Origin of the sequence: Cellulomonas uda, from assembly GCF_006538705.1 — a bacterium.
GTDB lineage: Bacteria > Actinomycetota > Actinomycetes > Actinomycetales > Cellulomonadaceae > Cellulomonas > Cellulomonas uda.
In genome coordinates, this window is sequence record NZ_BJLP01000033.1 from 1 (window position 1) to 46,175 (window position 46,175).

The window sequence follows — 46,175 nt, forward strand, 5'->3', positions numbered from 1 at the left end:
TCGGCTCCATGCGCCACTACGTACCCCCGAAGCGCAACAAGCCGGACGCCTGAGGGACCGGCTCGTTGCCGATGTCCTGCATGAGCGGAGGGCAAGGGATTCGAACCCTTGAGGACGAGAGGTCCCGCCCTAACGGTTTTCAAGACCGTCGCTTTCGGCCGCTCAGCCAGCCCTCCTCGCCGGTCGCGACCGGCGGCCACGAGTCTCCCACAGAGGCGGTCGTGACCTGCGGGCTCGGTCGCCATGAACCGCGCACGGGTCCCCTCGCCCCCGGGGTTCGTCGGCGGGACGTATCTCCCGCTCCCGTGCGGACCACCTGAGGTGCACGCGGCCTCCTCCAGCGCCGCACGACAAGTCAGGGGATTGCGATGAAGAAGTCCACCTCGGCCGCGGTAGGGATCAGCACGGTCATGCTGCTCGGCCTCGGCGCAGCCGTCCTCGCGCCGTCCTACGGAGCGTCCGGCGACGACGACGCCGCGGCCACCAAGCCGCAGAGCGCCACGATCAACGCGACCACCAGCCCCAAGGTCTGTGACGGCGGCGTCCAGAAGCGCCTGCAGGCCCGCACCCAGGTCGAGCCGTTCACCTTCGCCGGCACCGCGGGCGCCGACCGCAACGTGCCCGGCGCGGGTGTCGTCGTCTACGGCCCCGCGACGGGCTACGACACGCTGCTCATCACGTTCAGCGCGGAGACCTACTACACCGGCACCGGCTGGCTCGGGCTCGAGGTGCACGACAACAACGTGCCCATCCAGCCCTACGCCAACAACGGCAGCCCGTACGCCTTCACGTCCGAGGCCAAGTACACGGGCAACAGCGTGCAGTTCTGCACCAAGGTCAAGAAGGGCACCCACCGCATCCAGGTGAAGGTGAACACCACCGGCGACGCCACGACCGACAGCGGCTGGATCGACGACTGGACCCTGAGCGTGCTGCGGTTCGAGTGACCGCACCACCACGCGTCGCCGGTGCATGCGGCAGTGCACCGGCGACGTGCGTGTCCGACGCCCGTGTACGACGAGGGCGTCCGACGAGGGCGTCCGACGAGCGGCGCGGTGTCAGCGCACCAGGAAGGGCGTCTCGTCGCGCTCCCACCAGCGGTCCGGCAGACCCGGTGACACCACGTCCAACCGGTACAGCGCGGCGACCCGCGCCAGGCGCGCGTCGTACGTCGCGACCGCCCCGACGTCCGGGTGCGTCAACGCCGCTCCCGCGTGCACCGCGACGAACGGCGGCAGCACCCCCGCGACGTCCGTCGCGCGATCGACCGCCTGGTCGGACAGCCGCACGACCTCGATCTCCAGCAGCGCACGCTGCGCCACGTCACGCGCGTCGTGGTCGAGCATCCGCGCGGTGCCGCGCAGCTCGCTGACCCCCACCTGCGTCGTCAGCAGACGCGGACCGTTGCGCCGCGCCCACGTCAGCCAGTCGGCGCGGTGCGGCGCACCGGGCAGGTACCGCGACAGCGCCGACCCGTCCGCGTACACGCGCGCACGCTCGTCGTCGGGACTGGGCACGGTCTCATGATCCCCTCCCGGCGCCACCGGTGGCACACGGGACCCGCGCGATCCCACGAATGCCGACGGCCGGCCACCCCCGCGAGGGTGACCGGCCGCCGACGGGTCCACAGCGCTGGTCAGCGCTGGCGCAGCCGCTCCATCGCGAGCTGCACCAGGGCGATCAGGGCCTGCTTCGTGGCCGCACGCGAACGCGCGTCCGTGTACATGACCGGGACGTGCGCCGGGATGGCGAGCGCCTCGCGGACGTCCTCGAGCGCGTGCTTCGCGACACCGTCGAAGCAGTTGACACCCACGACGAACGGGATGCCACGGCTCTCGAAGTAGTCGACCGCGGGGAAGCACTGGTCGAGGCGGTCGGTGTCCACCAGCACGACGGCGCCGATCGCGCCGCGCACCAGGTCGTCCCACATGAACAGGAAGCGGTCCTGCCCCGGGGTGCCGAACAGGTACAGCCACAGCTGGCCCGGCAGCGCGATGCGGCCGAAGTCCATGGCGACCGTGGTGGTGGTCTTGCGGTCCGACACGCCGCCGGCGTCGTCGACGCCGATCGAGTGCTCGGTCATCGCGGCCTCGGTGTTGAGGGGCTCGATGTCCGAGATGGAACCGATGAAGGTCGTCTTGCCGACGGCGAACCCGCCCGCGACGACGATCTTGACGGTGGTGGGCGCTACGGCGCCAGCGGTTCCGGCCGGAGCGGCCACCGCGGCGTCAGAGGGCGGAAATGCCATTGAGAACACTCTCCAGCACGCTCAGGGACAGGGCGGGGGACTCACCGGTGTTGACCTCGACCGGCTGAGAGGTGTGCACACGCACGAGCTGGTGGTCGGACATGTCCGAGACCAGGATCCTGATGACACCGATGGGCAGGTGCAGCAGCGCCGACAGCTCCGCGACCGAGATGTACGTGCTCGCGGCGTGCTGGAGGATCGCACGCCTCTCGGGGGGCAGACCCTGACTCGACACTGCATCCGGCAGCGCCTCGACCAATGCCTCGAGCGGCAGGTCGGAGCGCGCCGAGCGCACGCGCCCGCCGGTGACGGCGTAGGGCCGTACCGTCCGGGCGACGTACTCGATGTGCTCACTCATGAAGACATGCTCCTCAGACGGCGGGGGCTCGGGTAGCGCCGTCGACGGGGAGCTGGCCGCGCATCTCGGAGATGAGCTGCGGGGTCAGCGTCGCCTCGGTGCGGGACACGAGCATGGCCATCTCGTATCCGATGAGGCCGACGTCGCAGCTCGAGTCGGCGACCACGGCGAGGACGGAGCCGTTCGAGACGGTCATGAGGAAGAGGAACAGAGAGTCCATCTCGATGATCGCCTGACGCACCTCCCCCGCACGCAGCTGCCGCGACGCGCCGCGGGTCAGGCTCGACATGCCGGAGACGATGGCCGCCAGCTGGTCGCCGCTGGTGCGGTCCAGCTGTTCCGACATCGCCATGAGAAGACCGTCGGCCGACACCACGAGCGTGTGGCGAGTGCCGGGCACGGTCCGGACGAAATTGTCCAGGAGCCAGCCGAAGTTGGCTGCCTCGGTGCTGAGCGCGGTCACACTTCCTCCTTGCTGGTGCAGTCGACGACTGCGGGATCGAACGTCCCCACGACGGGGGCGATGGTGGGAACGACGGCCGGGGTCACGACGTGCTCCTCGGCGACTCGCCGGAGCCGGCGGCCTGGCGGCCGCGCGACGTCCCGGACTGGAAGCTCGACAGCCGGCTGCGCAGCTCGTTCGCGTCGCGCTGGACCGGGGCGGTCGACTCGGAGGTCTCGGGAGCCGTGGCCGGGACGGCCGTCGGCACACGCTTGGTGAGCTGCTCGCCCGAGCGGGCGACGCTCGGACGGTACGCCGAGAGCTGGCTCAGCTCGGACAGCGCCTGCTCCTGGATGTCGGAGCGCAGCGCGAGCATCGCGGCCACGTTGTCGTCGAGCGTCCCGATGCGCGGGGCGACCGACGGCGGCACGACCGGGTGCGGCACGTCCACCGCGGGCGCTGCCGACGCGGCGGGCCGGCTGGTGGCGGCCCACTCCGGCGGAGCCCACGAGCCCGACGACGCGGGCACGGCGGCCGGCACCGCGGCGGCCGGGGCCGGCGGCTCGGGCGCGGACCAGGCCGCGGGCTCGACCCGGGCCGGGACCTCGGGCTGGACCGACGCGGGCGCCGACCAGTCGACGGACGGAGCGGCGACCGGGGACGGCGCGGCGGCCGACGCGACCTCGGTCGGGCCCGTGTCGCCCTTGCGGCGGCCGAACAGGCCCCAGCGCTTGCGCGAGCCCTTCTCCTCCGCGGGCTGGTGCTCGGCCTCGCCGATCCCCTGGACGCCGAACCCGGCGGGGGCACCCCACGCCGGCGCGGCAGGCTGCTCCGCGACGGGCTGCGGGACGGCCGGGGCGACCGGCTCCACGGGCGCGGGCTGCTGCGCGTACGGCTGCTCCGCCGGGGCGGGGGCGTACGCCGGCGCGACCTCGGCCGGGGCGTCCGACTCCGCGAGCGACGGCCAGGCGGGTGCACCCCACGCGGGCGTCGTCTCGGCCCAGACCTGCTCGCCCTCGGGGGCGGCCTGCGTCTCGGCGGGCTCGTCCGCGACCAGCGACGGCACCTCGAACGACGAGGCCTCGACGGCCGGCTCGGGCTCGAGCGCCGGCACGGCCTGCGCCGCGGGCTCCTCGACGACCGGGACGGCGCCGGTGACGGACTCCCACGACGGCGCCTGCCAGGCAGGCTGCCACGCGGGCTCCTCCGCGACCGGCTCGACGGCCTCGGCCTCGGCCTCGGCGTGCGTCTGCTCCGCCTCGTACGACTCGGGCTCGGCCTGCGCGACGACGGGCTCGTACGCCTGCTCGGCGGCGGGCTCGTACGCCTGCGCGGCGACCGGCGCGTACGGCTGCTCCGCCTCGGGCGCGGCCTCGGCGACGACAGGCTGCGCGCCCGTGTGCCAGGCGCGGGCCTCGTCGAGCGTGCGCTCGAAGTCGAACGGCTCGGCAGCGGCCGCACGGCGGCGCGCGCCGGACCAGCCGGCGTAGCCGCTGTACGACGTGAACGACACGCGCGGTGCGGGTGCCGGCTCCTCAGGCGCGGACTGCGCCGCCGGGGTGTCGGACCAGGACTCGGCCTGCGGCTGCGCGTACGCGGCGGGAGCGGACTCCTGCTCGCCCCGCGACGCGAGCGTGTGCGACGCGCCGTCGTACGAGGCGGGCTGGTACGCGGCCGGCTCGTACGAGGGCTCCTCGTGCGACGGCTGCTCGTACGAGGGCTGCTCGTAGGACGGCTGCTCGTAGGACGGCTGCTCGTAGGACGGCTCGGACGACGGCGCGTCGGTGGCGGCCTCGTAGCTCGTCGGCTCGTACGCCGCAGGCTCCGAGACCTGCTCGGCGACCTGCTCGTCGGCCTCGACGGGCTGCTCGTAGGAGAGCGGCTCGTACGCGGCGGGCTCGAACGACGGGGGCTCGTACGACGCGGGCTCGAAGGACGCGGGCTCGAACGACGCCGGCTCGAAGGACGCCGGGGCGGCGACCTCGGGCTCGTCGGCGGCCTCGGCGGGCGCGGCGTCGAACGACGCGGGCTCGTACGCGGCCGGCTCGTCAGCGGCCGGCTCGAACGACGCGGGCTCGTACGCGGCGGGCTCATACGCGGTCGGCTCGGGCGAGCTCGGCTCCGCCGGGCTCTCGAAGGACGACTCGTACGGCGCCGACTCGTGCGACGCCGACTCGAACGACGCCGGCTCGTACGCGACCGGCTCGAACGACGGCGCAGGCTCGAACGACGCGGGCGCGTACGCCGCGGCCTCGGGCTCGGCCGGCCGGTCCTCGTCGGACGCGAACGTCGGGGCCCACGGCTGCTCGACGTCCGCGGGAGCGGCCGCCTCGGCGTGCGCGGGCTCGGGCTCGTCGTCGGGGACCAGGCCGGGCACCTCGGTGACGGGCTGCGCGGCGTCGGGCGTCCACGGCTCGTCGTCGTCCTCGACGAGCGCGGGGACCTCGGGCGCGGCGGGCTGCTGCAGGCCGTGCGCGCCGAGCGACATCCACGGCGCGCGGACCTGGTCGCTCACGCCGCCGTCGCCACCCTCGACGATCGCGTTGCGCGTGCGGAACCCGGAGAACAGGCCGGCACGGGCTGCGGGCGAGGGGATGCTCGGCGTTTCCTCGCGCGGCGCGACGGGCTCGGCGGCCGGCGCGGGTGTCGGGGCCGCGGCGGGGGCGGAGGACCGCGCGGCACGGCTGGGCAGACCCGAGCCGGACGTGGCCTGCTGGACCGCGGGCGCCCAGTCGGGGGCCGCGGCGGACAGGTCGGGCGACAGGGACGGGACGGCGGTCTCGGGCAGGACGATCGCGTTCTCGTCGAACGTCTTGCGCGGACGTGCGGGCAGCTCACCGCCGCCGCGGGTCGGGAGGCCGGAGCCGCCGAGCTGCGGGACGGGGATGGGCGCGGAGTCGGCGGTCGGCTCGCTGCCGTCGCCGCGGCGACGACGCGGCAGGCCGAGCGAGGTCTCGCCGTCGGTCAGCGCGGCGAGGTCGACGGGGGCGACCTCGGGCGCCGCGGCGGCGTCGTGCTGGACCGTCTCCGCGACGGAGCCGGGGGCACCGTAGGAGGACACCTCGGTCGTCGCGAACAGCGAGGCGGGCAGCAGCACGGTCGTGTCGGTACCCGTGCCGCCCTCGGCCTTCGACAGGCGGACCGCGGCGCCGAGCTTCTGGGCGATGCGGCCCACCACGAACAGGCCCAGGCGCTGGGCACCGAGCGCGTCACCGGCGCCGGAGGAGATGATCTTGGCGTTCGCGGCCTCGATCTCCTCCTCGGTCATGCCGAGGCCGTGGTCGCGGATGCGGACCGCGACGAACTGCCCGGACACGCCGGTGGTGACGGTGACGGGCGTCTCCGGCTCGGAGAAGACGGTCGCGTTCTCGAGGAGCTCGGCGAGCATGTGCGCGGCGGGCAGCGCGTTGAAGCCGAGCATGTGCGGGTCGACCTGCAGGTCGAGCTCGATGCGGTCGTACTGCTCGATCTCGGAGGACGCGGTGCGGATCACGTCGGACAGCGGCATGGCGTCGCGCAGGCGACGGCCCGAGTCGATGCCCGCGAGCACGAGGAGGGACTCCGCGTTACGACGCATCCGGGTCGCGAGGTGGTCGAGGCGGAACAGGTTCGCGAGGGTGTTGGGGTCTTCCTCACTGCGCTCCAGCGAGTCGATGAACGACAGCTGGCGGTTGAGGAGGACCTGGTCGCGGCGGGCGACGTTGACGAACATCTCGGCGATGGAGCCACGCAGGGCGGCCTGCTCCTGCGCGACGCGCACGGTGGTCGCGTTCATCGAGTTGAACGCCTGGGCCAGCCGGCCGACCTCGTCGCGCGAGTTCACGGGGATCGGGTCGAGCTGCACGTCCGGCTGCTCACCGGGGGTGGCCACCTGCTCGACGATCCGCGGGAGGCGCTCACGGACGTCGGACGCGGCCGAGGTCAGTCGCCGCAGCGGGTTGACGATCGACCGGGACACGAGGAGGGCGAGCAGGAAGGACAGGACGGCGGCGAGCAGGGTCGCGGCGATGGTGACGTAGAACCGCTGCAGTGCGGCGTCCACGTCGGCGTTCGCGAGCGAGCGCGCGTGGTCGATGGTCGTGCCGGCGAGCTCGACGAGCTGCGTCGTCTGCGTCTCGACCTCGCCCGCGTACGCGGCGGGGTCGACCTGGGCGACGGCGTCCTGGTCACCCGAGGCGAGCAGCGCACGCTGGGCGATGAACGCCGACGAGGGCTGGCCGGTGGGCAGCGTCAGGTCGACGCCGGACATGCGGTTGAGCGCGACGGCGGCCTGGGTACGGCTGGACTCGACCTGGTCGATCTTCTCCTGGTAGACCGCGCCGAGGGCGGGGCTGATGACGCCGCCGAGGAGCGACGACCCCTGGATCAGCTCGCCGACGAGGTCGGTCGACGTCTGCGACAGCTGCCGGTACGCGGTGACCGACGCGGCGACGTCACGGTTGGGGAAGACCTCACCGAGCTGGGCGACCAGCTCGAGCTGGCCGTTCTCGATCGTCTGGAAGTTCGCCCGGACCACGGAGGACACACCACCGCGCTCGACCGCGAGCCGCGCGGCGGGCAGCGTGGTCTCGTAGTCCGCCTGGACGGACTGGAACTGCTGGACGAGCGCGTCGGGGAACCGCTCGAGCGGCAGGTCCTTCGTGATCTCCCGCACCTCGGCGAGCGCCTGGTCGGTCGCGGCCTGCGCCGCGGCGATCGCCTCGGCGTCGCGGGACGTCATCGACACGATGTACTCGTTGTCGATGGCCTGGCCGAGGGGCTGGTACGCGCGGAGCGTGTTGGTGACGCTCTCCGTGGCGCGCGCTTCCTCGAGGTCGTCGAACGCGCTCGCGGTGATGTAGACGCCGAGCAGGACGAGCACGAGCATGGGGACGGCAAGTACGGCCAGCACCTTGGCTCTGATGCCAAGTCGTCGCAGCATCTCGTTCCCTTCCTAGCCCGACGCGGGGACCCGTCGGCGTGGGCACGACGCCGGATGACCCGTGCTCGATTATCGGCCGTTGGACGATCGACCATTAGCCCGCGGCAGAGTTTGCCATGGACCTCACCCGGAGGGATACGACGAACCCGGACGAGGTGCCACCGGCCGGGGACGCAATGTGGTATCGAACGGACGCCCCGCGTCCGGACCCGACGTGTCGGCGACCCCCGTTAGGGTGCCCGGGTGCGCGCCGTCGTCATCACCGAGCCCGGCGGACCCGAGGTCCTGCGGGTCCGTGACGTGCCCGAGCCGGACCCCGGTCCCGACGAGGTGACGCGGCTGCTCGTCGACGTCGAGGCCGCCGGGGTGAACCGGGCCGACCTCCTGCAGCGCCAGGGCGTGTACCCGCCGCCCGCGGGCGCACCGCCGTGGCCGGGGCTGGAGGCCGCCGGTGTGGTGCGCGCGGTCCTCGCGGCACGCGCGGGCGCCGCCCCGGGTCCCGACGAGCCCACGCCCGCCGTGGGCGACCGCGTCGCGGTGCTGCTCGCCGGCGGGGGGTACGCGGAGCGCGTCGTCGTGCCCGCGGCGCTCGCGCTCCCGGTGCCGCGGGACCTGACGTCGGTGGCCGCGGCGGCGCTGCCGGAGGCGCTCGCGACCGTGTGGTCGAACCTGCGCGAGGCCAACGCGGCTCCGGGCGAGACGCTGCTGGTGCGCGGTGGCTCGGGTGGGGTCGGGTCGGTCGCGGTGCGGCTCGGCCGGCTCCTGGGGCTGCGGGTGCTCGCGACCGCGGGCGGCCCGGCGCGCGTCGCGCGCGTCGCGGAGCTGGGGGCGGACGTCGCGCTCGACCACCGCGCCGACGACCTGGCGGACCAGGTGCTCGCGGCGACCGACGGCCGCGGCGTGGACGTCGTGCTCGACGTGGTCGGCGCCGCGGCGCTCGAGGACAACGTGCGGGTGCTGGCCAGCGGCGGCCGGCTCGTCGTGATCGGGTTGCAGAAGGGTCGGCGCGGGACGCTGGACCTGGGTGTGCTCATGGAGCGGCGGGCCCGGGTGATCGGGACGACGCTGCGCTCGCGCGACGCGCGCGACAAGGCGCGGATCATGGCCGAGGTCCGCGAGCACGTGTGGCCGTTCGTCGTCGACGGGCGCCTGCGTCCCGTGGTCCACGCGACGCTCGGTCTCGACGAGGCCGGGCGCGCGCACGAGCTGCTCGCGAGCGGCGAGGTGTTCGGCAAGCCCGTCCTGACCGTCGACGAGCCCGGGCCGACCGGTGGCGCGTGAGGCCGGCCGCGCCTGGCCCGCGGCCGGTCCTTCGGTGAGAATGCTCCGGTGACCGACGAGCCCCGCCCCGCTGCCCGCGACCCGCGCGTCGTCGTCGTCCCGCTGCCCGAGGCGGGCGGGGACGAGACCGTACCCGACCGCCCGGACGAGGCGGCGGACGCGGACGAGGCCGACGACGAGGACGTGCGCGGCATGGTCGCGCAGCCCGCGAAGGTCATGCGGATCGGCACGATGGTCAAGCAGCTGCTCGACGAGGTCCGTAGCGCCCCGCTCGACGATGCGGCGCGGGCGCGCCTCGCGGAGGTGCACGAGCGCTCGTTGCACGAGCTCGAGGAGGGCCTGTCCCCCGAGCTGATCGAGGAGCTGCACCGCATCACGCTGCCGTTCTCGCAGGACGAGACGCCGTCGGACGCGGAGCTGCGCATCGCGCAGGCGCAGCTCGTCGGGTGGCTCGAGGGCCTGTTCCACGGGATCCAGACGGCGCTGGTCGCGCAGCAGATGGCGACGCAGGCGCAGCTGCAGCAGATGCGCCGCGCCCTGCCGCCGGGTGCGGTCCCCGCGCCGGGCGCGCGTGGGGCGATGGGCCCCGACGAGCACGGCACGGGCCAGTACCTGTAGTCGTCGTGCCGCCTACGCGGGCGGCGGCGCCTCCTCGGCGGCGTCGCTCTCGCGCGCGGTGAGGGCGATCGCGCCGGACACGAGCACGAGGCCGAGCAGCTCGAGGCCGTGGGGCACCTGCCCGAGCATGACGGCGCCGACGACGGCCGCGGTCGCGGGGAGCAGCGCGAGCAGCACCGCGAACGTCGCGGCGCTCACGCGCCGCAGGACGACCTGCTCGATGCCGTACGGGACGACCGAGGAGAACACGGCGACGACGAGCACGAGCGCGGCGAGGCGCAGGTCGGTCAGGACGGGTCCTGCCCCGGGTGCGAGCAGGGGTGCGAGCGCCAGCCCGCCGGCGGCCATCGCGACGCCGAGCCCGGTGAGCCCTCCGGTGGGCGCGGCGGCGACCCGCCGCCCGAGCAGGATGTACAGGGCCCAGCAGGTGGCGGCGACACCGATCGCGACGAGCCCACGCACGGCGTCGTCGCCGAGGTGCAGGCTGACGCCGGCGAGCAGGACGACTCCCGCGGCGGCGACGACCATCGCGGTGCGTTCACGCCAGCCGCGCCCGGTCACGGCGGCGACGGCGACGGGCCCGGCGAACTCGAGCGCGACCGCGGTCCCGAGCGGCAGGGTGTCGATCGCGACGTAGAACGCGGCGTTCATGACGGCGAGGACGACGCCGAACAGCGCGGCGGTGCGCAGCGCGGGCCACGTCCACAGCGAGCGGGTGCGCCACGGTCGCGTCCAGGCGAGCAGCACGAGCGCGGCGACGCCGACGCGCAGCCACGCGACGGACGCGGGCGGCATGCGGCCGAACAGCTCGACCGCGACCGCTGCCCCGACGTACTGCGCGATGGCCGAGGCCACGAACAGCAACGGGGCGGGCACGCCGTCAGGCTAGCCCGCCCCGTCGCCGGGACCGTCGTGCGCGCCGGGCGCCCTCAGCCCTTCACGGACCCGGCCAGCAGGCCGCGCACGAAGTACCGCTGCAGGGACAGGAACACGATCGCGGGGATGATGATCGACACGAACGCCCCGGCCGAGAGCAGGAACCACTGCGACCCGCGCGTCCCGGTGAGGTTGAGCAGGGCGACGGTCATGGGTGCGAGGTCGCGCGACGACCCCGTGAACGTGAGCGCGACGAGCAGGTCGTTCCACACCCACAGGAACTGGTAGATGCCGAGGGCCGCGATCGCGGGCTTGAGCATCGGCAGCATGAGCCGGAAGAAGATCGTCACGTGCCCGGCCCCGTCGACGCGTGCGGCCTCGATGAGCTCGCCCGGGATCTCCTGCATGAAGTTGTGCAGCAGGAAGACCGCGAGCGGCAGCCCGAACATGGTGTGCGACAGCCACACGGCCCAGAACGTGCCGGAGACGCCGATGTCCACGTACAGGCTGAGCAGGGGGATGAGCGTGACCTGGATCGGCACGACCTGCAGCGCGAACACCGCGATGAACAGGACGTTGCGCCCGCGGAAGCTCATCCACGCGAACGCGTACGCCGCGAGCGTCGCGAGGAACACCGGCAGCACGACCGCGGGGATCGTGATGACGATCGAGTTCATGATCGACGGCGCGAGGGACTGCGCGCTGTCGGTGGACAGCACCGTCTGGTAGTTCTCGAGCGTGTAGTTCGGGTCGAAGAACGAGGTCCACCACCCGGACTTGTTGATGTCGGCCGCGGGTCGGAACGAGGTGACGAGCAGACCGAAGGTCGGGATGGTCCACAGCACGGCGAGCACGACCGCGAACAGCGACGCCCACGGGCGCGACAGGCGCCGGCGCGCGGCCGCCGCGGTGGACTCCCTCGGCCGGCCTCCCGTCGGCGGGCCGACGGTCGCGGTGTCGATCTGGACGGCGCTCATCGGTGGTCCGCCTTCCGCAGCTGGCGCACGTTGTAGGCGATGATCGGGACGACGAGGACGAACAGCAGGACCGCCAGCGCGGCGCCGAGCCCCTGGTTCCCGGCGCTGAAGCTCTGCGTGTAGAACTCGTTGGCGACCACGCTGGTGCCGAACCGCCCGGCGGTCATGGTCCGGACGATGTCGAAGACCTTGAGACACCCGATGGCGATGGTGGTCAGGACGACGATCAGCGTGGGCCGGATGCTCGGCACGGTCACGAACCGGAACATCTCGAACGAGGAGACGCCGTCGAGCCGCGCGGCCTCGGTGATCTCGGTGGGGATCGCCTTGATCGCGGCGGACAGGATCGTCATGGCGAAGCCCGCCTGGATCCAGATCATCACGACGATGAGGAACAGGTTGTTCCACGGGCTGTTGAGCAGGAAGTTCTGCGGTGAGCCGCCCAACCAGACGATGACCTGGTTGATGAGGCCGATCTGGTTCGGGTTGTTCTCGACCGACGGGTCGTAGAACCGGTACTCGTACATGAACCGCCAGATGATCGACGCGCCGACGAACGAGATCGCCATCGGCAGGAAGATCAGCGCCTTGGCGGCGGCCTCGCCGCGCGCGCCGTCGACGAGGATCGCGTAGATCAGCCCGACGACGGTCGCGACGAACGGGGTGACGAGTACCCACAGCACGGTGTTGCGCAGCACGACGAGCTGCTCGCCCGACGTGAAGATGTCGGTGTAGTTCCCGAGCCCGATGAAGCTCGTGCCCGCGGCGTCGTAGAACGAGCGCCACAGCGTGCGCAGCGCCGGGTACACGAGCCCGACGGCGATGAGCAGGACGGTCGGCCCGACGAACCACCAGGCGACGTGCCGGGCGCCGCGACGTTCGAGCAGGTGGACGACGAGCAGGATGAGGCCGATGACGGCGGCGAACGCGACGAGCGCGAGCACCATCGTCACCAGCTTGTCGGTGACTTCCATGGCACCTCCCGGGGCAGCGGACGAGGGGGACGCGGACGCGTGCGCGTCGGTGCCCCGGGGGCGGTCCACCCCCGGGGCACCGACGTCACGTCAGGAGGCCGGCCAGGCCGCCTCGATCTTGTCCAGCGTGTCCTTGGTCGACTGCCCGGTGATCCAGCTGGTCGCCTCCTTCCAGAACGCGTTCGACCCGACGGCGGCGGGCATCATGTCCGAGCCGTCGAAGCGGAACACCGCGTTCTCGTCGAGGAGGATGTCGGCCGAGAGCTTGTCGATCGGGTTGGTGAGGATCGACGGGTCGAGGCCCTTGTTCGCGGTGATCCAGCCACCGTTGGTCAGGTCGACGCTCGCCTGCGCCTTGAGGTTCGCCCAGGTGTCGGAGCTCCAGAACTCCTGGAGCGCCTGGACCTCGGGGCGGTCCGCGAACGCGGTGACGAACTCACCGGCGCCGAGCACCGGCTTGTCCTCGGCGGTCTTGCCCGGCAGGTAGAACGCGAAGATCTGGCCGTTCTCCGAGATGTCGGTGCCCTGGGGGAAGTTCGCGGCGTAGAAGCTCGCCATGCGGTGCAGCGAGCACTGGCCCTCGAGGATCGGCAGGCCGCCGTCCTGGAACGCGGTCGTCGCGATCGAGGAGACGTCGCCGAAGCCGCCGTTCACGTAGTCGGGGTTCTTGAGGTACTCGCCGACGGCGTCGAGCGCCTTCGTCGGGACCTCGGAGTTGAACGCGATCTCGTGGCTGACCCACTGGTCGTAGACGTCGGCGCCACCCTCGCGCAGGACGAAGTCCTCCATCCAGTCCGTCACGGGCCAGCCGGTCGCGGCGTCGGACGCGATGCCCGCGCACCACGGCTTGTGGCCGGAGTCGGCGGCGATCGTGTCGGACAGCGTCTTGAGCTCGTCGAGCGTGGTGGGGACCTCCCAGCCGTTGGCCTCGAACTCCTGCGGGGAGTACCAGACGAGCGACTTCACGCTCGCACCCGACGGCGCGGCGTAGAACGTGCCGTCGACGGTGCCGAGGGCCTTCCAGTCCTCGCCCCAGAACTCGTCGACGTTCGCGGCGACGCCCTCGGGCGCCTCGACGACCGTGCCCGTCGCGACGAGCTGGGCGAGCAGACCGGGCTGCGGGATGATCGCGATGTCCGGCGGGTTGCCCGCCTGCGCGCGGACCAGGATCTGCTGCTCGAACTGCTTGTCGGCCTGGTAGTCGACCTTCGCGCCCGTGCAGTCCTCGAACGGCTTGAACGAGTCGACGTAGGGCTGGTCCTCGGGCGTGACGATGCCCGCGTAGATCGTGATCGTCTTGCCGCTCAGGTCGCCGTACTGCTCGAAGTCGGCACAGTCGGCCGTGGGCGCCCCCGTGCCGTCCGTGCCGCCGTCACCTCCGTCGTCCGACGAGCATGCCGTCAGGACGAGGGCGAGGGCCGCGGCTGACGCCGCGATCGTGGTGTACCGACGCTTGCGCATCCCGTTCATGAGACCTCCGTGTCGTCATGGCGCACGACGCGGCCGCTCGCGACCGCGTGTGCCATCCCTCGATGCAAGTCGTTGCTGAAACGACCCGCAACCCTAAAGACGCACAAACCGGTCACGATCGAGTCACGATCCGTTGCGGGCACGAGTCACCGACCGGTCACGCGCCCCCGGGCCCGGTTCCGGGCCAGACGCGCAGGTCAGCCGCGCAGACGTCAGACGAGCAGCGAGCGCAGGACCGGCAGCGCGCCGTCGTCCTCGATGGCGCCGGTCACCTCGTCGGCCGCCGCCAGCACCGCGGGACGCGCGTGCCCCATCGCGACGCCCCGCGCCGCCCACTGCAGCATCGTGACGTCGTTGCCGCCGTCGCCGATCGCGAGCGTCGCGAACGGCTCGACGCCGAGCCGCCGCCGCACCGACTCGAGCGCGCTCGCCTTCGACACGCCCCCGGGCGTCAGGTCCAGCCAGGCGCTCCAGCCGACCGCGTACTCCACCTCGTGCAGGCCCACGCGCTCGACGATCTCGTGGAACTCCTCGGGGCTCGCGCCGACCGCGCGGATCACGACGCGCGTCGCGGGGGTCGCGACGAGCTCGTCGAACGTCACGACCTCCATCTCGCCGCTCAGCTCGCCCTCGGGGAACGGCCCCGAGACCCGGAAGCCGACGCCCAGGTTCTCGACCGCGTACAGCGCGTCCGGCAGCTCCATGGCGATCGCGCGCACCGCCGGGCCGGGGTCGAACGTCACGGTGTCGACGATCGCGAACCCGCCGGGCTCGTCGCCGTCCAGCCGTGCCGTGACCGCGCCGTTGGAGCACACGAGCCAGCCCTCCGAGAGGCCGAGCTCGCGCGCCACGGGGGCGGCCGAGTGCACACCGCGCCCCGTCGCGAGCACCACGTGCAGGCCGGCCCCCGCGAGCTCGCCGACCGCGTCACGCACCTGCGGCGAGATCACGCCGTCGTAGGACATGAGCGTGCCGTCGACGTCGAGGGCGACCAGCCGGGTGCGTGTCATCGTGGCTCCAGGACCTCGAGGCCGCCCAGGTACGGCCGCAGACCGGCCGGCACGTGCACCGAGCCGTCGGCCTGCTGGTGGTTCTCCAGGATCGCGACGATCCAGCGCGTCGTGGCGAGCGTGCCGTTGAGCGTCGCCACGGGCCGGACCTGGCCGTCCGCGGTGCGCTCGCGCACGCCCAGGCGGCGCGCCTGGAACGTGGTGCAGTTCGACGTCGAGGTGAGCTCGAGGTAGCGCTGCTGGCTCGGGAGCCACGCCTCGCAGTCGAACTTGCGGGCCGCGCTCGACCCGAGGTCGCCCGCGGCCGTGTCGATCACGCGGAACGGCAGCTCCGCGAGCTCGAGCATCTCCTTCTCCCAGCCCAGGATGCGGCGGTGCTCGGCCTGCGCGTCCTCGACCGTGGTGTACGAGAACGCCTCGACCTTGTGGAACTGGTGCACGCGGATGATCCCGCGCGTGTCCTTGCCGTACGAGCCGGCCTCGCGCCGGTAGCACGCGCTCCAGCCGGCGTACCGCCGCGGTCCGTCCGACAGGTCCAGGATCTCGCCCGAGTGGTAGCCCGCGAGCGCGACCTCGCTCGTCCCGACGAGGTACAGGTCGTCGGCCTCGAGGCGGTACACCTCGTCGGCGTGCGCACCGAGGAACCCGGTGCCCGCCATGATCTCGGGCTTCACCAGGGTCGGGGTGATGACCGGCGTGAAGCCCAGGCCGACGGCCTTGTCGACCGCGGCGTTGAGCAGCGCGAGCTCGAGGCGCGCGCCGATCCCGGTGAGGTAGTAGAACCGCGCACCCGAGACCTTGGCGCCGCGCTCGGTGTCGATCGCGCGCAGCCCCTCGCCGAGCTCCAGGTGGTCCTTCACGACGAAGTCCGCGCCGTACTCGGCGCCGAAGTCGCGCGGCGTGCCCACGTGCTCGAGCACGACGAAGTCGTCCTCGCCGCCGGCGGGGACGCCCTCCTCGACGACGTTGCCGATCCGCCGCGTGAGCTCGTCGGCGCGCGCCTGCGCCGCGTCCGCCTCGGCCTGCAGCTCCTTGACGCGGTCCGCGACCTTCTTGGCGTGCGCGAGCAGCGCCTGCTTCTGCTCCCCCTGCGCCTGCGCGACCTTCTTGCCGTGCGCCTTCTGCTCGGCGCGCAGCGACTCGAACTCCGTGAGCGCGGACCGGCGGCGCGCGTCCGCGTCCAGGACCTCGTCGACGAGGCCGGGGTCGTCCCCGCGGACGCGCTGGCTGGCACGCACGGTCTCGGGGTCGTCACGCAGGAGCTTGAGATCGATCACCCTCGAAGGCTACCGACCCTCGTCCCTCCCGCTGAACCGCACCCCCCTGTCGCCGACCCCGTCATCGCTCCGGGTATGAGCCGGCCGACCCGGAGCAACCACGGCCTCGGCAGCAGGTCTCCCCACCACCCCGCGGTTGCTCCGGGTATGAGACGGCTGAGCCGGAGCGATGACGGGGTCGGCGGCGCTCGGGCGCGCGGCCCCGTCGGGGGGCGGGAGGGTGAGACGCAGCTGGCCGCGGGTATTCCGCGCGCCCGGGGGGCCGCGGCTCGGTAGTTTGCGGGGGTGAGATGGGAGGCGTGGACCGCGCTCGCCGCCGGAGTGCTCGCGGTCGCCGCCCTCGTCGTCGCCGCGGTCGTCGCGCTGCGGCAGCGGGACCTGCTGCGCCGCCTCGACGCGGAGGAGACGGCGACGAGCCCGCGGGCCCGGGCGCTCACCCGGCAGGTCCGCGCCCGCGGACAGCAGCTCGCGTTCGTCGCCAACCCCACGAAGCCCGACGTGCCCGCGCTGCGCGAGGCCATCGAGAGCGCCGCGGCGGAGCAGGGCCTGCCCACACCGCTGTGGCTGGAGACCACCGTCGAGGACCCCGGGACGGGGCAGGCCCGCGAGGCGCTCGAGCGCGGCGCGGACGTCGTGGTCGCGGTCGGCGGGGACGGGACGGTGCGCGGGGTCGCGGCCGCGCTCGTCGGGACGGGGGTGCCCATGGGGCTCCTGCCGCTCGGCACCGGGAACCTGCTGGCCCGCAACCTCGACATCCCGATCGGTAGCCCGCTGTCCGCGCTCGAGGCCGTGGTCACCGGGCGCGAGCGCACCATCGACGTCGGCTGGCTGCGCGTGGAGGCCACCGCGCGGGACACCGACGACGACCCGGTGCGGGCGGCGGACGGCGACGAGCACCTGTTCCTCGTGATCGCCGGGCTCGGGTTCGACGCGGCGATGGTCGCGGACGCCGACGACGACCTCAAGGCGCGCGTCGGGTGGATCGCCTACTTCCTCGCGGGCATCAAGCACCTGCACGGACGCCGCACGCGCGTGCACGTGCGCATCGACGACCGGCCCGCGACGACCGCGCGGCTGCGCAGCCTCCTGGTCGGCAACTGCGGCCGCCTGCCGGGCGGCATCACGCTGCTGCCCGAGGCGGTGCTCGACGACGGGTGGCTGGACATCGCGGCGATCGACACGCGCGGCGGCGTGGCGGGCTGGGCGCAGCTGTTCGGCGAGGTGGTGCTGCAGGGCGTGGGCGTCCGGGGCATGCCGCGCGGCATCGGACGCATCGACCACACGCGGGCGCGCGTGGTGCGCGTGGCCGTGTCCGGCGCGGAGTACGCGCAGGTCGACGGCGAGGTCGTCGGGCGCGTGTCGGAGGTCTCGGCGCGCGTCGACCCCGGGGCGCTCGTCGTGCGCGTGGTCGCGCACTGACGCACGCCCCCGGCCGGGACGAGGGTCCTGCCCGACGCGCGTGGACGTGCATACGGTGGACATGCCCACACCCTCGCGACGACCGGAGCCACCGTGCCCATCCCCACGCAGACCGCGGCCGTCGAGTCCGGCCGGCTGCTGCTCGCCGACATCGTGTACGAGCGGCTCATGGGGGTCGTCGTGAGCGGTGAGCTCGCGCCCGGTGAGGTGGTGCGCGAGGAGGAGATCGGCGCGTGGCTGTCCGTGTCCCGCACACCCGTGCGCGACGCGATGCGCCGGCTCGGCGACCAGGACCTGCTGACCTACCAGCCGAACCGCGGCTCGCGCGTCGCGCCCCTCGACCCGGACCACCTGCGGGACGTCCTCGACGTGGTCGCGACCCTGTCCGCGCAGGCGGCGGGCCGGGCAGCGGACCGGCTGGCGGCCGCGGACCTGGCGCTCGTCGAGGCGCACGTCGAGCAGGCGCTGGTCGCGCACGAGCAGGGCGAGGGCATCGAGCGGGCGGTCGAGCTGGACGCCGCGCTCGACGTGCTGCTCGACCGCGCGGGCAACCGCGTGCTGTCCCGCACGGTCCACTCGATGCGCCCGCACCTCGACCGGCTGCTCGGCCTGCTGCCCGGCTACCCGGGCACGGACGTGCTGCGCGAGCGGACCGACGCGTTCGTCGCCGCCCTGCGCACGCGCGAGCCGCAGGTCGTGCGCGAGTCCGTGCGCGGGCTCGTCACCGACCTCGGGCAGGGGCTGACCAGCGAGGCCGTGCGCCGCGGGCTGGCGGTCTGAGCGTCAGGTCGTCGCGCCGCCGCGCACGCGCGCGAGCCACTCGCGCGCCGAGCGGAAGTCCGCGTCGCTCGTCCCGATGTGCACCGTGGGCCGCACCGCGTCCGCGCGTGGGTACGAGCCGAGGAACCGCACGTACGGGCAGCGCCGGTGCAGACCCATGAGCGCCTCACCCACACGCTCGTCGGTGACGTGCCCCTCGGCGTCGATCGAGAACGAGTAGCGGCCGAGCGAGTCGCCGATCGGCCGCGACTCGATGCGCGAGAGGTTCACGCCGCGCGTCGCGAACTGCTCGAGCATCGCGAGCAGCGCACCCGCCTCGTTGTCGGGCAGGTGGACGACGAGCGTCGTCTTGTCCGCGCCCGAGGGCGGCGGCACGTCACCGGGCGGGCCGATGAGCACGAACCTCGTGGCGGCGTCGGCGTTGTCGGCGATGTCCTGCGCGAGCGGCTGCAGCCCGTACGTGGCGACCGCGCGCGGCGGCACGAGAGCCGCGTCGAACCCGAGGTCCGGCGCGTCGGGCGTGCGCAGCGCGTCCGAGATGAGCGCGGCGGGCGCGGTGTTCGACGTCGCGGGCACGTGCACCACGTGGGGCAGGAAACGGGCGAGCCAGCGGCGGCACTGCACCCATGCGTGCGGGTGGGCGGAGATCCGGCGCACGTCGGACAGCTCGACACCGGGCGCTGCGACGAGCGTGAACTGCACCGGCACGAGCATCTCGCGCAGGATCACCAGCGGGTCACCGGCCGCGAGCCGGTCGAGCGTCGCGGTGACCCCGCCCTCGACGGTCGACTCGATCGCGACGACCGCGCGGTCGGCCCGGCCCTCGCGCACGGCGTCGATCGCGGACGCCACGTCGTGCTGCGGCAGGTACACGCCCTCGTCGGGCGGGACGACCTGGCGCAGCGCGTCCTCGGTGAACGTCCCGTCGGGGCCGAGGTAGGCGTAGCGCAGGAGCTCAGGCTGGGACATCGTCGCCGTCCGGTCGTCGGGTCGGGTCGTCGCTCGCAGGGTAGTCGTCGCGTACCGCACGCAGGACGAGCGTCCCGAGCAACGGCACCGCGGCGACGAGCATGACCGTCACGAGGCGCACCCCGTAGTCGTTGACGAGCCCGCCCGCGACGCCCGCGACGAGCAGGCCGACGACGACCGGCCGCACGGGCGGCCACCGGCGCTCGAGCAGGTCCCACGCGGGGACGCGCACGCGGCTGCGCGGCCACAGGACGACGACCGCGAGCACGACCACCAGGAGCGTGAGCACCGTCAGCCACCCGCTCGTGACGGTCGCGGCGGCGTACCCGAGCTTGCGCGCGACCGTCTCCCAGGCGGAGCCGTCCACGACGCGCTGCACGAACACCCCCAGGTGCGTGCGCTCGGCCTCGGGACGCAGCCAGTCGAGCACCGCGATGCCGCCGACGACGAGCACGCCCGCGGCCCCCGCGAGGAGCAGCCGCACCCACGTGACCCGCACGCCCGCGACGCCGAGCACGACGACCAGCCCCGCGGGGACGAGCACGAGCCCGCCGCCGACGTCCGCGCCCAGCGCGGGCCACAGGTCGACGACGAGCGCGACGCCGCACACGGCCGCCGCCACGAGCGTGCCGAGCAGGCGCCGCCCGCGCCGCACGAGCGCGTACCCGCAGACGGCCGCCGTGACGAGCGCGGCGACCACGTAGAACGAGTACGTGGGGTTGCCGAACCCGTAGAACCGGCCGCCGAGCGTCACGGCCGGCCCCTGCGGGCTGCCGCGGTGCAGCGGCGTGCCGAGCACGGCGTCCAGGGTGAGCACGGCGAACGTGACGCCCGCGACGACGCCCGGGCCCGCGGTCAGCGGCCGGCGCGGGACGAGCGCCGCGACGCCGGCGACCACCGCGGTCGCCGCCCCGCACGCGAGCCACATCGTGCGGTCGGGGTCGGCGTAGCGCCACCACGAGGTCGTCGTCATGAGGAACAGCCCGACGGGCAGGGCCGAGAGCACGAGCAGGAGCGCGTCGGCGGCGCGGCGCAGCCGCTCCGCGAGCGCGGGCCGGCGCCGCGCGAGGCGGGGGCCCAGCACCGCCGCGGCGGCCACGACGAGCAGCGCGACCACCAGGGGTGGCGAGGTCACGGGGGTCGAGGTGCCGCGCAGCGCCTGGTCGCGCGTCGTGAGGTCGGCGAGCTGGCGCACGGTCGTCGCGACCGCCGCGGGGCGGTCCTCGCCCACGCGCACGGGCGACCCCGCGAAGTCGTCGGACACCCGCGCGCCCGCGTGGGACAGCAGCGCGACCGGCACGTCCAGCAGCCGGAACACACCCACCCAGCGCGTCGACGCCGACCCGAGGTACCCCGAGCCCGTGCCCGGGTCCCCGATGCCGACGCCCAGCGCGGGCAGGGCACGCTGCCCCGGCCCGGTGCTCAGGACGAGCACGGTCGCGTCGTCGGGCACCGCGCGCAGCACGCGTGCGACGTCACGGTCGACCTGCCGCAGCGCGTCGGTCGCCGCGTCCTCGCCCAGCACGTCGAGGAGCACCGGGTCGACGGCCGAGGAGCCCGCGTCGACGAGCGTCGTCGGGCACGCGAACGCGTCGGCGGGGTCCGCGAGCGCCTCGTCGACCGTGCGGTAGCGCGCGACGGACCCGTCCGGCTCGGCGAGCGCGAGGGCCGCGCCCGGCCCGACGGCGGTCGCGCACGTGCCGACCGTCGCGAGCCCGGCGCCGAGCGCGCCGAGCCGCGGCCGGAACTCCGAGCGGGACTGCAGCGCGACGAGCTCGTCCCAGTGCTGCACGGTCGCGGATCCGTCCGCGGGCGTCACGCCCCACGACGCGCACGACCACGTGCCGTGCTGCGTCGTCCCGGCGACGGGTGCACGGCCGGACGACAGCGCGAGCCACCCGCCGGACTCGCACCACGCGTTGCGCCCCGACGCCCCCGAGGTCACGCCGCCCGCGGGCGCGCCGTCGCGCAGCAGCCCCCACAGCGTGGGCGTGGTGGACCGGTCGACGTCGGACCAGTCGACCCCGGTGGTCCCGACGACGACGACGGGCGCGTCGTCGGGCGTCGCGGACGGCCCCGCCCCCACGGCCACGTCGCCCGCGACCGCCGCGGGCAGCGGCACGACGACGGTGGCGAGCAGCAGCGCCGCGAGCAGGCCGCCGCCGGTCGCGACGAGCACCGCGGGCATCCGGTGCAGCGGCGCTCGCACGGGCGCGGGCTCGACGGGCAGGTGCGCCCACCGGTGCTGCACGAGCGACGCGAGCAGCAGGCCGCCCGACAGCGCGAGCACGGTGGACGCGACCACGACGCCCGAGTCGTTGAGGAGGCTGCCGAGGACCGCGACGACGACGACCGCGAGCAGCAGCCGGCTCAGCCCGGGCCACGTGGCGTACAGGCGGCGCAGCGCCGCGGGCCGCCGGCGCTCCGGTCCGACGAGCACCACGCACACCGCGACGCACGCGAGCGCGGCGACGAACCCGACCGGTGAGGTCACGGTCGCCCACGCGCCGGCGGCCTTGCCCGCCACCACGCCGACCGCGTCGCCGTCGAGCACCCGCTGCACGAACTGCCCCAGGTGCGACGCGCGGCCGGGCCGAGCCCAGTCCACGACCGACACGAGCACGACGACGCCGATCGCCCCGGCCACGTACGCGAACGCGCGCCGCGCGCCGAACGTCCCGCCGCCGACCGCGACGACGAGCACCGCGAACGCCGGCACGAGCGCGAGCACCCCGCCGAAGTCCGCACCGAACGCGGGCCACCCGTCGACGACCACCGACACCGCGCCGACCGCCGCGGCGGCGAGCACCCCGACGTTGCGCCGCCCGCGCTCCACCGCGTACGCGGCGACGCCCGCCGCGAGCACCAGGGACGCCGCGGCGTACACGCCGAACGTCGTGTTGCCGAAGCCGTAGTATCGCGCCCCGAGCGTCGAGATGCCGAGCACCGAGCCCTGCTGCAGGACGGTCCCGGTCAGCCCGTCGACGGTCACGACGACCCACGTCACCCCGGCCGCCGCGGTCGCGAGCCGCCACCGGCTCGGCGGCAGCACCCGCGCCACGGCCCACACGACGAGCGCCGCACCGACGGTCGCGACGCCCCACCACCCGGCGGCGGCGAACAGCGGCGCGGGCGAGTCCCACCACCGCGACAGCGCCGCGAGCTGCGCGCCCACGGGCGTGCACACCCCGAGCAGCAGGACCGCGAGCGTCACGCGCCGCAGCGCGGGCGTCGGGCGGCGACCCCGGCGGCGCAGGAGCGCGACGGCGCCCACCGCGAGCGCCGCGGCCACGCCCACGACCGTGAGCAGCAGCGGCATGAGGTGCGGGCCGATGGTCGTCATCTCGGTCAGGTAGCGGCGGTTCTCGACGGTCCGGTCCGCGTTGGGGCGCCGCTCGGTGACCTGCAGGGGCGCGCCGTCGAGCTCGGCCGGGTCGGCGCCGGCCGCCTGCACGAGCGTGGCCGACAGGTCGGTGAGGGTCACGATGCCGGTGCGCCGGGTCGACTCCGACGTCAGCCACCCGGGCGACGACGAGCCCGCGCGCCACTGCAGCACGGCCTGCAGGCCCGTCTCCCCCGTGGGGCCGTCGGACGTCCCAGCGACGACGACGCGCGTGCCCGGGTCGACGACCGCCAGGACGCGGCGCAGGTCGTCGTCGAGCAGCGCGAGCGCGTCGCGCCGCGCGGTGCGGTCGGCGGGCAGCTCGCCGGCGTCCAGCACCGTGACCGCGCACGACGAGAGCGCCTCGTCGGGCACGTCGCCGAGGCGCAGCGCGTACCGGTCGAGCCGGCCCGTGGCGTCCGCGAGCGCGAGCGCCGCGCCCGGCCCGACCGCGGTGGTGCACTCGCCGGTGGGGGCGACGAGCGTCGCGACGGCCCCGGGCGTGCCGTAGCTGCCCGCGGGCACCTCGTCGGACGGCGGGTCGACCAGGTCGGTCCAGCCGGTGACGACCGCGGAGCCGGGTGCCGCGTCGCTCGCGCTGACGCCGGGCATGGGCGGGCAGTCGTCGATCGTCTCGTCCGCGCCGTCCTCGCCCTGCTCGGCGGGGGTGGCGTCGGCGCCGGGCACCGGGGGGACCCGGCGGCCGGCGGAGATGGTCAGCCAGCCACCGAGCCGGCACATCTGTGCCGAGGAGGTGTGCACCGAGATCGAGCCGACCGCACCCTCGTCGACCATCCGCCACAGCGTGGGCGTGCCCGACCGCTCGACGTCGTCCCAGTGCAGCCCGCCGACGCCGACGAGCACGACCGGCTCGACGGGTGCGGCGGGGTCGTCCGCGCGCGCCGGCGCGGCGCCGCCGACGAGGCCCGCACCACCGACGAGCAGGCCGAGCAGCAGCGCGGTGACCAGCGCGAACCCGCGCACGGGCACCGCCCGACGACGCGCGGGTGCACGGTCAGGGGTCAGCGCGGGCACCGGACCAGGGTAGGGGCCCGCGCCGGGAGCGGTCCGCCGGTGCCCGGTCAGCGGTGCGTCGGCGGCTGCTTGGCCGACACCGAGCGACGCACGGCACCCGCCGCGGCCCGCACGCGCCGCGCGTTCACCGCGAGCTGCACGTCGCGGTACTGCGCCGCGCGGTGCAGCTGGCCGCGCAGGTCGCCGCCCGACGGGCGGTGCCGCAGGTCGCACGGCACCTCGACGACGCGGAACCCCTGGCGCAGCAGGTCGATCGTCATGCCGGTCTCCACGCCCCAGCCGTGCGCGAGCGGCGTCGCGGCCTCGAACGCCTCGCGCGTGAGGCAGCGCATGCCGGACAACGGCTGGTTCGGGGTCCAGCCCGTGAGGGACGCGATCGCGCGGCGCGCGGCGCCGACGACGATCCCGCGCCCGCCCGCTCCGGGCTGCGGCGGCAGGTTCGCGATCGCCAGGTCCGTGTGCCCCTCGAGGACGGGCGGCACGAGCGGCGCGGTGTTCACCGCGGTCTCCGCGAGGTCGCCGTCGATGAACAGCAGGACGCGTGCGGGGCGGTCCGGCGCGTCCCGCATCGCGACGACCGCGGCACCGGTCTCCATCGCGGCGGCCTTGCCGCGGTTGTGCGAGTGCCGCACGACGACCGCACCGGCCTCCCGCGCGACGTGCTGCGTGTTGTCCTCCGAGCCGTCGTCGACGACGAGCACGAGGTCGACGTGCGGGATCGCCTTGGCCGAGCGGACGGTCGCCGCGATCCGGCGCGACTCGTCCTTGGCGGGGATGATCACCGCGACCCGCTGACGGACCCGGCTGCCCCGCGCACGGGGCTTGGCGGTCTCCGCCTCGGGGCGCTCGGGGGTGTCGGTCGGGCCGGTCGCGGGCTTGTCGCCAGCGCGGTCGGCCGGGGCGGGGGGCGTCACGGCGCCCAGCCTACTGACGCGCGCGCCGCACGTCAGACCGGTGCGGCCACGCCTCAGAACAACGTGGCCGTGACCGCGGCCGACTCCAGGTCCAGCAGCGCGCGCTTGCGGTCCACGCCCGCCGCGAAGCCGGTGAGCGTGCCGTCCGCGCCGACCACCCGGTGGCACGGCACGACGATCGCGAGGCGGTTGGCCCCGTTCGCGGCGCCGACCGCGCGCGACGACGTGCGCGGGTCGAGCCCGACCGCGGCCGCGAGCGCGCCGTACGTCGTCGTGGTGCCGTACGGGATGCGCCGCAGCCCGTCCCACACCCGCAGCTGGAACGCCGAGCCCTGCGGGCGCAGGGGCAGGTCGAAGTCGCGCAGCCCGCCCGCGAGGTACGCCTCGAGCTGGCGGACCGCCTCGCGCAGGAGCGGGTGGTCGTCGGGCACGACGCGCGTGCTCGTGAGGTCCGCGAACGGGTCGGACGCGCGGTCGCCGGACCGGGTCATGCGCACGTGCGTGACCGCCGCGCCCTCGTCGTCGTCCACCACCCCCACGGACAGCGGTCCGATCGGGCTCGGCACGACCGTGTGCCACGTCATCCCCATCCGGGTCCCCATCCGGCTCACCTCCCGGCCCAGCATGGCCCGTGCCTCCGACACGCCGCGGCCCGGCGGTCTCCTGCGAGGAAGACGGCCGGGCCGGGGCGGACGTGAGGTGTGGTCAGCGCAGCGTGACCTGGCGCGCGACGAGGCCCGCGCGGGCGCGGCGCTCGTTCGCGTCGAGCGGCTCGGTGCTCGCGAGGGCCGCCTCGAAGGCGGGGGCGAACGCGGCGACGGGCTCCTCGAGCTCCTCCGCCTCGGTCCCGCGCGCGAGCTCCCACACCGGCACGACGAGCCCGCTCGAGCGGAAGTAGCCGATGAACTTGCCGCCGGCGAACCCGGACTCACGCTTGGCGTGCAGGCGGGCGAGGCCGTCCAGGACCGTCTGCTCGTCGTGCGGCTGCGCCCAGCGCAGGAACTCCTTGGCGCCCATCCGGCACCAGTAGGCCGACTCGACCGCGGCGACCTTGGCGGTGTCGATGATGCCCGCGTCGGCGTCCTCGATCGCGGCCTCGAGGTCCGCGGTGCGCTCGACGTCCGGCGCGAGCCAGTAGGAGAACGAGTCGTGGACCGTGACCTCGAACGGGACGGACAGGTCCAGCACGTCTTGCAGGCGCGGGCCGGCGTCGGGCAGGCCGGTCGTCTCGATCGCGGTGCCGGGCTCGACGTCGAGCGCCTCGAGCAGCGCGGCTGCGAGGTCGCGGCTCGCGTCGCCCGAGCTCGACGTGGTCTGCAGCGCCAGCAGGACGACGCCGTCGGAGCGGTGCAGCGCGGGCCAGGCCTGCGGCAGGATCGTCGTGACCAGGACGTCCTTGGCGCCGTGCTCCGCGGTGGTGCGGGCCGTCGCCGTCGCCGCGGGGACGACCTCCTTGAGCGCCACCCAGTCGGGCTCACCGGGGAGCCCCTCGAACGGACGCAGCACGAACTCCACAGATCCCTTGGCCATGCCCGCGAGCCTACCGGCCCACCCCCACCCCACCGCCCCTCACCCCGACCCCGCACCTGCTCCGGGTATGCACCCCCAGAGCCGGAGCAACCACGGGCTCGCGCAAGCGCACCCCGCCGAGCCCGCAGACGTGAACTCCGACGAGACCGCGGTTGCTCCGGGTATGCGCGGGCGTAGCCGGAGGAACGACGGGGTCGCGGAGGTGGAGTCGGACGAGGGCGCGGAGGTGGAGTCCGGCGAGGGCGCGGAGGTGGAGTGTGACGAGGGCGCGGATGTGGAGTCCGACGGGGTGGGGGTGGTGGCGTGTGACGTAGGGCGGGGGTTCAGGGGGTGCGGACCCGGGCGCCGGCGAGGTTGGATGGGGGCATGCATCCCCGCGCCGGAACCCCCGCTCTGCCCGAGGACCTCATCGACGTCGACGCGCTCGTCGGCGCGTACTACGACCGCGTGCCGGACCCCACCGACCCGGACCAGCAGGTGGTGTTCGGCACCAGCGGGCACCGCGGCTCGTCGCTGCGGACCGCGTTCAACGAGGCGCACATCGTCGCGATCACCCAGGCGATCGTGGAGTACCGGCGCAGCCAGGGCACGGACGGGCCGCTGTTCATCGGCCGGGACACGCACGGCCTGTCGGAGCCGGCGCAGCGCACCGCGATCGAGGTGCTGGTCGCGAACGACGTCGAGGTGCACGTCGACGCGCGCGACTCGTTCACGCCGACGCCCGCGGTCTCGCTCGCGATCCTGCGGCACAACGGCGCGGGCACGGCCGCCGGCGTGCGCACGCAGGGACCGGGGCTGGCCGACGGCATCGTCGTGACCCCCTCGCACAACCCGCCCGCGGACGGCGGCTTCAAGTACAACCCGCCGCACGGCGGCCCGGCGGGCGGTGAGGCGACCGGCCCGATCGCGGAGCGCGCCAACCAGCTGCTCGCGGACGGCTGGCGCAACGTCCCCCGCGTCCCCTACGAGCGCGCGGTCACCTCCCCGCTCGTGAAGCGGCACGACTACCTCACGGCGTACGTGGACGACCTGGCGAACGTGGTCGACCTGGACGCGATCCGGACGGCAGGCGTGCGGATCGGCGCGGACCCGCTGGGCGGCGCGATGGCGGAGTACTGGGGCGTCATCGGGGAGCGGTACGGGCTGGACCTGACCGTCGTGAACCCCAGCGTGGACCCGCGCTGGCCGTTCATGACGCTCGACTGGGACGGCAAGATCCGCATGGACTGCTCGTCGCCGTACGCGATGGCCTCGCTCGTGAGCCGCATGACCGCGGGCGACGGGCCGGCTCCGTACGACATCGCGACGGGCAACGACGCGGACTCCGACCGGCACGGCATCGTCACGCCCGACGGCGGCCTGATGAACCCGAACCACTACCTCGCGGTGATGATCGACTACCTGTACGGCGGCGCGCGCCCCGGCTGGTCGCCGGACGCGGCGATCGGCAAGACGCTCGTCTCGTCGTCGCTGGTCGACCGGGTGGGCGCCCGGCTGCGGCGCCGCGTGGTCGAGGTGCCCGTGGGGTTCAAGTGGTTCGTGCCCGGGCTGATCGACGGGTCGGTCGGGTTCGGCGGCGAGGAGTCCGCCGGGGCGTCGTTCCTGCGCACCGACGGCACCGTGTGGACCACCGACAAGGACGGCCCGATCGCGTGCCTGCTGGCCTCGGAGATCCTCGCGACGACCGGGCGGTCGCCGTCGGAGCACCACCGCGCGCTCGTCGACGAGCTCGGCGAGTCCTGGTACGCGCGCATCGACGCGGCCGCGACGCGCGACGAGAAGGCCAGGCTCGCGGCCCTGTCGCCCGAGCAGGTGACCGCGACGACGCTCGCGGGCGGCGCTATCACCGCACGGCTGACGCAGGCACCGGGCAACGGGGCGTCGATCGGCGGGCTCAAGGTCGTCACCGACGACGCGTGGTTCGCCGCGCGCCCCTCCGGCACGGAGGACGTCTACAAGATCTACGCCGAGTCGTTCGTGTCCGCCGAGCACCTCGCGCAGGTGCAGGCCGAGGCGAAGGACGTGGTCTCGGCGGCGCTCGCGGACTGAGCGCGGCGGGTCAGGTGGACTCGCGCACGACGAGCGACGCGGGCAGCGTCACCGCGGCGGGTGTCTTGCCGTCGACGACCTCGAGCAGCAGCCGCACCATCTCGGCGCTGATCCGCTCGAACGGCTGACGCATCGTCGTCAGCGGCGGGGTGGTCGCGGCGGCGATGCCCGCGTCGTCGAACCCGGCGACCGCGACGTCGTCGGGCACCGAGCGGCCGGCGTCCGCGAGCGCCAGGAGGGCACCGGACGCCATGAGGTCGTTGGCGGCGAAGACCGCGTCCACGTCCGGGCGGCGCGCGAGCAGCTCGGCGGTCGCGCGGACGCCGGACGAGCGCAGGTAGTCGCCGTGCACGACGAGCGTCTCGTCGTACCGGTCCCCCAGCTCGAGGCGGTACCCCTCGAGTCGGAGGCGGCCGCCCGGCGTGTCCATGGGTCCGGTGATCATCGCGACGCGCTGCCGCCCGGAGTCGAGCAGGTGGCGCGTCATGGTTCGCGCGCCGCCCAGGTCGTCGGCGGCGACGTAGCCGACCTTCTGCTCGAAGCCGAGCGGGATGCCGCACGCGATGGTGGGGATGTCGAGCGCGACGAGCTCGCGCAGCACGGGCGAGCCGGCGTGGGACGAGATGAGCAGCACGCCGTCCACGTGGCCGGCGCCGACGTAGCCGAGCATCTGCTCCTGCTCGTCGGGCGTGCCGGCGACCATGAGCAGCAGCGGCATGCCGCGCGCGGCGAGCTCGGTGGCCGCGCCGCGCAGCAGGATGGAGAAGTTGGGGTCCTCGAACAGCAGGTGCTGCGGCTCGGTGAGCAGGAACGCGACGGAGTTGGACCGGCCGGTCACGAGGCTGCGCGCGTGCTGGTTGGTGGTGTAGCCGGTGGTGCGGATCGCCTCCTGCACCGCCTCGAGCGCCTCCTGGGAGACCCAGTGCCCGCCGTTGAGGACGCGCGAGACCGTCCCGCGCGACACCCCGGCCGCAGCCGCGACGTCGCGGATGGTGGGCCGTCGGCGCGGGTTCCCGGTGGTGTCCATCGGGTAGGCACTCTAGGGCCATGGCCGGGAACGGTCCCAGCCCCTGGGCCGGGTGTCGCGCATCGCGTGCATGGGACGTGGGCGGCGGGTGCGACGATCGTGGGGTGTTCCGGCCGTACCTCGACCTCCTCTCCCGACCTGGAGCCCTCGCCTTCTCGGCCGCGGGCGTCCTCGCGCGCCTGCCGATCTCCATGGTGGGGATCGGCATCGTCCTCGCCGTCTCCGCGATCTACGACTCCTACGCGCTGGCCGGCCGGGTCTCGGCCGTCCTCGTCGTCACGTCCGCGCTGACGGCGCCGCTGATCGCCCGCCTCGTCGACCGGCACGGGCAGGCGCGCGTGATGTTCCCCGCGCTGCTGGTCAGCGGGGTGGGGCTCAGCGCGCTCGTCGCGGCCCTGTCGCTCGAGGCGCCCGAGCCGGTCCTGTACGCGACGGCGGTCGTCGCGGGCGTGACCGGCCAGTTCGGGTCGCTCGTGCGTGCCCGCTGGACGTACCTCCTGAAGCGCGACGCGGACGCGATCCACACCGCGTACTCCCTGGAGTCCGCGCTCGACGAGGTGGTGTTCATCGTCGGCCCCGCCGCCGCGACGCTGCTCGCGACGAGCGTCGACCCGACCGCGGGCATCGTCGTGCCCCTGGTCTCCGCGGTGCTCGGCGGGACATGGTTCCTGCTGCAGCGGCGTACGGAACCGCCGCCCACCCCGCACCACGACTCGACGGGCGGGTCGCTGATCCGCCTGCCCGGGATGCTCGTCGTCGTCCTCGTGTTCCTCGCGCTCGGCGCGATCTTCGGGGCCACCGACGTCTCGACCGTCGCGTTCGCCGAGGAGGCCGGGCGCACGTCCGCCGCGGGGTTCATCCTCGCGGTCTTCGCGGCCGGCTCGCTCGTGTCCGGGCTGCTGTACGGGGCGCGGCGCTGGGCCCAGCCGCTGTGGGCGCGGTTCGGCGTCGGGATGGTCGCGCTCGCCGTCGGGGTGTCGCTGTTCGTGCTGGTGAACTCGTTGTGGGCGCTCGCGGCGGTCATGTTCGTCACCGGGTTCGCGATCGCGCCGACCCTCATCAACGGCAACGGGCTCGTGCAGGAGATCGTGCCGCGCGCGCGCCTGACCGAGGGGCTGACGTGGGTCGGGACGTCGCTCGGGGTGGGTGTGTCGATCGGGTCGTCGATCGCCGGGACCCGGATCGACGCGGACGGCTCGCACGGCGGGTTCCTCGTCGTGGTCGTCGCGGGCGTCGCCGCGCTCGTCGCCACGCTGTCCTCGCTGCGGCCCCTGCGCGCCGGGCACCGTGCCCGGCTGGCCGACGAGCTCGCGAGCGGCCGTCGCGAGGACGCACCCGTCCGGGACACACTGGAACCGTGACGCCGCCCGCCGACCCGCGCCTGCGCGAGCTCGCGCAGCTGCGCCGCGTGCGTGACCGCATCGACCGGGAGTACGCGCAGCCGCTCGACGTCGAGGCGCTCGCGCGCGGCATCGACGTCTCGTCGGGGCACCTCAGCCGCACGTTCCGCGCCGCGTACGGGGAGTCGCCGTACAGCTACCTGATGACGCGGCGCATCGAGCGCGCGATGCACCTGCTGCGGCTCGGCGACCTGAACGTGACGGACGTGTGCTTCGCGGTCGGCTGCCAGTCGTTGGGGACGTTCTCGACGAGGTTCTCCGAGCTGATGGGGATGTCACCCAGCGAGTACCGCCGGCGCGCGGCGGCCGACCCGCACGCCGTGCCCGCGGGCATCCCGAGCTGCCAGGCGCGCCAGGTGCTGCGACCCGTGCGGCGCTCGACCCGCGAACCGGTCAGGAATCGAGAAGCACCCACCGCCCCGCTCTCCTAGCGTGGCTCGCATGACGCTCTTCGTGCACTCCACGTTCCTGCCCGCCGACGACCCGGAGGCCTCGCTCGCGTTCTACCGCGACGTGCTGGGCTTCGAGGTCCGGGGCGACGTCGGCCAGGGGTCGATGCGGTGGATCACCATCGGCTCGCCCGAGCAGCCCGACGTCTCGATCGTGCTGCACCCGCCGGCCGTGGACCCCGGCCTGACCGACGACGAGCGGCGCACGATCGTCGAGCTCATGGCCAAGGGCTCGTACGCGAGCCTGATCCTCGCGACGCACGACCTCGCGGGCACGTTCGAGAAGCTCGCGGCCGCCGGCGCGGAGGTCACGCAGGAGCCCACGGACCAGCCGTGGGGGCTGCGCGACGCCGCCGTGCGGGACCCCGCGGGCAACCACCTGCGCATCAACCAGCTCTGACGCACGCCGGGCGTCACCATCCCGACGACGAGTCGGGCAGGAGCTGCGGGCAGCGGTCCGCACCGTCCGGCATCGCCTCGAAGTGCCAGATCTCGTTGGCGTACACGCGGCACAACCCGTACTCCTGCCCGTGCTCGCCGAGCCAGAGCGCACCCTCCGTCCGCCCGACGTCGATCGCCGTCCCCGCGACGTGCGCGGACCGGTCGGCCGGCAGGACCCACCGGCGCGCCTCGCGCTCGGAGCCGTACCGCTCGACGGCCTCGTCGAACAGCCGCCGCTGCTCGGCCGCGCTGCGCCGCCCCGAGGTGACGACGAGCTCGACGCCCTCGGCCGCCGCGGCGGCGTCGGCGCGCGCGTACCGCCGGGACAGCTCACGGTCGATCCCCGCGGCGGTCAGCTCGTCGACCACCCGGGTGAGCCGCGCCTCGAGGTCGTCGTCGGCCGGTGCGTGCCCGTCACGGCCCCCGTCACGACCCTCGTCGCGCCCCCCGTCGTCCTGCCGACCACCGTCCGGCGAGCCGTCCGCGGCGGTGTCGCCCGACGAGCGCCCGGGCACGGTCGCGGCCGACGGGTCCCCCTGCGACCCGGCGAACGCGTCCTCGGCCCACCGCATGCCGTACCAGGTGGCGACCGCGAGGACGACGACGAGCACCGCGCCGCGGCGACGCCTGCGCCGCGCACCCTCCTGCGCGACGGACGCCGCGAGCGGCCCCGGCACGGCCTGCGGCCGCCCGGACCGTCCCGAGCTCGCGGTCCTCGCAGCGCGCGCAGCGCCCGGTCCGGGAGTCGGGGTCGCGGGCCACTGCGGCCCGGTGCTCGTCGTCATACCGCCAGCCTGTCGGGCGCACCGGGGTGCGGACGTCGGGCCGTGGTCGGGTCGCGTGCCTGGTCAGAGCCCCTCCGAGGGTCGAGACGCCGCCCACCCTGCGGTCCGCGCGGCCGAGCGACCTCCACCCCAGGGTGGAGGTCGGGTCCGCCGCGAGTCTCGTGATCACGGCGCCGCACGGCGCGTACGTTGACGGCATGTCCGCCGAGGTCCGTGCCGTCGCGTCCGGGCACCGCGCCGCGGGCGCGACGGGGTCGCAGGCGGCGCGCGCGCAGCGCCGCGAGGTGCGGCGCCAGGACCTGCAGGTGGCCGCCGCGGCGGGCGCGCTGTGGACCGCGGGGCTCGTCGTCGCCAGCCGGTGGGACTACTGGATCCCGGCGTCGTCGGAGGCGTGGTGGTGCGCGGGCGCCGGCCTGGTCGCGGCGCTGGCCGTACGCCGCTGGGCCGCACGCGCCGGGTTCTGGGCCGTGTCCGGCGGGTACCTGGTGGCGTACTCGCTGGTGCTCGACGGCGGTCGCATGCCGTCGTTCGTCCACGTGATCCCGCTGCTCGTCACGACGTACGCGGTGACGCGCGCGGGTGCGGAGCCGCCCGTGCTCGCGGCGGTCGTGGCCGGCGCGCTCGGGGTGACGCTCCAGGCGGGCGTCGCCAACGCCGCGTGGGGCCTGTCCACGTGGGACTGGCACCCCGCGGTCGACCTGTCGTCGGCCGTGCAGCTCGTCGCGCTCGTCGTCGCGGCGGCGCTGCTCGGTGCGATGGTGCACCGGCTCGCCCGCACGTCCGCGTCCCTCGCGGAGCGCAACGCGCAGCTCGTCGCGCTGCAGGAGGTCCGCGCGCGCGAGGCGGTCGCGGCGGAGCGCACGCGCATCGCACGCGAGCTGCACGACGTCGTGGCGCACCACGTCTCCGCGATCGTGGTGCGCGCGCAGGCCGCGGACCGCGTCGCGGACGCGCAGCCCGACGCGCCACGAGAGGCCGTGCGATGGATCGCCCCGGCCGGCAAGGAGGCGCTCGACGCGATGCGCTCCGTGGTGCGGGTCCTGCGGGCCGCCGACGAGGAGGCCGCCCCGTACGCCCCGACCGCGGGGCTCGACGCGCTGCCCGGGGTGCTCGCGCGTGTGCGTGAGGCGGGCCTCGACGTGCGCGCCACGCTGCCCGACCCGCTGCCGGCGTGCGCGCCGCAGGTCGGGCTCGCGGTGGTGCGTGTCGCGCAGGAGGCGCTGACGAACGTGCTCGTCCACTCCGCCGCCCCGCACGCGACCGTGACCCTCACGCGGTCCGCGACGGACGTCGTCCTGGAGGTCACCGACCCCGGTCCCCCGCGCCCTCCGACCGCCGGGACCGGGCTCGGCGGCAACGGGCTGCTGCACATGCGCGAGCGCGCCGCGGCGGCGGGTGCCTCCGTGGTCGCGGGCGCCCTGCCGGGCGGCGGGTGGCGCGTGCGGCTCGTCGTCCCGCTGGACCGCCTGCCCGAGGACCCGGCGCGGCGAGCGCCCCGACGAGAGGCCGCCGATGCCTGACGTGACCCGCGTGGTCGTCGTGGACGACCAACCCACGATCCGCCTGGGCCTGCGGATGATCCTCGACCACGAGCCGGACGTCGAGGTGGTCGGCGAGGCCGCCGACGGCACCGCCGCGCTCGACGTGGTGCGCGCCGTGCGGCCCGACGTGGCGCTGCTCGACATCCGCATGCCCGGCACCGACGGCGTCGAGGCGACCCGCCTCATCCGCGCGGACCCTGCGCTCGCGGACGTGCGCGTCGTCGTGCTGACGACGTTCGACGACGAGGAGTACGTGACCGGTGCGCTGCGCGCGGGAGCGCACGCGTTCCTGCTCAAGGACGCCGAGCCCGCCGCGCTGGTCGACGCCGTGCACCGCGTGCGCGCGGGCGGTCAGGTGCTCGACCCGAAGGTGACCGGCGTGGTCGTCGAGCAGTGGCGCGCGGCCGCGTCCGCGGCGGCCGCACCCCAGGGCACCGGTGCGGCGGCGACGCTCGTCGCGACCCTCACGCAGCGCGAGCGGGACGTGCTGCTCGCCGTCGCGCGCGGCGGGACCAACCAGGACGTCGCCGACGCGCTCGGCGTGGGCGAGGCGACCGTGAAGGCGCACGTGCACGCGCTGCTGCGCAAGCTGGCGTGCACCACGCGCACGCAGCTCGTCGTCGTCGCGTACGAGTCCGGGCTGGTGACGGTCGGCGGCTGAGCCGCGCCCTCAGGCCGGGACCGACATGACGCGACGCGCGTCGTACCGCCAGAACGTGCGCTGCGTGCGGACCAGCACCCACAGCGCCGCGACGCACGCCAGCCCGCCGATCACGACGGCCCACCCCTCGCCCACCGCGGACGACATCGACCCGATCACGAGGTCCCCGAGCCGCGGGCCACCCGCGACCACGACGATGAACACGCCCTGCAGCCGGCCGCGCATGTCGTCGGGCGTCGCGGTCTGCAGGATCGTCTGCCGGAAGATCGCGCTCACCTCGTCGGACGCGCCCGCCGCGACGAGCGTCAGGCACGCGATCGCGAGCGCACCCCACAGCACGTGCCCGGGACGGTCCCGCCCCACGACGACGAGCACCAGCCCGAACGCGACGACGGACGCACCCCAGCCGGTGATCGCCCACGTGATCACGCGGCCCTGCCACCGCACGCGCGCCAACCCGCCCGACAGCAGCCCCGACGTCACCGCCCCCACCGCGAGCGCCGCGGTGAGGATGCCGGTCGTCGTCTCGCCGCCGCCCAGGTACCAGATGCCGACCGCGGGGAACACGACGCGCGGCATCGCCAGGACCATCGCGCACAGGTCCACCAGGAACGTCATCCGCACGTCCGGCTGCGTCCCCAGGTAGCGCAGCCCGTCGACCACCGAGCCGATCCCCACCCGCTGCCGCCGGTTCTCCGACGGCTCCGGCAGCACCGGCGGCAGCTGGAGCACCGCCCCCAGCGCGAACGTGAACAAGACCGCGTCCACCGTGTACGCCAGCCCGTAGTCGACCGCCGCGAGCACCGCGCCCAGCAACGGCCCCACCGTCAGCGCCACCTGGAAGCCGATGGTCTGCAACGCGTTCGCCGCCGGCATCAGCCGCGGCTCCAGCAGCCGCGGGATGATCGCCGACCGCGCCGGCGAGTTCACCGCGTTCGCACCCGACTGCACCGCCGTCAGCCCGTACAGCAGCCCCACGTGCTCGTTGCCCGCCCAGCCCTGCACCGCGAGCACCATGATCGCCACCCACGACACCACCGAGGCGACCAGCGCGACCTTGCGCCGGTCGTAGTGGTCGACGATCGCACCGCCGTACAGCCCGAACACGACCAGCGGCACCAGCGCGAACATCCCCAGCACGCCGACCGAGAGCGTCGAGCCCGTGATCCCGTACACCTGCAGCCCGACCGCGACGACCGTCAGCTGCGTCCCCAGGTTCGCCACCGACAGGCCCAGCCACAGACGCCGGAAGTCGGGACTGATCCGCAGGGGCGTCGTGTCGACGACGAGAGACCTCACCAACTCACTCTAGGCACCGACCCACCACCCCTGCGGACACCGCCATCGGGCGTGCACCGCCACGGGGTCGGGCCCGCTCGTGCGGCGGTCGGTGTCGCCGCGCGCGGGACCGGTGCGGTGGTTAGGGTCGGATGGTTCGCGCGGCGCTCGGTCGCGGCGGCGGTCTTCAGGAGGTGGTCGTGTGAGCGGGAGGATCGGCACGTTCGTCGTCGGCGTCGGCTTCGGGTACCTGCTGGCAACACGCAAGGGCCGCGACCTGCTGGGCAAGGCGGGCGAGAAGGCCGGCGAGGCGTGGCGCCACCCGAAGGTGCAGGGCGTCGTCAAGGACGTCGAGGAGCAGGCGCTCGACTTCGCGAAGCAGCAGGGCGTCGCGCTGAAGGACAAGGCGGTCGACGCGGCACGGTCCGCGACGGGCCGCTCGGCCGACGAGCCGTCGGTGGTCGTCGAGCCGGAAACGCCGTACAGCATCTAACCGTCCAGCACCCGGCCGTCCCGCACCCGGCCGTCCCGCACCCGGCCGTCCCGCACCCGGCCGTCCAGCGGACGGCCGCCGACCGTCCGACGGGCGCTCAGCTGGTGACGCGCGCGAGCCCGTAGACGTCGGACGCGGTCCCGGCGCGGACGTCGTGCAGGTCGTCGTGGCCCAGCGCGGCCTGCAGGGCCGCGTCGACCGCGACGCACGCGACCGCGGGCCCGCCGTGCAGGAGCGAGACGGGCCAGGCCGAGCCGAGCATGAGCCGGCGTGGTCCGAACAGCTCGAGCGCGACGTCGACGACCTCGCGCACCTGGTCGGCGTACTCGCGGCCGGGCACGCCGCGCGGGAAGAGCCCGGACAGCTTCGCGACGACGCCGGGGTGCTGCGCGACGGGTGCGAGCAGCGCGCGCCAGTGCGCGAGGGCGTCCGCGTCGCCGAGCGGCGGGCGGCCGAGGTGGTCGACGACGAAGCGCAGGCCCGGGTGCCGCTCGACCACCGCGGGCAGCTGCGCCAGGCCGTCGGGCGTCGTCACGAGGCACTCGTAGGCAAGCCCCAGGGCGTCGACCACCGCGAGGCCGGCGTCGGTCTCGGGGCGTGTGAGCCAGGCCGCGCCCTCGTCGCGGTGCTGCATGGTGCGCACCCCGACGACGCGCGTACCGGCGTCCGCCGCGATCACACCGGCTCGCTCGACCTCGCCCTCGACGAGCTCGGGCCGGTCGACCGGCGCCCACACGACGAGCCCGGCGACGCGCGGCTCGTCGGCGGCGACGTCGGCCATGACCTCGACGTCGCGCGGGTCGTCGGCGGCCTGCACGAGCACCGCACGCACGTGCTCGCCACGGTCGCAGGCCTCGAGCTCGTGCTCGTCGTCGAGGTGCGCGGCCAGGTCCGGGTAGCCGAACGTGCCGACGAGCGGGCCCATGCTCGGCCGCAGCCACGGGTACCGGACCCGGGCGGGGTCCCACACGTGGGCGTGCGTGTCGACGATCACGTGATCACCTGGTCCTGTCCGTGCCGGTCGGCGTGCTGCCACCGGCGGACGCGGGGTACGCGAGGCCTCGTCGCCTCGTCACCGCCCCTGACCGGTGAACGACTGGCGTGATCCTGACATACCGGACGGCCGGATGGTAGTGCCGCGGCGGCGCCCGTCGAAGCGCTTGCGCAGGCCGGCCGCTCGTCTCACTCGTGCAGCGTCGCGCGTCCCACCAGCACCGAGCACGGCGCGTGGTGCACCACGGCCTGCGCGGTCGAGCCGAGCACCGCCCGGCGCAGCCCACCCAGGCCCCGCGTGCCCACGACCACCAGGTCCGGCTCGATCTTGTCGATCATCCCCAGGATCGTCGGGCGCACGTCGAACGTCACCGTCATGGGCACCGCGCCGACGAGCAGCGTGCGGACCTCGCCGGCACCCGCCTCGCGCAGCACGTGGGCCGCCGCGGTCATCGCGTCGCTCTCGTGTGCCTCGAGCGTGTCCACACCGAGCACCGTGACGTGCGTGCCGTGCAGCAGCGGCAGCGCCGCGAGCGTGCGCACCGCGTCGGTCGCGTCCGGCGAGCCGTCCGCGCACACCAGCACGTGCCGCACCGGCTCCGTGCCGCGCGCCACGAGCACCGGGGTCAGCGGGCGGTGCGAGGACACGAGCCACTCGGCCGTGCTGCCCAGCCCGAGCCGCTTGAGCAGCCCGCGCCCGCGCGGGCCCACGACCACGAGGTCGGCGTCGTCGTACCCGTCGAGGACCACGCGCGGGTCCGCCTCCGCGACCAGGTGCTCGACGTGGTTGCCCGGCAGCTCGCGCGGTGGCTCCGGGCTCCACGCGTGCGGCAGCGCGCGCTCACCCGGCGCCTCGTCGGAACGCGGCCGCGCCGTCACGGCGGTCACCCGCCACCCCGGCCACGGCTGCGCCGCGACCCAGCCCCACAACGTCGCCGACGCCTCACCCCGGTCGTCACCGACGACGAGCCATCCGGGTCCGGGAGCGGCACCCGCCCGTGTCGAGTCGGCCTGGGTCTGCGTCACCCTCTGCTCGGTGGTCATGGCCCCCACGTCCTCGTCGAACAGCCGCGCACCGGCAGTCGGCGGGCTGACGGCTCGGGGCCGACGCGCGGTGCTGCTCACCTCCGGCATACCACGGTCACGGCCCGAGCGCGTGGGTCCTTGATCCCGTTCGTCGGACCTCGTCCTGGCGCGGGGCCGACGACGACCGCCGGGACCTTCTGCGGCACTCGTCGACAGCCGCGCTCGTTAGCGTGGGGGACGACGAACCACGCCCCGCCCTGGAGGACCCGTGCCCGCCCCGCACCCCCACGAGCTGCAGACGCAGGTCGAGACCCGACTGCGCGACCTGGCGGGCCGCACCGGGGTCACCGTCGACGCGGGCGAGGTGTTCGCCCGCCTGCGCGAGGTGGGCGACGAGTTCCAGCGGCTGCAGATGTACTACCAGTTCGGGATCGACGAGGTCTCGACGAAGATCGCGATCCTGCGTGACGAGTTCGCGACGATGTACGACTACAACCCGATCGAGCACGTCCGCTCGCGTCTGAAGTCCCCGGACAGCCTGCTCAGCAAGGCGCTGCGGCAGGGTGTGGACCTCACGGTCCCCGCGATCCGGGCGAGCATCCGGGACATCGCCGGCATCCGGATCACCTGCTCGTTCGTCTCCGACGTCTACTGGATCGCGCAGATGCTCAGCGCGCAGCCCGACCTCACCGTGCTCACGACGAAGGACTACATCGCGAACCCGAAGCCGAACGGGTACCGCTCGCTGCACCTCATCGTCCAGGTGCCGGTGTTCCTGTCCCGGCACACCGAGCACATCCCCGTCGAGCTGCAGATCCGCACGATCGCCATGGACTTCTGGGCGAGCATGGAGCACAAGCTCCGCTACAAGTACTCCGCGGACATGCCGGCCCACCTGCGCGCCGAGATCGACGACGCGGCCCGGGTGGCCGCCGACCTCGACGCACGCATGAGCCGCCTGCGCGACGAGGTCCGCCCGAACCCGACCGACGACCTCACCGACGGCGCACCCGGCGCGCCGGGCGACGCCGGCACGGCCGGGCACCTCGGCACCTACCTGGTCTGAGCCCCCGCCCCGACGTACCGGGCGAGGTGCTCGCCCGTCAGCGTCGAGGCGTCCGCGACGAGCGCGGCGGGCGTGCCCTCGAACACCACGCGACCACCGTCGTGGCCCGCGCCCGGGCCGAGGTCGATGATCCAGTCCGCGTGCGCCATGACCGCCTGGTGGTGCTCGATCACGACCACCGACTTGCCCGAGTCGACCAGCCGGTCCAGCAGCGCGAGCAGCTGCTCGACGTCCGCGAGGTGCAGCCCCGACGTGGGCTCGTCGAGCACGTAGACGCCCCCGTCGGTGCCCATGTGCGTCGCGAGCCTGAGGCGCTGACGCTCGCCGCCGGACAGGGTCGTCAGCGGCTGTCCCAGGCTCAGGTAGCCGAGCCCGACGTCGACGAGCCGGTCGAGGATCTTGTGCGCGGCGGGGGTGCGCGCGTCGCCCGCGGCGAAGAACTCCTCGGCCTCCGCGACCGGCATGTCGAGCACGTCGGCGATGTTCCGCCCGCCGAGCGTGTACTCGAGCACCGCGGCCTGGAACCGCCGCCCCTCGCACTCCTCGCACGGCGTGGTGACGCCGCCCATCATCGCGAGGTCCGTGTAGATCACGCCCGCGCCGTTGCACGCGGGGCACGCACCCTCGGAGTTCGCGCTGAACAGCGCGGGCTTGACCCCGTTGGCCTTCGCGAACGCCTTGCGGATCGACTCGAGCAGCCCCGTGTACGTCGCGGGGTTGCTGCGGCGCGAGCCGCGGATGGCCGACTGGTCGATCTCCACGACGTCGTCCCGCCGGCCGAGCGAGCCGTGGATGAGCGAGCTCTTGCCGGACCCGGCCACGCCCGTGACCACGACGAGCACGCCGAGCGGGACGTCCACGTCCACGTCCTGCAGGTTGTGCGTGCTCGCACCACGGATCTCGATCGCGCCCGTCGACGTGCGGACCTCGTCCTTGAGGCGCGCACGGTCGTCGAGGTGCCGCCCGGTGAGCGTCCCGGACCTGCGCAGCGCCTCGACCGTGCCCTCGAAGCACACCTGCCCGCCCGCCGAGCCCGCGCGCGGGCCCAGGTCGACCACGTGGTCGGCGATCTCGATCGACTCCGGCTTGTGCTCCACGACGAGCACGGTGTTGCCCTTGTCCCGCAGCTGGAGCAGGAGGTCGTTCATGCGCTGCACGTCGTGCGGGTGCAGGCCGATCGTCGGCTCGTCGAACACGTACGTCACGTCGGTGAGCGACGAGCCGAGGTGCCGGATCATCTTGGTGCGCTGCGCCTCGCCGCCGGACAACGTGCCCGCCGGCCGGTCGAGGCTGAGGTAGCCGAGGCCGATGTCGACGAACGAGTCGAGCGTCTCGGTCAGCGACGTCAGCAGGGGTGCGAGGGACGGCTCGTCGATGCCGCGCACCCACTGCGCCAGGTCGCTGATCTGCATCGCGCACGCGTCGGCGATCGAGACGCCCCCGATGGTCGACGAGCGCGCGGTCTCGTTGAGCCGGGTGCCGTGGCACTCGGGGCACGTGGTGAACGTGACCGCACGGTCGACGAACGCGCGGATGTGCGGCTGCATCGCCTCGCGGTCCTTGGACAGGAACGACTTCTGGATGCGCGGGACCAGGCCCTCGTACGTGACGTTGATGCCCTCGACCTTGATCCGCACCGGCTCCTTGTAGAGCAGGTCGTCGAGCTCCTTCTTGCTGTACTCCCCGAGCGGCTTGTCGGGGTCGAAGAACCCGGACTCGCGGAAGATCCGGCCGTACCAGCCGTCCATCGTGTAGTTCGGGATCGTGAGGGCGCCCTCGTTGAGCGACCTGCTCGCGTCGAACAGCGCCGTGAGGTCGAAGTCCGTGACCGAGCCCATCCCCTCGCAGCGCGGGCACATGCCGCCGAGCTGCGTGAACGAGCGCCGCTCGGTCTTCGCCCCGTGCGCGCCCTCGACCGTGACGGCACCGCCGCCGCGCACGGTCGGGATGTTGAACGCGAACGCCTGCGACGAGCCGATGTACGGCTGCCCGAGACGCGAGAACAGGATGCGCAGCTTCGCGTTGACGTCCGTCGCGGTGCCGACCGTCGAGCGCGAGTTCGCGCCCATGCGCTCCTGGTCGACGATGATCGCCGTGGTCAGCCCTTCCAGGACGTCCACGTCCGGGCGCGGCAGGTTCGGCATGAAGCCCTGCACGAACGCCGGGTAGGTCTCGTTGATCATGCGCTGCGACTCGGCCGCGATCGTGCCGAACACGAGCGAGCTCTTGCCCGAGCCGGACACGCCCGTGAACACCGTGAGCCGCCGCTTGGGCAGGTCGACGTCCACGTCCTTGAGGTTGTTCTCGCGCGCGCCGCGCACGCGGATGAGGTCGTGGCTGTCCGCCGCGTGGCGAGTCGCGTCGTCGGTGACGCGGTCCCGGGTGCTCGTCATGCGGTCACGCTAACGGGCGCGTCCCACACTCCTCGAGCGCGCGTCACAGGTACCAGTCGGGACCCATCGCCTCGTCGTGCCCCCGGTACTCGAACGACCGCACGGTCAGCGTCCCGCGCTCCGCGACCGGCCCGACCATGCGACCCGTGAACCCGCCCGCGACCTCGGTGGACAGGTACCGCCCGTCGAGCCGGCCCAGCTCGCGGCGGCCCTGCGCGTCCTCGACCGCCGCGACGATCTCGTCCGGCCCACGCCGGATGTCGAACCGCCCCTTCGGGGACGGGCGCACCGCGACCTCCAGCAGCGCGTCGTCGTCGACCTCCGCCTCGCCGAGCACCGACGTGAGCGTGCCCACGCGTGCGACCGCGCGCACCCGCGAACCCTCGACCTCGAGCGTCACCGCGTGCTGCGGGTCCATCCGCACCTCGAGCCCGCCGACGACGCCGGGCCCCGCCTCGACACGGGCGTGCGCGACCACCACCTCGTGCTCCTGCCGCCGCCCGACGAACGTGCGCCCCGCCGGCTGCGCCGACAGCTCCCACGCCTCGCCCGCGCGCCGCAGCACCTCGTCGGGGAACACGTGCGCCCCCACCCACGAGTCCGCGGGACCGCGCTCGCGGAGCGGCGCGACCTCGTCGGGCTCGATGGGCTCCCCCACGACCGGCCACCCGTCGACCCACGTCACCTCGACCGCGAACGTCTCGCGGCCCCGCACGTGGAACGCCGGGAAGTAGCCGCGCGGCCGCACCCCGAGGAACACCATCGCCCACGAGCCGTCCGGCCGCTGGACCAGGTCCGCGTGCCCCGTGCTGCGCACCACACCACCCGTGCTGCGCGCCGTCAGGACCGGGTTGCCCGGGTACGGCTCCCACGGGCCGGACGGCGAGGGGCCGCGCGCGATCGTCTCCATGTGCCCCGCGGCGGTGCCGCCCTCCGCGGCCATCAGGTACCACCGGCCGTCCACCCGGTACAGGTGCGGGCCCTCGACGTGCTCGCCGCCCGTGCCCTCCCACACCAGGCGCGGCTCGGTCAGCAGCTCGCCCGTCGCCGGGTCCAGCACCGCCTGGCGCAGGCCCTGGTCGCACCACGTGAGGTAGCACGTGCCGTCCTCGTCCCACGCCAGGTCCGGGTCGATGCCGCCCGCACCCTCGATGCGGACCGGCGCGCTCCACGGCCCCGCGGGGTCGTCCGCCGTGACCAGTAGGTGGCCCGGACCGTCCGAGACGTTCGTCGTGACCATCCAGAACCGGCCGTCGTGGTGCCGCAGCGTCGGGGCGTAGATGCCACCCGACGGGTTCGCGTCCGCGACCTTCAGCTGTTCCGGCGTGTGCAGCGCGTGGCCCACCGGTGTCCAGGTCAGCAGGTCGTCGGAGGTGAAGATCGGCACCCCCGGCGCGTACTCGAAGCTCGAGCACGCGAGGTAGTAGGTGTCCCCCACCCGGCACACGGAGGGGTCGGGGTGGAAGCCCGGGATCACGGGACGCGACGGCAGCGGCACGGCGACCACCCTGCCACGGCAGCACGCGGACGTGGGTGGAGAAACGCTCACCTGGCAAGCGTTTCTCCACCCACTAACCTGACCCCGGGCGCGGGCGGGCCCGGGGGGGGTGGGTCGGGCTCGGTCGTGGGCGGAGGGGCCGATCCACTCGTCGTGAACGAGCACGAGGCCGCGACGCTCCTGGGCCGCGCGCTCGACTCCCCCGCCGCGGCGGCGCGCGAGCTCCGCGGGCTCGGCGTGCGGTCCGTCGTCGTCACGCTCGGCGCCGCGGGGCTCGTCGGGCACGACGAGCACGGCGCCTGGTCACAGCCCGCCCGGCACGTCACGCCCGTCGACACGACCGGAGCCGGCGACGCGTTCGCCGGCGCGCTCGCCGCCCGCGTCGCGGCAGGTCACGGGCTGCGCGAGGCGTCCGCCCACGCGACGCGCGTCGCGGCATACTCGGTCACCCGCCTCGGCGCGCAGCCGTCCTACCCCGGACCGGCCGACCCGCTGCCCTGAGCCCACCGGAGACCGTCATGGACCTCGACGCGCAGCGCCGCCACATCCTCACAGGCGCGATGTACGACGACCTCACCCCCGAGCTCGTCGCCGCCCGTGAGCGGGCCGTGCTCGCCACCGACCGGTACAACGCCGCGTTCGGCCGGCCGCCGCACGAGCGCCTCGCGCTGCTGCGTGCGCTGCTCGGCTCGGCCGGCGAGGGTGCGCACCTCGAACCCACGTTCCGGTGCGAGTTCGGGTTCAACATCCGCGTCGGTCGGAACTTCTACGCGAACTTCGACTGCGTGATGCTCGACGGCGGCGGCATCACCATCGGCGACGACGTGCTGCTCGGCCCGCGCGTCGGCATCTTCACCTCCAACCACGCGCTCGACCCCGCCGAGCGCGCCGCGGGCGCCTGCTACGCGCGGCCCGTCACCATCGGCTCACGCGTGTGGGTCGGTGGGCACGTCACCATCAACCCGGGCGTGACCATCGGCGACGGCGCCGTGATCGGCTCGGGCAGCGTCGTCACCCGCGACGTCCCGCCGAGCACGGTCGCGGCCGGTGTCCCGGCCCGCGTCCTGCGCGCGATCACCGACGCCGACCGCACGGGCTACACCCCCACCCACCTCTGACTTAGGACGACGGGTGGAGAAGGTCGCGCCACGCCAGACGTCCTCCACACGACGTGGCGCCGGCGGCCCCCGAGCCTCCTCGGCCCCCTGAGCTGGGCCGTCAGTCGGCGCGGACCGCCTGGGCGGGCTCGACCGCGGCCGCCCGCAGCGCGGGGTAGAGCGACGACACGACGCCCGCGACGAGCCCGATCGTCGGCCCGAGGAGGGCCGACACCGGGTTCACGGACGCCGTCCAGCCGTTGACGGCGGCCACCACGACGACCGCGACGGCCGCGAGCGCGCTCCCCGTCACCCCGCCGACCGCACCACTGAGCGCGCCCTCGGTCCAGAACATCGCCGCCACGCGGGCGCGCGACGCGCCGATCGCGCGGCGCAACCCGATCTCGCCGGTGCGGGACATCACCGACACGACCATGGCGTTCCCGATGAGCAGGACGGTCAGCGCGAGCAGCAGGGCACCTACCCAGGCGGCGAGCCGGTCGAGCTGGGTCGACACGCCGGTGCGGAGCGCGGAGACGTCGACGACCTGCGACGACGCGAGGTCCTGGGGCGCGTCCGGGCGCACCGCGAGCCGGACCACGTCCGCGACGACGGTTCCCGCACCCGGGGCGCTGCGGACCGTCATCGTGGTCGCGACGTCGCTGCCCGCGATGCCGACCGCGAGGCGGTACGGGATCGCGACGACGTCGGTGAGCGTCGCGTCACCGCTGTCGTCGAGGAACCCGACGACCTGGAACGGCTCGCCGTTCACCCGGATCGTGAGGCCCGTCGGGTCGAGCGTGGGAGGCACGTCGAGAGCCTCCGCCGCGTCCAGGCCGAGCAGCGCGACGGGTTGCGCGCCGTCGAGCATCCACGCGGCGCGGTGCGGGGCCCGCACGGCCTCCAGGTACCCGGAGGTCAGCCCGGCCACCGTCACCCCGGCGACCGGTTCGGTGCGCTCGGCGCGGGTCACGGTCACCGTCGTGACCTCGCCCGGTTCGAGGCGCTGCCCCGCGGCGTCGACGAGGTCGACCGCGGCGACGCGGGCCGAGGCGTCGTCGGGGAACAGCGGGTCGTCGGCCGTGGCCTGCACGCCCGACGACGCGACGACCGAGATGAGGTCCAGCGTCGAGGCCGCCATGTCGGCGTCGACCTGCCGTGCCGCGACCGTCGAGATCCCGACGGCCGACAGGAGCGTGCCGGTGCTCATCGCGACCGCCGCGATCATCAGCGCGGTGCGGGCGCGGCGGGCGTGCATCTCGACGGCGACATCGGCCAGCACGTCCCGCACGGTCGCCCAGCGACTCACCACCGCACCCCTTTCTCGAGCCGTCCCGCGCGCAGCCGCACGGTCCGGTCCGCCCAGGCGGCGATGCGGTCGTCGTGCGTGATGACCAGCACCGCGACGCCTGCGGCCGCCTGCTCGTCGAACAGCGCAAGGACGTTCTCGGCGTTCTGCGGGTCGAGGCTGCCCGTCGGCTCGTCGGCGAGGACGAG

Annotated in this window: 39 protein-coding genes, 1 tRNA gene and 1 pseudogene; 15 read left to right on the forward strand and 26 right to left on the reverse strand. The window is 74.4% G+C overall.

Translation table 11 applies throughout. The features are described from left to right. Positions 1–85 precede the first annotated feature (85 nt). A tRNA-Ser gene (locus CUD01_RS10410) sits at positions 86–176 on the reverse strand. 192 nt (positions 177–368) lie between these two features. Here CUD01_RS10410 and CUD01_RS10415 point away from each other — a divergent pair. After that, the gene (locus tag CUD01_RS10415; RefSeq protein WP_141320899.1) at positions 369–947 is read left to right on the forward strand and encodes a hypothetical protein; all 579 of its coding nucleotides are present in this window, start codon (positions 369–371) and stop codon (positions 945–947) included. Between the two features lie 111 nt (positions 948–1,058). Here the strand turns inward: CUD01_RS10415 and CUD01_RS10420 are convergent, their stop codons facing one another. The 5 genes from CUD01_RS10420 to CUD01_RS10440 all read right to left on the reverse strand — a co-directional run bounded on the left by CUD01_RS10420 (position 1,059) and on the right by CUD01_RS10440 (position 7,969). Beyond that, positions 1,059–1,517, reverse strand: coding sequence for a PIN domain-containing protein (locus CUD01_RS10420; protein WP_141320901.1), 459 nt, complete (start codon positions 1,515–1,517; stop codon positions 1,059–1,061). Positions 1,518–1,636: 119 nt separating this feature from the next. Beyond that, positions 1,637–2,248: a GTP-binding protein gene (locus tag CUD01_RS10425; protein WP_094181657.1), complete on the reverse strand. Its 612-nt coding sequence runs from the start codon at positions 2,246–2,248 to the stop codon at positions 1,637–1,639. Continuing rightward, positions 2,229–2,606, reverse strand: coding sequence for a DUF742 domain-containing protein (locus CUD01_RS10430; protein ID WP_094181656.1), 378 nt, complete (start codon positions 2,604–2,606; stop codon positions 2,229–2,231). Before CUD01_RS10430 ends, CUD01_RS10425 begins: the two co-directional genes overlap by 20 nt. 13 nt (positions 2,607–2,619) lie before the next feature. Next, entirely contained in the window at positions 2,620–3,069 is a 450-nt protein-coding gene (locus CUD01_RS10435) for a roadblock/LC7 domain-containing protein (protein WP_094181655.1), read from the reverse strand. 82 nt (positions 3,070–3,151) lie between these two features. Next, positions 3,152–7,969, reverse strand: coding sequence for an ATP-binding protein (locus tag CUD01_RS10440; RefSeq protein WP_141320903.1), 4,818 nt, complete (start codon positions 7,967–7,969; stop codon positions 3,152–3,154). A gap of 243 nt (positions 7,970–8,212) precedes the next feature. Here CUD01_RS10440 and CUD01_RS10445 point away from each other — a divergent pair, with 243 nt between their 5' ends. Together CUD01_RS10445 and CUD01_RS10450 are read left to right on the forward strand one after the other, a co-directional pair. Further along, the gene (locus CUD01_RS10445) at positions 8,213–9,250 is read left to right on the forward strand and encodes a zinc-binding dehydrogenase (protein ID WP_141320905.1); all 1,038 of its coding nucleotides are present in this window, start codon (positions 8,213–8,215) and stop codon (positions 9,248–9,250) included. A 48-nt stretch (positions 9,251–9,298) separates the two neighbouring features. Next, positions 9,299–9,868: a bacterial proteasome activator family protein gene (locus tag CUD01_RS10450; RefSeq protein WP_280525818.1), complete on the forward strand. Its 570-nt coding sequence runs from the start codon at positions 9,299–9,301 to the stop codon at positions 9,866–9,868. 12 nt (positions 9,869–9,880) lie between these two features. Here the strand turns inward: CUD01_RS10450 and CUD01_RS10455 are convergent, their stop codons facing one another. The 6 genes from CUD01_RS10455 to serS all read right to left on the reverse strand — a co-directional run bounded on the left by CUD01_RS10455 (position 9,881) and on the right by serS (position 16,452). Further along, the gene (locus tag CUD01_RS10455) at positions 9,881–10,744 is read right to left on the reverse strand and encodes an EamA family transporter (RefSeq protein ID WP_141320907.1); all 864 of its coding nucleotides are present in this window, start codon (positions 10,742–10,744) and stop codon (positions 9,881–9,883) included. Between the two features lie 53 nt (positions 10,745–10,797). After that, positions 10,798–11,721, reverse strand: coding sequence for a carbohydrate ABC transporter permease (locus CUD01_RS10460; protein ID WP_141320909.1), 924 nt, complete (start codon positions 11,719–11,721; stop codon positions 10,798–10,800). Further along, positions 11,718–12,695 (reverse strand): carbohydrate ABC transporter permease, encoded by a 978-nt coding sequence (locus CUD01_RS10465; RefSeq protein WP_094181649.1) that lies wholly within the window; start codon positions 12,693–12,695, stop codon positions 11,718–11,720. The genes CUD01_RS10460 and CUD01_RS10465 overlap by 4 nt, the downstream gene beginning before the upstream one ends. Positions 12,696–12,785: 90 nt before the next feature. Beyond that, positions 12,786–14,165 (reverse strand): ABC transporter substrate-binding protein, encoded by a 1,380-nt coding sequence (locus tag CUD01_RS10470; protein WP_141320911.1) that lies wholly within the window; start codon positions 14,163–14,165, stop codon positions 12,786–12,788. A gap of 212 nt (positions 14,166–14,377) precedes the next feature. After that, positions 14,378–15,175, reverse strand: a complete 798-nt coding sequence (locus CUD01_RS10475; protein WP_094181647.1) for an HAD family hydrolase — start codon at positions 15,173–15,175, stop codon at positions 14,378–14,380. Further along, on the reverse strand, positions 15,172–16,452 hold the full coding sequence (gene serS / locus CUD01_RS10480) for a serine--tRNA ligase (RefSeq protein WP_094181646.1): 1,281 nt from the start codon (positions 16,450–16,452) through the stop codon (positions 15,172–15,174). The genes CUD01_RS10475 and serS overlap by 4 nt, the downstream gene beginning before the upstream one ends. 285 nt (positions 16,453–16,737) lie before the next feature. On the opposite strand from serS, the gene CUD01_RS10485 reads away from it, so the two are divergent. Together CUD01_RS10485 and CUD01_RS10490 are read left to right on the forward strand one after the other, a co-directional pair. Then, the gene (locus tag CUD01_RS10485; RefSeq protein ID WP_141320913.1) at positions 16,738–17,871 is read left to right on the forward strand and encodes a diacylglycerol/lipid kinase family protein; all 1,134 of its coding nucleotides are present in this window, start codon (positions 16,738–16,740) and stop codon (positions 17,869–17,871) included. Positions 17,872–17,964: 93 nt separating this feature from the next. Continuing rightward, a complete protein-coding gene (locus CUD01_RS10490) occupies positions 17,965–18,651 on the forward strand; it encodes a GntR family transcriptional regulator (RefSeq protein ID WP_141320915.1) in 687 nt (228 codons plus the stop codon). A gap of 3 nt (positions 18,652–18,654) precedes the next feature. Here CUD01_RS10490 and pheA read toward each other — a convergent pair whose 3' ends face one another. From pheA to CUD01_RS10515, 5 genes are all read right to left on the reverse strand, one after another. Continuing rightward, positions 18,655–19,620, reverse strand: coding sequence for a prephenate dehydratase (gene pheA / locus CUD01_RS10495; RefSeq protein WP_094182431.1), 966 nt, complete (start codon positions 19,618–19,620; stop codon positions 18,655–18,657). Beyond that, positions 19,607–24,037 (reverse strand): hypothetical protein, encoded by a 4,431-nt coding sequence (locus tag CUD01_RS10500; protein ID WP_244937748.1) that lies wholly within the window; start codon positions 24,035–24,037, stop codon positions 19,607–19,609. Before CUD01_RS10500 ends, pheA begins: the two co-directional genes overlap by 14 nt. Before the next feature lie 47 nt (positions 24,038–24,084). Beyond that, positions 24,085–24,951 (reverse strand): glycosyltransferase family 2 protein, encoded by an 867-nt coding sequence (locus CUD01_RS10505; RefSeq protein ID WP_371860783.1) that lies wholly within the window; start codon positions 24,949–24,951, stop codon positions 24,085–24,087. Between the two features lie 53 nt (positions 24,952–25,004). Further along, positions 25,005–25,553, reverse strand: a complete 549-nt coding sequence (locus tag CUD01_RS10510; RefSeq protein WP_243861001.1) for a methylated-DNA--[protein]-cysteine S-methyltransferase — start codon at positions 25,551–25,553, stop codon at positions 25,005–25,007. 103 nt (positions 25,554–25,656) lie between these two features. After that, a complete protein-coding gene (locus CUD01_RS10515; RefSeq protein ID WP_094181643.1) occupies positions 25,657–26,481 on the reverse strand; it encodes a DUF5926 family protein in 825 nt (274 codons plus the stop codon). Between the two features lie 366 nt (positions 26,482–26,847). Between CUD01_RS10515 and pgm the strand changes: the two genes are divergently transcribed. Continuing rightward, positions 26,848–28,530 carry a phosphoglucomutase (alpha-D-glucose-1,6-bisphosphate-dependent) gene (pgm, locus tag CUD01_RS10520; protein ID WP_141320917.1) on the forward strand — a complete coding sequence of 561 codons (1,683 nt, stop codon included), beginning with the start codon at positions 26,848–26,850 and terminating at the stop codon, positions 28,528–28,530. A 10-nt stretch (positions 28,531–28,540) separates the two neighbouring features. Here the strand turns inward: pgm and CUD01_RS10525 are convergent, their stop codons facing one another. After that, complete coding sequence (locus CUD01_RS10525; protein WP_141320919.1) at positions 28,541–29,557, reverse strand: LacI family DNA-binding transcriptional regulator; 1,017 nt, start codon at positions 29,555–29,557, stop codon at positions 28,541–28,543. 104 nt (positions 29,558–29,661) lie between these two features. Here CUD01_RS10525 and CUD01_RS10530 point away from each other — a divergent pair, with 104 nt between their 5' ends. From CUD01_RS10530 to CUD01_RS10540, 3 genes are read left to right on the forward strand one after another with little or no spacing between them, the layout of a single operon-like run. Beyond that, complete coding sequence (locus tag CUD01_RS10530) at positions 29,662–30,918, forward strand: MFS transporter (RefSeq protein WP_141320921.1); 1,257 nt, start codon at positions 29,662–29,664, stop codon at positions 30,916–30,918. After that, on the forward strand, positions 30,915–31,388 hold the full coding sequence (locus CUD01_RS10535; RefSeq protein WP_141320923.1) for a helix-turn-helix transcriptional regulator: 474 nt from the start codon (positions 30,915–30,917) through the stop codon (positions 31,386–31,388). Before CUD01_RS10530 ends, CUD01_RS10535 begins: the two co-directional genes overlap by 4 nt. A 10-nt stretch (positions 31,389–31,398) precedes the next feature. Continuing rightward, complete coding sequence (locus CUD01_RS10540; protein WP_094182427.1) at positions 31,399–31,806, forward strand: VOC family protein; 408 nt, start codon at positions 31,399–31,401, stop codon at positions 31,804–31,806. A 13-nt stretch (positions 31,807–31,819) separates the two neighbouring features. Here CUD01_RS10540 and CUD01_RS10545 read toward each other — a convergent pair whose 3' ends face one another. After that, positions 31,820–32,632 carry a M15 family metallopeptidase gene (locus tag CUD01_RS10545; RefSeq protein WP_208405284.1) on the reverse strand — a complete coding sequence of 271 codons (813 nt, stop codon included), beginning with the start codon at positions 32,630–32,632 and terminating at the stop codon, positions 31,820–31,822. Positions 32,633–32,829: 197 nt separating this feature from the next. Here CUD01_RS10545 and CUD01_RS10550 point away from each other — a divergent pair, with 197 nt between their 5' ends. Further along, positions 32,830–34,152 carry a sensor histidine kinase gene (locus CUD01_RS10550; protein ID WP_141320925.1) on the forward strand — a complete coding sequence of 441 codons (1,323 nt, stop codon included), beginning with the start codon at positions 32,830–32,832 and terminating at the stop codon, positions 34,150–34,152. Beyond that, positions 34,145–34,834 (forward strand): response regulator, encoded by a 690-nt coding sequence (locus tag CUD01_RS10555; RefSeq protein ID WP_141320927.1) that lies wholly within the window; start codon positions 34,145–34,147, stop codon positions 34,832–34,834. The genes CUD01_RS10550 and CUD01_RS10555 overlap by 8 nt, the downstream gene beginning before the upstream one ends. Positions 34,835–34,843: 9 nt before the next feature. On the opposite strand, the gene CUD01_RS10560 is transcribed toward CUD01_RS10555, so the two are convergent. After that, the gene (locus CUD01_RS10560) at positions 34,844–36,133 is read right to left on the reverse strand and encodes an MFS transporter (RefSeq protein WP_141320929.1); all 1,290 of its coding nucleotides are present in this window, start codon (positions 36,131–36,133) and stop codon (positions 34,844–34,846) included. Positions 36,134–36,314: 181 nt separating this feature from the next. Between CUD01_RS10560 and CUD01_RS10565 the strand changes: the two genes are divergently transcribed. Beyond that, positions 36,315–36,605, forward strand: a complete 291-nt coding sequence (locus CUD01_RS10565) for a YtxH domain-containing protein (protein ID WP_094181635.1) — start codon at positions 36,315–36,317, stop codon at positions 36,603–36,605. Between the two features lie 97 nt (positions 36,606–36,702). Here CUD01_RS10565 and CUD01_RS10570 read toward each other — a convergent pair whose 3' ends face one another. Together CUD01_RS10570 and CUD01_RS10575 are read right to left on the reverse strand one after the other, a co-directional pair. After that, entirely contained in the window at positions 36,703–37,599 is an 897-nt protein-coding gene (locus CUD01_RS10570) for an amidohydrolase family protein (RefSeq protein WP_166772039.1), read from the reverse strand. 188 nt (positions 37,600–37,787) lie between these two features. Beyond that, positions 37,788–38,642 carry a universal stress protein gene (locus CUD01_RS10575; RefSeq protein ID WP_166772040.1) on the reverse strand — a complete coding sequence of 285 codons (855 nt, stop codon included), beginning with the start codon at positions 38,640–38,642 and terminating at the stop codon, positions 37,788–37,790. Between the two features lie 250 nt (positions 38,643–38,892). Between CUD01_RS10575 and CUD01_RS10580 the strand changes: the two genes are divergently transcribed. Further along, complete coding sequence (locus CUD01_RS10580; protein ID WP_307722677.1) at positions 38,893–39,690, forward strand: GTP pyrophosphokinase; 798 nt, start codon at positions 38,893–38,895, stop codon at positions 39,688–39,690. On the opposite strand, the gene CUD01_RS10585 is transcribed toward CUD01_RS10580, so the two are convergent. Together CUD01_RS10585 and CUD01_RS10590 are read right to left on the reverse strand one after the other, a co-directional pair. After that, the gene (locus tag CUD01_RS10585) at positions 39,678–42,083 is read right to left on the reverse strand and encodes an ATP-binding cassette domain-containing protein (protein WP_141320935.1); all 2,406 of its coding nucleotides are present in this window, start codon (positions 42,081–42,083) and stop codon (positions 39,678–39,680) included. The two genes, CUD01_RS10580 and CUD01_RS10585, sit on opposite strands and share 13 nt — an antisense overlap. 43 nt (positions 42,084–42,126) lie before the next feature. Next, on the reverse strand, positions 42,127–43,581 hold the full coding sequence (locus CUD01_RS10590) for a glycoside hydrolase family 43 protein (protein WP_244937749.1): 1,455 nt from the start codon (positions 43,579–43,581) through the stop codon (positions 42,127–42,129). A 126-nt stretch (positions 43,582–43,707) separates the two neighbouring features. On the opposite strand from CUD01_RS10590, the gene CUD01_RS17125 reads away from it, so the two are divergent. Further along, entirely contained in the window at positions 43,708–44,082 is a 375-nt protein-coding gene (locus CUD01_RS17125; RefSeq protein ID WP_280525820.1) for a PfkB family carbohydrate kinase, read from the forward strand. Positions 44,083–44,099: 17 nt separating this feature from the next. Beyond that, a complete protein-coding gene (locus tag CUD01_RS10600) occupies positions 44,100–44,699 on the forward strand; it encodes a sugar O-acetyltransferase (protein ID WP_141320939.1) in 600 nt (199 codons plus the stop codon). Between the two features lie 100 nt (positions 44,700–44,799). On the opposite strand, the gene CUD01_RS10605 is transcribed toward CUD01_RS10600, so the two are convergent. Continuing rightward, the gene (locus CUD01_RS10605) at positions 44,800–45,987 is read right to left on the reverse strand and encodes an ABC transporter permease (protein WP_141320941.1); all 1,188 of its coding nucleotides are present in this window, start codon (positions 45,985–45,987) and stop codon (positions 44,800–44,802) included. Then, positions 45,984–46,175: pseudogene (locus tag CUD01_RS10610) on the reverse strand (ABC transporter ATP-binding protein); the annotation flags it as partial. The pseudogene CUD01_RS10610 and the gene CUD01_RS10605, both read right to left, overlap by 4 nt.

Excerpts from the sequence above, each read along its gene's own strand:
- CUD01_RS10555 (WP_141320927.1), top strand. The coding sequence starts at position 34,145 with ATGCCTGACGTGACCCGCGTGGTCGTCGTGGACGACCAACCCACGATC.
- CUD01_RS10545 (WP_208405284.1), bottom strand. The coding sequence starts at position 32,632 with ATGACGACGAGCACCGGGCCGCAGTGGCCCGCGACCCCGACTCCCGGA.
- CUD01_RS10515 (WP_094181643.1), bottom strand. The coding sequence starts at position 26,481 with ATGGCCAAGGGATCTGTGGAGTTCGTGCTGCGTCCGTTCGAGGGGCTC.
- CUD01_RS10540 (WP_094182427.1), top strand. The coding sequence starts at position 31,399 with ATGACGCTCTTCGTGCACTCCACGTTCCTGCCCGCCGACGACCCGGAG.
- CUD01_RS10550 (WP_141320925.1), top strand. The coding sequence starts at position 32,830 with ATGTCCGCCGAGGTCCGTGCCGTCGCGTCCGGGCACCGCGCCGCGGGC.
- CUD01_RS10465 (WP_094181649.1), bottom strand. The coding sequence starts at position 12,695 with ATGGAAGTCACCGACAAGCTGGTGACGATGGTGCTCGCGCTCGTCGCG.
- CUD01_RS10525 (WP_141320919.1), bottom strand. The coding sequence starts at position 29,557 with ATGGACACCACCGGGAACCCGCGCCGACGGCCCACCATCCGCGACGTC.
- CUD01_RS10440 (WP_141320903.1), bottom strand. The coding sequence starts at position 7,969 with ATGCTGCGACGACTTGGCATCAGAGCCAAGGTGCTGGCCGTACTTGCC.
- CUD01_RS10510 (WP_243861001.1), bottom strand. The coding sequence starts at position 25,553 with ATGGGGACCCGGATGGGGATGACGTGGCACACGGTCGTGCCGAGCCCG.
- CUD01_RS10585 (WP_141320935.1), bottom strand. The coding sequence starts at position 42,083 with ATGACGAGCACCCGGGACCGCGTCACCGACGACGCGACTCGCCACGCG.
- CUD01_RS10575 (WP_166772040.1), bottom strand. The coding sequence starts at position 38,642 with ATGACCACCGAGCAGAGGGTGACGCAGACCCAGGCCGACTCGACACGG.
- CUD01_RS10430 (WP_094181656.1), bottom strand. The coding sequence starts at position 2,606 with ATGAGTGAGCACATCGAGTACGTCGCCCGGACGGTACGGCCCTACGCC.
- CUD01_RS10425 (WP_094181657.1), bottom strand. The coding sequence starts at position 2,248 with ATGGCATTTCCGCCCTCTGACGCCGCGGTGGCCGCTCCGGCCGGAACC.
- CUD01_RS10470 (WP_141320911.1), bottom strand. The coding sequence starts at position 14,165 with ATGAACGGGATGCGCAAGCGTCGGTACACCACGATCGCGGCGTCAGCC.
- CUD01_RS10600 (WP_141320939.1), top strand. The coding sequence starts at position 44,100 with ATGGACCTCGACGCGCAGCGCCGCCACATCCTCACAGGCGCGATGTAC.
- CUD01_RS10460 (WP_141320909.1), bottom strand. The coding sequence starts at position 11,721 with ATGAGCGCCGTCCAGATCGACACCGCGACCGTCGGCCCGCCGACGGGA.
- CUD01_RS10415 (WP_141320899.1), top strand. The coding sequence starts at position 369 with ATGAAGAAGTCCACCTCGGCCGCGGTAGGGATCAGCACGGTCATGCTG.
- CUD01_RS10475 (WP_094181647.1), bottom strand. The coding sequence starts at position 15,175 with ATGACACGCACCCGGCTGGTCGCCCTCGACGTCGACGGCACGCTCATG.
- pheA (WP_094182431.1), bottom strand. The coding sequence starts at position 19,620 with ATGTCCCAGCCTGAGCTCCTGCGCTACGCCTACCTCGGCCCCGACGGG.
- pgm (WP_141320917.1), top strand. The coding sequence starts at position 26,848 with ATGCATCCCCGCGCCGGAACCCCCGCTCTGCCCGAGGACCTCATCGAC.